The sequence below is a fragment of the Kribbella sp. VKM Ac-2566 genome, from assembly GCF_004366005.1.
In the GTDB taxonomy this organism is placed as follows: Bacteria; Actinomycetota; Actinomycetes; order Propionibacteriales; family Kribbellaceae; genus Kribbella; species Kribbella pratensis.
Window position 1 is genome coordinate 1,360,543 of record NZ_SODT01000009.1, and the last position, 54,288, is coordinate 1,414,830.

The window sequence follows — 54,288 nt, forward strand, 5'->3', positions numbered from 1 at the left end:
GTGTCCGCACGCTGCCGTGGACCGCGGCCCCGCTCGTGGTCGCACCGATCGCCGGTCTGATCGTCGACCGCGTCGGCCCTCGGATCCTGATCGTGCTCGGCCAGGCGTTCCTCGCCACCGCGCTCGGCTGGATCGCACTGGTCACCACGGCGACGACGCAGTACGGCGAACTGGTCGCACCGTTCGTCCTCGCCGGGATCGGGATGGGGCTGACCTTCGCGCCGTCCGCGAGCCTGGTGATGGCGAGCGCCGCCGACGCGGACCGCGGCGTGGCGTCCGGCACGAACAACACGATCCGCGAGGTCGGAGTCGCGATGGGCGTCGCCGTACTGGCATCGGTCTTCGCCTCAGCCGGCTCCTACGAGTCGCCGACGCAGTACGCCGCCGGCCTCGTCCCCGCCGTCTGGACCGGAGCCGCCATCGTCGCGGCCGGCACCCTGGCAGCCCTCCTCCTGCCGGGGCGTCGACGTTCTACAGTGTGAGCGTGCTGGACGCTGAGGACGTGCGACGGATTGCGTTGTCTTTGCCGGAGACGGTGGAGAAGCGGCGGTGGGGGCACCCGACGTTCGACGTGGCCGGGCGGATGTTCGTCACCGTGCCGGACGACCAGACGTCGTTCGCGGTGCGGTGCCCGCGGCTGGAGCGCGAGGAGCTGATCGCCGCGGAGCCGGAGAAGTTCTGGGTGCCCAAACACGAGGCGGGCTCGAACTGGGTTCGAGCCCGCCTCGAGGCACTGGAGGACGCCGACGAACTGCGCGACATCCTCGTCGACTCCTGGCGGCAGGTCGCGCCGCCAGGCCTGTCGGAGCTGTCAGCTGACGTTGGCCGGTGACGCCGAGAAGGTGTTGCAACTGGCCGGGTTGGCCGTGTTGAACGACTTCCCCATGAAGCGTGCCTGACTGGCCACACTGCCGTGGTCGCCTTCTTCGGGCTTGTCGCCCGCGGTGACGACGTACTTCTTCCAGACGTACAGCAGGTTGCCGTTGATCGGGTAGCTGCGCTTGTTCGCGGCCAGGAAGACACCGGCGAAGCAGTTCGCCTGCAGTTCCATCCGCCGCGTCATCCGCGTCCGGCCCTCGTAGTCCGGCTGCTCGTAGCGCAGGTTGCTGGACGCCTGCAGGATGCCGGTCATGAACTGCACGCTGTGCCCGTACTCGTGGGCGATGGAGCGGCTGTACCACATCCGCGCGTACGCCTGGGCGATCGGATCACCCGGGTACTCGTTGTACGCCTTCACGAAGACGTCGACCTTCATGTACATCATGTGGTTGCCCGAGCAGTAGAACGGTACGGCGACCGGACCGTCGCCACACGGCGTCGACATCGAGGTCCCGGACCAGTACGTCATCCGCGGCGCGGTGAACTTGTAGCCGGCCTTCGCCACCAGCGGCGCCCACGACTTGTCCAGGCAGGGCTTGATCGCGGCCCAGTAGGCGGCCGCGCCCCGGGCGTTGGTCGGCCGGGCCTTGGGCTCCTTGCAGTTGACCGTGGCCATCTGGCCGACCTTGTAGAGCGCGTTCTTGGCCACGACCGTGGTGTCCGCCGGCTTGTTCGGCGTACTCGACGTCTCGGTGGTGGTGGGCTCCGTGGTCGTCGGCTCCTCGGACGGAGATTCGGAGGGCTCCTCGGTCGGCTCTTCCGTCGGCTCTTCGGTCGGGGACGTGGTCGGCTCGGGCGTGTACCGGCTCGGCGTCACCGGCGGGGTGGTCACGTCGTTGGTGGCCTTCCGGACCAGATCGATGATCACGCCGCCGACGACGGCCACCACGACGATCGACAGGATCGCGATCAACGGCGCCTTCGACTTCTTCCGCGGCTGCTGCCAGCCCATGCTGGGAACGCCGGGACCACCCGGGCCGAAGCTCGGGCCCCAGCCGAAGCCGGGACCCTGGGGCGGCGGGCCGTACTGCGAGGGCCGGCCACCGTACTGACCCGGGGGAGGGCCCTGGGGCGGACCGCCGTACGGGCCCTGCTGCGGCGGGCCGCCGTACTGACCGGGCGGAGGTCCCTGGGGCGGACCGCCGTACTGACCCGGCGGAGGACCCTGCGGCGGGCCCTGCTGGTACGGCGGGTTCTGGCCGGGCGGCCCGTAGGGTGGCTGGCTCAACGCCGTTCCTCTCGTCCCTCGTGCTGGCATTCAGCGACCGCCACAGTATCGGCCAACTTGCAGGTCAGCTCCGGTGGCCCTCGACAGGTAGGGTCGATCGGGTGACTGCTGCCACCAACCCGAACAGCCCGATCGATCAGCTCGCCGAGCGGCACCTCGAGCAGGAGATCGTGCTCGACCCGATCCTGGCGACCGAAATGGGCGTCACCGGCCACGACCACGAGCTGCCGGACTTCACACCGGCCGGTTTCGAGGCGCGGATGGAGCTCGCCAGGAGGTCCCTTGCCGAAGCCGGTGCGATCGAGCCGGCGAGTCCGCGGGAGGAGGTCGCCAAGGACGCCTTCGTGGAGCGGCTCGGCCTGGAGGTCGAGCGCCACGAGGCCGGCGTACCGCAGCACCAGCTGAATGCGATCGCCTCGGTGCCGGCCGGTCTGCGGCAGGTGTTCGACCTGATGCCGACCGACACCGAGCAGGACTGGGAGATCGTCGCCATCCGGCTGAACCAGGTCGGTACGGCGCTCGACGGATACCGCGAGACGCTGCTCGAGCAGGCCGATCAGGGCCGGATCTCGGCGGTGCGCCAGGTGACCGGCCTGGCCGGCCGGATCGCCAGCTGGACCGGTGCCGAGGGCGACGACTTCTTCGCGGGACTCGCCGCGCAGGCGCCGGAGGGTGCCGTCAAGCCGACCGTCGAGGCCGCGGCCGCCGCGGCGCGGAAGGCCTTCGACCAGTTCGGATCGTGGTTGACCGCCGACCTCGCGCCGCGGGCGCCGGAGCGGGACGCCTGCGGCCGGGAGGTGTACGAGCTGGCCTCCCGCAGCTTCCTCGGTGCCGCGATCGACCTCGAGGAGACGTATGCCTGGGGCTGGACGGAGCTGGCCCGGATCGAGTCGGCCATGCAGGACATCGCGGCCGGGCTGAACGGCGGCGCTCGCGGGATCGAGGCGACCGCCGCGCTGCTGGACAACGACCCGGCGCGGACGATCCTCGGCAAGGAAGCCTTCCGGGACTGGATGCAGCAGCTGTCCGACACGGCCGTCGCCGAGCTGGCCGGCACGCACTTCGACATCCCGGACGAGATCCGCACGCTGGAGTGCATGATCGCACCGACCTCGGACGGCTCGATCTACTACACGAATCCGAGCGAGGACCTGACCACCAGGCCGGGCCGGATGTGGTGGGCGGTGCCGAACGGTATCGAGAAGTTCGCCACCTGGCGCGAGGTCACGACCGTGTACCACGAGGGCGTGCCCGGACATCACCTCCAGTGCGCGCAGACGATGCTGCGCACCGACCTGCTGAACCGCTGGCAGCGGATCGCCTGCTGGGTCTCCGGCCACGGTGAAGGCTGGGCGCTGTACGCCGAACGCCTGATGGAGGAGCTCGGCTACCTCGAGGACGCCGGCGCGCGGTTCGGCATGCTGGACGCGCAGGGGTTCCGCGCGGCCCGGGTGGTCGTTGACATCGGCATGCACCTGGAGCTGGAGGTGCCGCGGGACAACCCGTTCGGCTGGCGGCCGGGGGAGCGGTGGAACGCCGACCTCGGCTTCGAGTTCCTGCGGGCGCACTGCCGGATGGAGACCGAGTTCCTGCGGGCCGAGCTGAACCGCTATCTCGGATGGCCCGGCCAGGCGCCGGCGTACAAGGTCGGCGAGCGGATCTGGCTGCAGGCGCGGGAAGAGGCCAAGCAGCGCAAGGGATCCGCGTTCGACCTGCGGGCGTTCCACTCCGACGCGCTGAACCTCGGGTCGATCGGCCTCGACCCGCTGCGCCGGGCGCTGGCGAAGCTATGAGCACGCGGTTCGTCCTCGCGTCGGCGTCGCCGGCGCGACTGAAGACGCTGCGCGCGGCGGGGATCGAGCCGGAGGTGATCGTCTCGGGCGTCGACGAGGACAACGTCACCGCTGAGAACCCCGGCGAGCTCGCCCGGTTGCTCGCCGTCTTGAAGGCGCGTGCGGTGGTCGCGAACCTGACCGACCACGCGACCGTCCTCGGCTGCGACTCGGTCCTGGAGTTCGACGGCGTCGCGTACGGCAAGCCGGGTACTCCCGAGGTCGCCCGCGAGCGCTGGCGGATGATGCGCGGGCGTCGCGGCGTGCTGCACACCGGCCATTGCCTGTTCGACACGTCCTCCAAGCAGGAGATCCGGGAGCTGGCGTCGACGGAGGTCCAGTTCGCCGACCTCACCGACGAGGAGATCGACGCGTACGTCGAGACGGGCGAACCGCTCGTGGTGGCGGGCTCGTTCACGGTCGACGGACTCGGCGGCCCGTTCGTCACGGCGATCGAGGGCGACTACCACAACGTCGTCGGACTCTCGCTGCCGTTGCTGCGCCGGATGCTGATCGAGGTCGGCATCAGCTGGCCCGAGCTGTGGAGGTCCCAGAAACCCTTCAGGTACGACGAATCCGTCGCGTCGACGTACGACGAGACCCGTGGCGGACCGGCCCGCGCCGCGGCGGCCGCGCGCGCCGTCGACGACCTGCTCAGGTGCCCTGCGGCGCCTGCCGGTGCGTCGGCCGGAGCGCAGCGGGTGCTCGAGCTGGCGGTGGGCACCGGGATCGTCGGTGCGGAGCTGGTTGCCCTCGGCAACCTGGTGCACGGCTTCGACCTGTCCACGGCGATGCTGCGCCGCGCGAACGTCCGGCTGCCCGGTCACGTCGCGGCGGCGGATGCGACGCGGTTGCCGGTGGCCGATCGTCGGTGCGACGCGGTCGTCGCCGTCTGGCTGCTGCACCTGCTCGACGACAGCGAGCCGGTGATCGCCGAGGTCGCGCGGGTCCTGCGCACCGACGGCGTCTTCGTCACCACCACCGAGAAGTCCGACGCCGGCCGCTACGCCGACGGCCGCGGCCCCGACGACACCCGCTCCCAGGACGCCCTCGCCCACCTGGTTGCCGTCGCGTCCCGGCACGGCCTGGTCCTCGACGGCGCGACAAGCTTCGTTGGCCCGACCCGCAACACTGGCAACGCCCCGACGTACCCGCTGGTCCGTTTCCGCCGTACCTGATTCCTGGGTGTGAAATCCTGTCTGCCATGCGGTTCGACGAGTTCTACGCCGAGCGGTCCACGGTCGTTGGTGCGGCGGACGACGTACCGGCATTCAAGGCCGGCGTGGAGCGCTTGCGGCAGTTGGCGGCGACGGTGGAGGACGACCCGGCGAAGGCCCAGCGGTACCTGGAAGCCACCGAGCGCATGCTGCTCGAAGTCACCGCGCCGCACAGCGAGACGGTCGACCTGGCGTTCGAGGCGATGCTGCGGGCCAGGCGCGTTCCCGCCGGCACACCGGCCGAGCAGCGCGCCCACGTCGAGGCCGGGATCGACGAGGTCGCCAGGATCGCGGCCGCGGCGCCGACCGATGCCGAGCGGGACGCCGCGCTGGACCTGAACGCGACCCTCCTGGGAGTGCTGGAGCGGATCGAACGGCAATGACGCGCTTCGACCCGGCCAGTGCGGTTCCGGGCTTCGACGGCCTGTGGGATCGCCTCGCGGCCGAGGTGATGCGCAGCCACCAGGCCGAGGCGACACTCTGGAACGGCCGGATCGACTACATGCCGCCCGAGTTCGAGCGGTCCGTGCGGGGCCGGGCGACCGAGGACGGGCGGCTGCTGCTCAGCCGTCCGCTGGTGGTGGAACCATTGCGACGCCTGTACGCCGAAGGTCCGGCGGCGCTGTCGGACGCGAAGTTCGCGCAGGAATGCCGGCGCGCGATCAAGACCGCCGCGCACGAGCTCGGGCACCTGACCGCACCGGCCGACTGGACGATCGCGGATCGGATCCGCGACCACGACCGCGACGAGCAGGATCCCGCCGAGGAGGGCTTCATCGAGGCGCTCACGCAGCAGGAGATGCCCGGAATCATCGACCGGGTCCTGCCGGCCGAGCTGGCCGTACCGCTGGCGCGTGCGGTCGCAGCCGCCCCCGAGCCGGCGTTGCCGTCCTATCCCGGCTGGACGATCGCGACCGGTACGTTCGCCGCCGAGTTGTCGGCCGAGTTCGAGGGGCTGCGCGCCATCGACGTACTGCGGGCCGGCGCGCGTGAGTCGGCCTCCCGCCGGGCGGACGCGCTGGCGGGGTTGATTGTCAGCCGGACCCGGCTGCCCGAGCTGTTGCGGGATCCGGACCGTGTGGCCGCCTTCCGGAGCGAGCTCGCCGGCGCCATCGGCGCGGGCTTCGCGGGACTTTCCGACGTACCGACAGCCCGGACGGCCGGGATGCAGCGCGGCGAACGGATCGCGGCCGGCGCGATCGAGAAGGTCCGCACCAGCGAGCAGTTCTTCGCCCAGATGGCGGATTTCGGCGGTCTCACGTTCGACCACGGCATCGCGCCCGCGTCGGGCGCGGTCGGATCCAGGCCCACTCCGGACCACGAAAGGCTGGGCGACCCGGCCAAACCTGCCCTCGGCAACGACAAGGAAGGCCCCGCCGGTCGAGGCTGACGGCGCTGGCGCGCTTCCGTCGGACCTGACGGCTAAGGTTCGCCCGTGGACGAGTACATCAACGGCGTTCGGGTCGTGCGGCATCGCGGGTCGCAGCGGCACACCGACGTCACCTTGACCTTCGCGGTCGGCAGTCGCGACGAGACCCTGCGCACCATCGGGGTCGCGCACGCCCTCGAGCACCTGGTGATGTACACCGTCCGCGACCTGCCGATCGAAATGAACGCCGAGGTCGACCTGCTGACGACGACCTTCGTCGCCTCGGGTTCGGCGGCGCGCGTGGGCGAGTTCCTCAACCGCCTGAGCCGCGCGCTCGCCGCGCCGCCGGCCGACCGCCTCGCGCTCGAGGCGGGCGTGCTGACCGCGGAGGAGGGCAACGTCGCGCATCCGGTCGTCGCCTTCCTCCTGAACGTCCGGTACGGCGCCCGCGGGCCCGGACTCGCCTGGCTGGAAGGGGCGGGGTACGACGGACTGACACCGGAGCACGTGAGCTCGTTCGCGAAGAAGTGGTTCGTACCGGCGAACGCGGTGCTGCAGGTGACCGGTCCGCTTCCCGACGGCCTGGAGTTCGAGTTGCCGAGCGGTCCGGCACCGGCACGGGTGTTGCCGCCCACGCGGTCCTTCGACAGGCCGGTCGTGGTCGGGCACGGCATCCCCGCGGCCGGCGTACTGCTGACATTGCCGCCGGACGACGACATACGGCTCTCGACGCTCGCGATCATGACGCTGCGGCAGCGGATCGAGGAGAAGTGCCGGTTCGTCGGCGGGCACAGCTACGAGATCGGCCTCGACCTCGTCGCCGGGGAGAACGGGTCGAGCGACTGGGTCGTGTACGCCGAGGCGCGCGAGGGCAGCGAGGACGCGGTGTCCCGTGCGGTCGTCGCGGCCCTGACCGACCTCGCGGGGAACGGGCCGACGCCGTCCGAGCTGGCGCATCAGATCGCGCGCGCCGAGGAGAACCTGGTCTCCGACGATCCCGAAGTACGGCGTGCCTTCAGCACCGCGATGAGCCGGATCGTCGGCGAGCCCGAGTTGGCTCCGGTCGACGCCGCGCGGCTGGCGGCGGTGCAGTCGTCGGATATCGCCGCCGTACTCAAGACCGCCTTGTCCGGCGCGATCGGCTACGGCGACGAGCACGCGCTGGAGGTGTGGCACGAGGCCGGTTTCACGCTCGCGTCCGCGTGCCCGGTGATCGCCGAACTGCCGGCCGGCCGCACCTTCAAGCCGCCGCTCACTGCGCGGACGTTCGTCAAGGAGGCCCGCTCGATGCTGTGGGTCCGCACCGACGACGCGCTGGTCCTGCGTGATTCGGACGGCATTCATCAGATCCGCTGGGACGAGATCGCGGGCGTGATGCGATCTGAGGATGGACCGACGATCGTGCTGGGCCTGAACGGCTGTGCCATCCCCCTCGACCGCGACCTGTTCCGCGGCGCCACAGATGTACTCACCGAGCTGTCCGAGCGAGTCCCGCAAGACCTCTGGTACGACGAACCGAAGCTCGACGTCTAAGCCGTCAGACCGGACTTCTCGTCGAGGAGTTGAAGGAGGTCATGGGCGGCCAGCTCGATGGCCTTGTGACGCCATTCGGAGGCCCGATAGACCGAGGCGATCAGCGCGGTGCGGTGGATCCGGCGGAAATCGCCGAGTACGAACGCGTAGCGCGCCTTGGTCTCCTCGCCGGCACCGTCCGTGAGCCCGAGGTGCCAGGCGCCGTACTCCTGCCAGCCGTGCTTGTCCAGGTACGAGTTCTGGTCGTCGGCCCGCGGCTGCACCTCACCCCAGTCGCTGTCCAGCACGTACTGCCGCGCGTCGATCAGCTTCCGCGCGTGGACGAGCGCCTCGGGGTTGACCGCGTACTTAGCCATACCGCCAGTGTTTACGGATAAGCGCTCGCGCGCCACTGGCCGGGGCCGGGGTGGAACGGGGTGCGGGTGTTGCGCCAGTAGGTGGCCCAGTTGCTGGCTCGGTCCGGGTCTGGAGCCGGAGCCGGTACGGCGGCGGCGCGTGCGGCGACCACCGCGATCAGAGCGGCCAGCTCTTCGGGCGTCGGGTTGCCTTTGGTGATCTGGATCGTGGTCACAGTGGGATGTTCCCATGCTTCTTCGGGGGCAGGGTGTCGCGTTTGGTGCGGAGGAGGCGGAGCGCGCGGACGATCTCGGCGCGGGTCTCGCTCGGCTTGATAACGGCGTCGATGTAACCGCGCTCGGCCGCGATGTACGGGTTCGCCAGGTGGTCCTCGTACTCGGTGATCAGTTCCTGGCGGCGGGTCTCGACGTCCTCGGCCGCGGCGAGCTCGCGGCGGTGCAGGATGTTGACCGCGCCCTGGGCGCCCATCACCGCGATCTGCGCGGTCGGCCAGGCGATGTTCATGTCGGCGCCGAGGTGCTTCGACCCCATCACGTCGTACGCGCCGCCGTAGGCCTTCCGGGTGATCACGGTGATCATCGGGACGGTCGCCTCGGCGTACGCGTAGATCAACTTCGCGCCGCGGCGGATGATGCCGTTCCACTCCTGGTCGGTGCCGGGCAGGAAGCCGGGGACGTCGACGAACGTGAGAATCGGCAGGTTGAACGCGTCGCAGGTGCGGACGAACCGGGCCGCCTTCTCGGACGCGTCGATGTCGAGGGTGCCGGCGAACTGCATCGGCTGGTTCGCGACCACGCCGACCGGGCGGCCCTCGACGCGACCGAAGCCGACGATGATGTTCGGCGCGAACAGCGTCTGCACCTCGAGGAAGTCGCCGTCGTCGACGACCGCCTCGATCGCGATGTGCATGTCGTACGGCTGGTTCGGCGAGTCCGGGATCAGGGTGTCGAGCGCGAGGTCGGTCTCGGTCACCTCCAGGTCGGCCGGGGCGTCGTACACCGGCGGATCTTCGAGGTTGTTCTGCGGGAGATGACCGACCAGGGCCTTCACCCACTCGATCGCGTCCTCCTCGTCGGAGCCCAGGTAGTGCGCGTTGCCCGACTTGGTGTTGTGCGTCCGGGCGCCGCCGAGTTCCTCCTGCGTGACGTCCTCACCGGTGACGGTCTTGATCACGTCCGGGCCGGTGATGAACATGTACGACGACTCGTCGACCATCACGGTGAAGTCGGTGACCGCGGGCGAGTAGACCGCGCCGCCGGCGCACGGGCCCATGATCAGCGAGATCTGCGGGATCACCCCGGAGGCGCGGACGTTGCGGCGGAAGATCTCGCCGTACAGGCCGAGGCTCACCACGCCTTCCTGGATCCGGGCGCCGCCCGAGTCGTTGATCCCGATCAGCGGGCAGCCGATCTTCATCGCCAGGTCCATCACCTTGACGATCTTCTCGCCGAACACCTCGCCGAGGCTGCCGCCGAAGACCGTGAAGTCCTGCGCGAACACGCACACCTGACGGCCGTCGATGGTCCCGAACCCGGTCACCACGCCGTCGCCGTACGGGCGGTTCGCGTCCAGCCCGAAGCTCGTCGAGCGGTGCCGCGCGAACTCGTCCAGCTCGGAGAAGGAGCCCTCGTCCAGCAGGAGTGTGATCCGCTCACGCGCGGTCTTCTTTCCGCGTGCGTGCTGCTTCTCCACCGCCCGCTCCGACCCGGCGTGCACGGCCTCGTCGAGCCGGTGCTCGAGGTCCGCGAGCTTCCCGGCGGTGGTGTGGATGTTCACGGTCTCTCCCATGAACGCGCAGCCTACGCGCCAGTACGCCGTACCGCCTGTGACGTCGCTCGCAAGCGGCGTACTGAACCGGTCCGGCGATAGGTTCCGCAGGTGGCTGACGCGAATGTCGATGCGCTCGTCCAGAAGGTCAACCAGCTCGTCGTGCTGGACAGCGTCGAGGGCGTGTCCTCGCTCCGGCGGGGTCAGACGCTCGAGCTGAGCGCCGGGCATGTGGAGATGCTCCGGCCGCTCGCCGACAACCTGGACCTTCCGGGACGACTCGCGACCGCGCTGCATTCGATCTCCGGCACCCAAGGGCGATGGCACGACCGGCGGGATGACGCCCGCGCCGGGCTGACCGAACTGGTCGCCCTGTGCGCGAACCGGCTCGAGCCGGACAGCTCGCTACCGGAGCCGGCCGACGCCGGCGCCCGGGACCGGCTCGCGACAGCCGTCTGCCGCGCGTACGCCGCCAGCGCGACACCGCGCCTCGTCGCCGGACTGTTCCCGGACGGGCGGCCGGACGACCTCGGGCGGTTCCCACCGCCGCAGCTCGAGGGCGACGTCGCGGCCGCGCGGGCGATGGCAGTCGCGATCGGGGCCCGGACCGCTTCCGGTGAGGACCAGGTGCTGAAGCGACTTGTTGCCGCCGGCCACGGTGCGGCCGCGCACGAGGCAGCCGCGATGCTGCTGGAGGCGCGAATGGACTTCGCGCGGCTGCCTCACGGGCAGCGGGCGGGGATTCATCGGCAGCTGACCAGAAGCATCGAGGCGGGGTTCGCCGTACGGGATGTGCAGCGGGCCGCGGCGCGCGAGCTGACCGAGGAACTGGAGAACCGGCGCGAGGACGTCACCGGCGGCGCCGGCGCGATCGACACCGCGAGCGGGATCGCACGCGACGAGGTGGGCAAGCTGCACGAGTTCCTGCAGAAGATCGACTACTGGGAGGAATCCATGGAACCGCAGCCGACTCCGTCGCTCGACGAGGTCCGGGCGATCGTGGCGCGAGGACTCGTGTCCAGAGTCGAGCATCACGCCCGGATACAGACCGATCTCCCGGACAGCCAGGTGGCGTCGCCGCCTGCCGCGACGGCCGCCGCAGCCGAGACGATGGTGGCGACCTCGACGATTCCCTTCGAGAGCCGGCCGGCTGCCACCGCCGCGACCGCGACCATGCTGACCGAGGGCTTCGACGAACTGCCCACCCTGGTGGACGACTGGAGAGCGGGCGGCTCGGACGTGCGGAGGGAGGCGGAGGTGTACGGCGGCACGCTCGGGGACCGCACGTTGGCAGCAGTCCGCGGATTCGAGCTGCACCCGCCGAACGCGCAGGCTGCCGAGCCGAACCGCGTCTTCGGGACCGATCCAGCGATCCCGCCCCTCGGTCGGGTGCAGGCACCCACGGGGCAGACGCGCCAGGCCGACGGCGCCGCCGCAAGCTCCCGAAACAAGGGATCTGACGGCCTCATCCGGTGACTTGGATCTACAAGGGGCCGGCGCTGAAGAGTTTGGGGAGGCGGGCGGCTAAGGCCAGGTCGCCGCGGACCGAGAGGCGTTGTTTGAGGACGGCCAGGACGGGGTCCTCGTTGCCGGTGACGATGCGGAGCAGGGTGGCGGGGTCGGTGCGGATCCAGATGTCCGGGGGAGTGGGGCCTGGGGACACGAGCGTGCACCGGCCGTCGTGAACGCGGAGCCAGTACTCGTCGATCGAGTCGGGCCGTCCGGCCCCGCCCGCGCCGGTGATCTGCCAGCTGATGACAGCGTCGAACCCGGCGGCTCGGGCGGGTCGGAGGTACTCCGGCATCCGTCGAAAGATCTCGCGCAACGCGACCTCTCGCACACCCCCGATGAGTCGATGCCGAAGCTCCCGCTCCGACGTCCGGTCGACCAGCCGGGCGAGCTCACTCGCGTCCAGGGCGGTGAGGCCGTCGGACTCGAGCCAGCCGGCACTGCCTCGATCGGTCATCGACCACCCCCGGCGGCAGTTCCTACCAGACCGTAGGAATTTCCTACGATGGGATAGCTTTGTCAAGTGGTCGAGGACGCTGAGAGACGCCGGCGCGCGCCGCACCTCGGTCCGGAGCGTCGCCGCCCGCTCATCCTGGACGCCGCCCTCGAGGTCTACTCCGCGAAGGGATACGCCGGGACCACGATGCAGTCGGTCGCGGACGCGGCCGGGGTCACCAAACCGGTTGTCTACGACTGCTTCGCGAACCGTGACGAGCTGCTGCTGGCCCTGCTCGCCCGCGAGGAGCAGCACCTGGTCATCTCGATCGTCTCCGCGCTGCCCGCAGATCCGAGCGTCGGCACGACGGAGGAGCACGTCCTCGAGGGCCTGACCGCGTTCCTCACCGCCGTCGCCAAGCAGCCCCAGTCGTGGCGGATCGTCTTCGGCGCGCAGTACGGCGCCGCGCCCGTCGTCGCCGAGCGGGTCCTCGCGGCCCGCGCCTTTCTGGTCGAGAGCCTGCGCCTGACCCTGGTCAAGTCCCTCCAGGGCGTCACCGACCCGGACGCGAACCTCCCGGTCCTGGCCGAGCTGCTCGCCTCGATGATCGAGGCCTGTGCCCGGATGCTCGTCTCCGGCACCACTGACCGCTCCCCGGCCGACCTGGCGCGCACCGTGTCCCAGGTGGTCGGCGGCGGCTTCACGAACGTGTGAAAACGGGACCCGTCCGAGTAGCGACGTACTGTGAGATTGCTGGGTGTGCGGTCACGATCCGCTTCCAGTGGGCGGACGGTCTGCGGCGTTGGCGGGTGTCCGCCGATAGGGTGGGCGAACGTGACCGAGACCGGTAGTGAGACCCGTACCCGCGCGCGGTTCGAGGTGCCCGAGGAACTCAGGGCCGACGTCCGCCTGCTCGGCGAGATCCTTGGCAAGGTTCTGGTCGAGTACGCCGGTCAGCCGCTGCTCGACGACGTCGAGAAGTTGCGTGAGCTGACCATCGCCGGTGACGGCGCCGCGGCCGAGCAGTTGGTCGCGTCCTGGCCGCACGAGCGGGCCGAGGACGTCGCCCGTGCGTTCACCTGCTACTTCCACCTGACGAACCTGAGCGAGGAGCTGCACCGGGCCCGCGTACTGCGTGAGCGCGACCGCGCCGGCAGCGAGGCCGTGGTGTCCGAGCTGGCCCAGGCCGTGGAGCAGATCACCCGCGACAGCGGCGAGCAGCAGGCCCGTGCGCTCTTGAACGGCCTGGAGTTCCGGCCCGTGCTGACCGCGCACCCGACGGAGGCCCGGCGCCGCGCCGTGCTGGCGACGATCCGCCGGATCAGTTCGCTGCTGGACGAGCGCCACGACCCGCGGGCCGGTGACAGCGACCTGGCCGAGAACCGTCGCCGCCTGGTCGAGCAGGTCGACATCCTCTGGCGTACGTCGCAACTCCGCACCAGCCGCCCCTCGCCGCTGGACGAGGTGCGCTCGGCAATGGCGGTGTTCGAGGAGACCCTGTTCAACGTCGTCGGCAACGTGTACCGGCGGCTCGACGACGCCCTGGCCGGTGACGAGGCCGGGACGCGGACGCCTGTGGTGGCGCCGTTCGTCCACCTGGGCTCGTGGATCGGCGGCGACCGCGACGGCAACCCGAACGTGACCGCGGCAATCACCCGGGAGGCCATGCAGATCCAGGCCGACCACGTCCTGCGGGCACTCGAGCAGGCCACCGAGGCGCTCGGCCGGGCCCTCACCCTGGACGCCGCGACCACGCCGCCGTCCGCGCCGGTACGCCGCATCCTGGAGGACGCCCGCGCGGTCAACCCGGAGCTGATCACCGACATCGAGACCCGCTCGCCGGCCGAGCCGCACCGGCAGCTCCTGCTGCTGGCTGCCCGCCGTCTGGCCGCAACTCGCGCCCGCGACGCCGACTTCGGGTACCCGCGGGCCGCTGACTTCCTGCACGAGCTCAAGGTCCTGCAGGACTCGCTGGTGTCCGCTGGCGCGCCACGCCAGGCGTACGGCGAGCTGCAGCACCTCATCTGGCAGGTGAACTCGTTCGGGTTCCACCTGGCGGAGCTGGAGGTCCGCCAGCATTCCTCGGTGCACGCCAAGGCGCTGGAGGAGGTGCTCGGCGGTGGCGAGCTGTCCGACCAGACGGAGGAGGTGCTCGCCACACTCCGGGTGATCGGTCAGATCCAGCAGCGCTTCGGCCCAGAGGCCTGCCGCCGGTACGTCGTGTCGTTCACCCGCAACGCGGGCGACCTGGCGGCTGTCTACGAGTTGGCCGACGCCGCGTTGGACGGGCGTCCGATCGAGCTGGACGTCGTACCGCTGTTCGAGACCGGTGAGGACCTGCAGAACTCGGTGGAGGTGCTGGACAACGCGATCCAGCTGACCCGGGTCCGGCACCGGCTCACCGCGAACGACCGGCGCTTCGAGGTCATGCTCGGGTACTCCGACTCCGCGAAGGACGTCGGCCCGGTGTCGGCGACGCTGGCGTTGTACGACGCGCAGGCGAGGATTACCGCGTGGGCGCAGCGCAATGCGATCCGCCTGACGCTGTTCCACGGCCGCGGCGGCGCCCTGGGACGTGGCGGTGGCCCGGCGAACCGCGCCGTACTGGCGCAGGCTCCTGGCTCGGTGGCCGGGCGGTTCAAGCTGACTGAGCAGGGCGAGGCGATTCCGGCCCGGTACGGGAACTCGGCGATCGCGCAGCGGCACATCGAGCAGGTGACTGCGGCAACGCTGCTGGCGTCGACGCCGGCAGTGGAGGAGCGGGCCCTGGTCGCGGCCGAGCGGTTCGCTGTGGTCGAGAAGACGCTCGACGAGGCAGCGCGTACGGCGTACCACGGGCTGGTGAAGGCCGACGGCTTCGCGGAGTGGTTCAGCACTGTGACGCCGCTGGAGGAGCTGGGCCAGCTTCCACTCGGGTCGCGGCCTGCCAGGCGTGGGGTCGCGGTGTCGTCGCTGGAGGACCTCCGGGCGATCCCGTGGGTGTTCGCGTGGTCGCAGGCCCGTGTGAACGCACCTGGGTGGTACGGCCTCGGTACGGCGCTTGCCGCTGTCGGTGACGTCGACCTGCTGCGGGACGCGAACCAGAACTGGCCGCTGTTCCAGGTGATGCTGGAGAACGCGGAGATGTCGCTGGCCAAGACGGACCGGCGCATCCTCGGCCGCTACCTGGAGCTGGGCGACCGGCCGGAGCTGACGCAGCGGATGCTGGACGAGCATGCGCTCACCACCGAGTGGGTGCTCAAGGTGCTCGACCAGGAGCGCCTGCTGCAGGGTCGGCGCGTGCTGGGCCGTGCGGTCGAGCTGCGCAACCCGTACGTCGACGCGCTCAGCTACCTGCAGTTGCGGGCACTGCGGACGCTTCGCACGGATGACTCACTGGACGAGCAGCAGATCGTCCGTACTCGGCGACTACTGTTGCTGACCGTTTCTGGCGTCGCTGCCGGTTTGCAGAACACCGGATGAGGTTCAGCGACCTGGAGCGGCCCCCGCTGGACGAGCAGTTCCTGCGGGGGCGGTTGGTACGTCCCGGTTCGCTGTGGACGCAGATCGACGTACTCGCGGAGACGCCGTCGACGAATGCTGTTGTGGCAGCTGCGGCTGCAGGTGGTCAGCCAGAGGGACTGGTCGTGGCTGCGGAGTACCAGTCCTCCGGTCGCGGTCGGCTGGGGCGTACCTGGACCACACCGCCGCGCTCTGCGTTGCTGATGTCCGTTCTGCTGCGTCCGACTGCCGTTGAGGCATCACGGTGGCCCTGGCTGGGGCTGCTGGTCCCGCTGGCGGTGGCTGCGGCGGTGCGGCAGGTCGGTGAGATTCCGGCGCAGGTGAAGTGGCCGAACGACGTACTGGTCGAGAACCGCAAGCTCGCCGGCATCCTGCTGGAGCGCGTCGAAGGGCCTGCTGCCGTCATCGGCATCGGCCTGAACGTGACGCTGCGCGAGTCGGAGAAGCCCCATGAGGCAGCCACTTCGCTCGCCTTGGAGAAGGCGGCGACGATCGACCGGGCCACCGTGATGGCAGCGGTACTTCGTGAGCTCGCGTCTCGCTATCAGTCCTGGGTCGACGCCAACGGCGATCCGGCCGTCGTCCTGCCGGAGTACCGCGAACTGTCGGCAACCCTCGGGCAGGCAGTGCGCGTGGAACTCCCCGACGGCACGTTCCTCGAAGGAACCGCCCGCGACCTCGCGGACGACGGTCGCTTGATCGTCGACACGAAGGAAGGCCCCCGGCCACTCGCAGCGGGCGACGTCACCCACCTACGCACCGCCTGAGCGACCGCTCCACGCCCGGCGCCGACTCGCACCTCTTACTCCCCGCGTGCGGCCCCGCCGATCGTTTGCCCGTCGTCCGGGCGGTGGACGACCGTGATCCGGTCGCCGGCACACACCTCGCCGGTCTCCAGCACCTTCAGATAAGCGCCGACCCGTCCCGTGCGAGCGAAGCGCTGGTGGAACCGCTTGATCCCCATCCGCCCCGACAGGTTCCCGCACGGCGTCCGCGGCGATCGCACCTCGACCAGGATCCCGCCGATCCGCCACCGCTCGCCGATCAGCGCACCGGTGACGTCCAATCCACGCGTCGTCAGGTTCTCCCCGAACAACCCCGGTGGAATCTCCCGCCCCAGCTCGGCGGCCCACCAGTCCGCATCCTCCTCGGCGTACGCGTAGAGCGCCTTGTCCGGCCCGCCGTGATACCGCGTATCGCACTGCCGATCGCCCACCATCCCGAGCTCTCCGACCTCGACCGCACCCCGCACCGGCCGCTTGTCGATGGCAGTCCACCGCGTCGGTCCACGAATCACCTCATGGACAACGTTCACGGCCACCAACCGCGCTGCCGGCTCGATCATGTGACCATCGTGCCCGCCGCCTACGCGTCGTACTTGATCGTTTTCGCTTTATCCGGTGAAGATCTTGGCTGCGGTGATCAGGGTCTGGATGACGCCGTAGCCGAGGAGTACGGCGACCAGTAGCCAGGAGATCACCAGGCGCGGGGTCTGGTTCATTGTGCTGCCTCCACCGTGGAGCCGGACTTCTCATGGAACCTCTCGGAGACCTGGCGGATGAGCAGGTTCGCGACGAACCCGACGGCCAGTACGCCGACCATCGTGAACAGCGCCGGCCGGTACGCCGCCGCGGTCAGCGTGCCCGGTTTGCCCTCGCGGTCCAGGAACCCGTTGATGATCAGCGGCCCGGCGATCCCTGCCGCCGACCACGCGGTCAGCAGGCGCCCGTGGATCGCGCCGACCTGATAGGTGCCGAACAGGTCCCGCAGGTACGCCGGAACCGTCGCGAATCCGCCGCCGTAGAACGAGATGATGACCGCGGCCAGCAGCACGAAGACCACCGTGCTGGTGTGCCCGACGGACGCCAGCAGCGTGTACGCGACGATCCCGACGCCGAGGTACATCGCGTAGATCGGCTTCCGCCCGATCAGGTCGGACGTCGACGACCAGCCGAACCGGCCGGCCATGTTGAAGATCGACAGCAGGCCGACGAACCCGGCGGCGGCCGCGACCGCGACGCTCGACTTGCCCCCTGTGACACCGTCGCCGCGGAAGAAGTCCTGGATCATCGGGCTGGCCTGCTCCAGGATGCCGATACCCGCCGTGACGTTGCAGAACAGCACGACCCACAGGAACCAGAACTGCGGCGTCTTGATCGCGTTCGCCGCCGAGACGTTGCCGGTCGTGACCAGGGCCTTCTGCCGCACCGCCGACGAGTCGAAGCCGGCCGGCGCCCAGCCGTCGGCGGGGACGCGGATGTTGAAGACGCCGAACATCATGATCGCGAAGTAGCCGATGCCCAGCGTCAGGAACAGGCCGACCAGCGCGCTGCCGCCGGCCACCGAAGTGCTCACGTTCGGGTCGTAGCCGGAGTCGTAGAGCCCGAGCAGCTGGCGGGACAGCGGGCTGGCGACCAGTGCGCCGCCGCCGAAGCCCATGATCGCCAGGCCGGTCGCGAGGCCGGGGCGGTCCGGGAACCACTTGATCAGCGTGGAGACCGGCGAGATGTACCCGATCCCGAGGCCGATGCCGCCGATCACGCCGTACCCGAGATAGACCAGCCAGAGCTGGCCGGTGCCGATGCCGAGGGCGCCGACCAGGAACCCGGTCGCCCAGAAACAGGCGGCGACGAACATCGCCTTCCGCGGTCCGTTGCGTTCCACCCAGGTGCCGCCGACGGCGGCGGACAGGCCGAGCATCACGATCGCGATGCTGAACACCACGCCGACCGCGGTCTGGGTGGTGTCGAAGTGCTTCACCATCGACGTCTTGTAGACGCTGGTCGCGTACGCCTGGCCGATGCACAGGTGGACAGCCAGCGCGGCCGGCGGGATCAGCCAGCGGCTGTAGCCCGGCGGTGCGACGGTGTGCTCCCGGTCGAGAATCGACAAGACTGCCATCACGGCTCCTTCTCGTCCCCCAGCTGACAACCCTTCGCGCATCCTGGCTCACTGTATGCATTTTGTGAAGTGTTAAACCATCTTTTCCCCGAACGTGTCGGGAGAGGACAACCGAACCCGGGACCTGTGAGACTGGGCCTATGGCGATCTCGGCGAAGTTGTTGGGTGAGGACGAGTACGTCGTCGTCAGCACCCGGACGCACTGGAAGGCGCTGATCGGGCCGGTCTTGCTGCTGCTGGTGGTGGCAGGTCTGGGCGGTTTCCTGGCCGCGATCGTGCCGTCCGGGTCACTGCAGACCCCGGCCCGGATCGCGATCCTCGCGGTCGGCGTGGTGGTCGTCGCGACCTTCGGGCTGAAGCCGTTCCTGAACTGGTTCTTCTCGACGTACACGATCACCAACCGGCGGCTGATCACCCGGCACGGCATCCTCACCCGGACCGGCCGGGACATCCCGCTGATGCGGATCAACGACGTGTCCTACGAGCACGGCCTGGTGGACCGCATCCTCGGCTGCGGCACGCTGCACATCGAGTCCGCCGGCGAACGCGGTCAGGTCGTGCTCCCCGACGTACCGCATGTCGAGCACGTCCACCTGCAGATGTCCGACCTCCTCTTCGGCGGCCCCGAGGGCAGGCCCGGCGACGGCATCCTCGAGGACGAGCAGCCCCCCGAACACATGCGCCGCCGCCCCCAGCAACCCCAGCAACAACCCCGAACCGACGACGGCGACACAATCTTCAGCTCGGACGACAACCGCTAGAAGACCTCCAGGCTGACCGGTGCGATGGGCCAGCCGAAGGCTGCAGTAGCTCGGGCCAGGGCGCCCGCGGTGTGTTCGGTGATGCGGCCCGTTGGCGCGAACTCGGCCAGCGGGCGACCGCCGAGGTATGCCGCTCCGAGTGCGCCGACCGACACGGTCAGATCGGCCGGGTCGTCGGTGCGCTCGCATTTCACTGACGACTCGGAGGCGGTCAGACGGAAACGGCCGGTGTTCGCCTCGATCAGGTCGTCGGTCACGTCGAGAACGACGTCGACCGGTACGGCGTACTGCCGCTGCTGGAGCGCCCGCGGTACGTCGGTCACACGCAGCCACAGGGACTCGGTCACTCGGCGGTCCAGGGCGGTCGGGGTGCTGACGAGCTGCTGCAGCGGCTCGTCGATGGCGGCGTACCCGTAGCCGAGCTTGGCGCTCAGATCCATCGTCAACAGGTGCTGCCACAGCACCCGGTACGCCGTGGGCTCCGGGGCGACCAGCTCCTCGACGTGCACCTCGTACGCCGGGCCGGTCGGATTCCAGACCATCTTGCCGCGCCAGATCGCGTATCCGTCCACGCTGCCGGTCTCGTCGCGGTGAACCACGATTCGGAGAGCGGTCCGTCCGCCGCGATCGTCCGGTTTGTCCTCGAGGTGTTTCTGCCAGCGCAGCTCCGAGCGGTCGGAGACGCCGGCCCGGACCTGCTGCATCAGGCCCAGGATGCGCGGTAGCTCCTTGAGCGCCTCGTCCGGGGTCAGTTGACCGAGCTCGCCCGGACGGATCGGCCCGGTGGGCGGACCGACTCGGTGCAGGTCGACCTCGTACGCCGTACCCCAGGCGGCCGCGCCGTACCCGAACCGGCCGTAGATCGCCGGCTCGCTGGCCCACAGCACCGCGATCGCCTCCGGCACCTCGCGCAGCTGCTTCCCCATCAACTGGGACAGCACCCCGCGCCGCCGATGCGTCGCCCGCACGCCGACCCCCGTCACATGCGCCGCGGGCACGACGGAACCCGGCACGGACAGGTTGCGTGTCAACGCCAGCGTGGTCCCGATGAACTCCCCGCCCTCGACCGCCACCAGCGTCCGCTCCGGCTCGAACAACTGCCGAGCGAGATCGTCGTCCGGCGTCAGCTCGAACATCATCGCGGCGCTGAACACCGCCCGTACCGCGTCGAACTCTCCGGCCTCGGCTGCACGCACCTCGAAGTCAGTCACCACCGCATCTTCACACGCCGCACCGACAACTTCTGCCCTCGCGGGAGCATCATGCCGGGTAAGGGGGTGGCACCAATGAGGAAACCACTCGTAACAACCGCGGTGGCCCTGCTCTTCACGGCAACCCTGGTACCGACTACAGCGTCGGCCGGCTCCACAACGCCCACCACGTCCACCGCCAACTGTTACGTCAACGCGTCGTCAGTGACCGCAAGCGGTGACCACAACAATCTGGCCGTCGTGTCGACCATGCCGCCGAAGGCGACCAGCGGCGCGCTCGGCCGTGGAGCGTTCGCGCCGGGGCAGGTCAAAGTCATGGCCACGATGTCGATACTGATCGACCAGGGCCCTGACGGCTCTGAATACGACGTGTACGGCTACGTCATCATCGGCGATGCGCTCTACCAGGCGGCGTACGGCGCTCATGACGGGACCGTGAGCAATCCTCCGGCAGGCTTACGGCGGATCGGTGGCGGCTGGGGGAACTTCACGATGGTGGAGGAAGCCGAGTACCAGGGCCCGACGCAGGCGGGCATCTCCCGATGGACCGTCTACGGCCTGCGCAGCGATGGCGTGCTCTTCCGGTGGAACGTCAGCTCCAAGGGCGTCTGGAGCCGTACCGGGTCGGCTCCTGGATTCGCCGCGGTGAAGTCGATGTCGCTGGTCAGCAAGACCGCGACGTACGACACGTTCGTCGCCAACACCCGTGGCGGCGCGCTCTACACGATCCACCTCCCGGTCAGCGCACCGATGAAGCCCGTCGTGAAGCAGGTCCGCACCCGCACCTGGCAGGGCTTCGAGACCCTGATCACCCAGCAGTGCGGCGTGTACGGTTCCCTGCTGCTCGGCATCGACAAGGACACCGACTCCGCCTACCTGTACGCCGTCGGCCGCTACACCGGTGTGAGCACGGTGATCCAGTCGATGGGCAAGGTGCCCGCGACGATGCCCGACAACGTCTACGCCGGTCTGAAGGACCCCGGTAGCCCGAAACACGCCGAATGAGCAAGCCAAGTGAAAGGGGGTGGTACGAATGCTCAAACCACTCGGAACGACAGCAGCGGCCTTACTCGTGGCAGCAGGGGTGGTGATCCCTGGAACCGCGGCAGCGACGCCGAGCGCGGTGTCGGCAGGAGGCTGCCCCGTGGCGGTGGGCTCCGTGACGGCCGGGGGTGATCACCGGGATCAGGGCGTCTTCGCGGGGACGCCGCCCACGGCCCCGGCAAGCCACATCCTGGGGACCGGGGTGTACCCCGACGGAACGGTTCGGGTCAGCTCTTCGATGTCGTGGGGTGATGACGGGCAGAGCATCGCCTTCGTGTCCGGTTACAGCATCCTGGGGGATGGGCTGTACCACGCCAGCTACTCGGCCGGCGGCGGTGTCATCGAGGGCGGGATCAAGCGGATCGGCGGCGGCTGGGGGACCTTCGTCGCCCTCGACGAAGGGTTGTACTACGACAAGGTGCTCCGGTACAACACGTACGGACTTCGTAACGACGGCACGCTGTTCCGCTGGACGATCGACAGCAAGGGCGCTTGGGGGAACAAGGTGTCCGCGCCCGGGTTCGCCGCGGTGAAGGCGATGACGCTGATCAGCTCGACCAAGACCTACGACACGTTCCTCGCGAACACCCGCGGCGGCGCGCTCTACACGATCCACATCCCGACCACCGCGCCGATGAAACCCGTCGTCAAGCAGGTTCGCAGTAAGACCTGGCAGGGCTTCGAGACGTTGATCGCGCAGCACTGCGGCCAGTACGGCTCGGTCCTGCTCGGCATCGACCGGGACACCCACACGGCCTACATGTACGCCCTGGGCCACGCCAGCGGCCCGACCACCGTCATCCAGTCGTTCGGCAAGGTCCCGGGCACCTTCACCGACCCGGTCTACTTCCATTGGACCGACGGCAACCCCACCTGGAAGCCGCCGTTCGGAGAGTGACGAACTCAGACCGCTTCGACGTCGTCTGTCAGCCAGCGGCCGTCCTCTGACTGGAGGGTGAGCTGCACTCGGGTGCGCTGGATGCTCGGCGCCGACGCACCTTTTGTGGTCGTGGTCGTGTCGACGAACAGGAGGACGTGGGCCGTGGCGGCGGACGCGTCCTTCACAGCGGCGTCCTTGACTTCGGCCTTGGCGACGGCCTGCTGGCTCAGCTGTTGCGGACGGATCGCGGCCACGGTTTTCGCGAACTCGGCGCCGAACCTCTCCGTCGTGACCTTCTGGGCCGCCGCCGCGTAGTCGTCGAGCTTTCGGTAGTCATAGGTGAAGAGGACGCCGACGTTCGCCCGCGCAGCCGCCAGGACCTCCGTGCGTTCCTGCTCGCCCGGCGCGGCCTCGTCGAGCTTGCGCTGCAGGTCGTCGGCGCGTTCGAGTTGCGTCTTCGCGTCGGCCCGCACGATGCCGACGGCCACGATCCCGGCGACGGTGGCGCCCGCCAGCAGCACCGCCAGAATGATGCTGACGACAACCGCGGGATGGAGCCGCGACCGCGCCGGCAGAGGCGGTGCAGGGGAAGTCATCGACCAGCCGGCGTCAGCGGACCGCGGGCAGATCCCCGGTCGACTCCCCGTCGAGTTCGGCGGGGGAGTCCGGGGTCGGGGTGTGCTCGGCCTCGTCGAGGGCGATCTCTTCACGGAAGACGAACTTGCGGTAGGACCAGAAGCGGAACAGGGTGCCGAGGCCGAGGCCGATGAAGTTCGCGGCGATGTTGTCGGACAGCCAGCTGTGCAGGTCCAGGACGTACCGCGAGAAGGCCAGGCAGCCGGCCGCGATCAGCAGGCCGATGCCGTTCAGCACGAAGAACAGCACGTACTCACGGTGCAGGCCGGAGCGCTCCCGGTGCCGCCACGTCCAGTACCGGTTGCCGAAGTACGTCACGATCGTGGCGACCGTGGTCGAGATCAGCTTCGCGGTCAGCGGCTTGTGGTGCAGCATGCCGACACCCGAGTCGGCGAGCACCAGCGGGTTGTTGAAGACCAGCCAGTTGTAGATCGGCAGGTCGACGACCAGACCGAGCAGACCGACCAGACCGAACTTGGCGACTTCGTGCACCAAGTGCTGGAACTGGCGGTACAGCGTGGTGACGAGCTTCAACGGACCTCGGGACCTTCTGTGATCACACCGCGACGGGAGGGCAGCTTCCCACGGTACCCGGCGACCGGTCCGACCCCGAAATCGCCCGCGTGCCGCGACAGCCGCCGTACGCCCGATGATGTATGGACATTAGGCTCACCGCTGTGAAGTTCGATCGTAAGGATCTCCCCGTCGGTACCCCCGTGGTCGGCATGGTCGGCGGCGGGCAACTGGCCCGGATGACCCAGGAAACTGCCGTCGCCCTCGGCATCCAGCTCCGCGTGCTCGCCGAGGGCGCGACGGTGTCGGCGGCCCAGGCCGTCGCGGACGCGCCCGTCGGCGACTACAAGGACCCGGAGACGGTACGGCGGTTCGCCGCGGAGTGCGATGTTGTGACCTTCGACCACGAGCACGTCCCGACGGACCTGCTGCACTCGCTCGAGGCGGACGGGATCGCGGTCCGGCCCGGCCCGGACGCGCTCGTGCACGCCCAGGACAAGGCCGTGATGCGCGCCCGGCTGGACACGTTCGACGCGCCGGCGCCCGCGCACCAGGTGGTCGGCACGCCCGCCGACGTCGCGGACTTCGCCAAGCGGGTCGGCGGTTTCCCGGTCATCCTGAAGACCACCCGCGGCGGGTACGACGGCAAGGGCGTGTGGTTCGTCGACGGCCCCGAGGACCCGCAGATCGCGACCGCGTTCGGCAGCGGCGTACCGATCCTGGCCGAGGAGAAGGTGGATTTCGTCCGCGAGCTGTCCGCGATCGTGGCGCGCTCGCCGCACGGTCAGGCGGTCGCGTACCCGATCGTCGAGTCGGTGCAGCGGGACGGCATCTGCGTCGAGGTGACCGCGCCCGCGCCCGGTCTGGCGCCGGAGCGGGCCGCCCAGGCGCAGCAGACCGCGCTGCGGATCGCCGGTGAGCTCGGCGTGATCGGCATCCTCGCGGTCGAGATGTTCGAGGCGCGGGACGGTCGGCTGCTGGTCAACGAGCTGGCGATGCGCCCGCACAACACCGGGCACTGGACGATCGACGGCGCGGTCACGTCCCAGTTCGAGAACCACCTGCGCGCGGTGCTCGACCTTCCGCTCGGCTCGCCGGCCGCGCGGGCGCCGTACACGGTCATGGTCAACGTACTCGGCGGCGACGTCGAGGACATGCACCGCGGCCTGCTGCACTGCATGGCGCGCGACCCGGGCCTGAAGGTCCACTTCTACGGGAAGTCGGTGAAGCCGGGGCGCAAGGTCGGCCATGTCACGGCGTACGGCGACGACCTCGAGGAGACCCGCTCCCGGGCGCGGCATGCTGCTGATTACCTGACCGGCACGATCGACGAATAGGACATGGCTGTGATTGGCATCGTGATGGGGTCGGACAGCGACTGGCCGACGATGAAGGCCGCGGCCGAGGTGTGTGCCGAGTTCGACGTGCCCTTTGAGGCAGATGTGGTGTCCGCGCACCGGATGCCGGCCGAGATGATCGACTACGGACGGTCAGCGCACGAGCGAGGGCTCAAGGTGCTGATCGCCGGCGCCGGCGGGGCCGCGCACCTGCCCGGGATGCTCGCGTCGGTGACCCCGCTGCCGGTGATCGGCGTACCGGTGGCGCTGAAATACCTCGACGGAATGGACTCGCTGCTGTCGATCGTGCAGATGCCGGCCGGAGTGCCGGTTGCGACCGTCTCGATCGGGAACGCTCGTAATGCGGGGCTGCTCGCGGTCCGGATCCTGGCTGCCTCCGATGAGAAGTTGCGGGACCGGATGATCGCGTTCCAGGAAACTCTCGCGGAGTCGGCGCGGGCCAAGGGCGCTACGGTACGTGATGGGGCGGCAGAGCTGCGTAAAGGCTGAGGCGGTCACTGGCTTTCCACAGGACGGGGCGGGTAGTCATGAGTTCCCACTGGTTGTCGTCTAAGGTCGTCGATCGTGACTCCGCCCACTGACTCGGACACGCAGCGCATTCCGGTCCGCTACTGGATCTGGCTGTTCGGCGCTGCCGTGTCCCTCCTCGGCGATCTGACGATGAGGTTTGCCATCGGCTGGTCCGCCACTCGCCACGGGGGCAGCGTCGCCGGCCTCATCCTGTTGCTCGCCGCCGCCCCGCGAGCTGTCCTGCTGCTCGTCGGTGGCGCGATCGGCGACCGGTACGGCGCCCCACGGGTGCTGCTGGTGAGCTGTACCGCGATGTTCCTGGTCACCGCGGCCCTCGTCCCGGCCACTCTGGCTGCCGGCGAACCCGTGTGGTTGCTGGTGATCCTGGCCCTGGTGGTCGGAACGATCGACGCGTTCTTCCTGCCGTCGTCCCGGTCGATGCCGCGGCTGCTGGTGCCGCCCGCGCAGGTGCCGAGGGCGCTCGCGAGTTTCCAGGTGACGGGCGTGATCTTCGCCGTCACGGGCACCGCGGTCGGCGGTGTCCTGGTGAGCTGGTCCGGACTCACCGCGGCGGGCGGTTTCGACGCCCTGACTTTCGGCGTGATGATCATCGTCCTGATCCTGCTGCGGAAGACGATCGCGCCCCCCGGCCGGATGCCGGCCGGCATGCTTCGCTCGATCGGCGCCGGCATCCAGGTCGCCTTCGGCCGCCCGCTCACCCGGGCGCTGCTGATCACGATGACGGTTGCGGCAGGTCTACTGATGCCGCTCGACGCACTGCTGTTCCCGCTGCTCGCCCGCGACCACGGGTGGAACGCCACGACCGCCGCTCTGCTGGTCGCCAGCCGGAGCCTGGGAGTGGGGGTGATCGCCCTACGGATCCTGATGCGGGGCGCGTTTCCCCGGCCGGGCGTCTTCGCCGCGCTCGGCCTCCTGCTGGCGGCTGCCGGACTCCTCGGCCTTTCGGTGCTCGACCCGCTGGCGTTGACGTTCGCCGCCGGTGTGCTGAGCGGGATCGGCGTCGGCATGTTCACCGGTCACGTGCTGCCGCTGCTGATGAACTCGGTGGAGCGTGAGTTCCAGTCCCGCCTGCAGTCGATCGTCGTGCTCTGTCAGAGCATCGCGATCATGGTGGCGAACCCGCTGCTCGGCAGCCTGGCCGATGTGACGGGCATCGGCATCACCGGAGTCTGCCTGGGCATCTCGGTGGCAGCAACCATCACCGGATGCATCGTACTGACCCGCCCGGTCCTGCGCTCGGCAACAGTCGCTTAAGGCCGGCCCGGTGCCCGGTAGGTCCAGCCCGCGGCGCGCCACGCGTCGGCGGCGAGGTTGAGGCGGGCGTCGACGACGACCGGGTCGGTGACGACCGGCTTCAGCGCGACCGGGTCGAGCGCGCGGAACTCCGGCCACTCGGTCAGGTGCAGTACGGCGTGCGCCTCGCGGCACGCCTCGACCGCGGTGGGGGCGTAGCGCAGGGTCGGACGCACCTTGCGGGCGTTCTCCATCGCCTCCGGGTCGTACACCGTGACGTTCGCGCCGTGCAGCTGGATCCGCCCGGCCACATCGAGCGCGGGCGAGTCGCGAACATCGTCCGTACCGGCCTTGAACGCCGCGCCGAGCACGGTGACGTTCTTGCCGATCCACTGGCCGCCGAGCATCTCGTGGGTCAGGTCGACGATCCGCGCGCGCCGGTGGTGGTTGATGTCGTCGACCTCACGCAGCAGCGTGATGACCTCTTCGACGCCGAGCTCGCCGGCCCGGTGCATGAACGCGCGCAGGTCCTTCGGCAGGCAGCCGCCGCCGTACCCGGGTCCGGCGTTCAGCGCGCCGCGGCCGATCCGCTTGTCGTACCCGAGCGCCTCGGCCAGCTGGGTGACGTCCGCGCCGGTCGCGTCGGCCATCTCCGCGAGCGCGTTGATGAACGAGATCTTCGTGGCCAGGAACGCGTTGGCGCCGCCCTTGACCAGCTCCGCGGTCGGCAGGTTGCAGACGACCACCGGCGAACCCTCGTCGATCGGCATCGCGAACACCTCGCGCAGCCGGGCCTCCGCGGCCGCGGACTGGACGCCGAAGACCAGACGGTCCGGGTGCAGCGTGTCCTCGACGCCGTGCGCCTCGCGGAGGAACTCGGGCTGCCAGGCGATCTCGACCGCCGACCCGGCCGGGGCCTGGCGGTGCATGCGTTCCTCGACCGCCTTCGACGTACCGACCGGGACCGTGGACCGGCCGACCACCAGGGTCGGCCTGGTGAGCAGCGGGGCGAGCATGTCGACCACGGAGTAGACCTGGGACAGATCGGCCGCCTCGCTGCCCTCGAGCTGCGGGGTGCCGGCGCAGATGAAGTGCACGTCGGCCCAGTCGGCGATCTCGGTGTAGTCGCTGGTGAACCGCAGCCGGCCGGAGTCCACGTGCTTCTTCAGCAGCGGGTCCAGCCCGGGTTCGTACAGCGGGGCCTTGCCGTCGTTCAGCAGCTTCAGCCGGTGCTCGTCGATCTCGACCCCGATCACGTCGAAACCGAATTCGGCCATCCCGGCAGAGGTGTTGCAGCCGAGGTATCCGGTGCCGATCACGGCGATCCGCAGGGGGCGGGAGGTCGCTTCACTCATGTCGGGGACTCTACCCATCGTGGTTATCGGACGGTTATCGGCTCATGTCTGGACAGTGCGCTCTTGCTCACTTTCGGCGTACGACGCCCCCCACCGGCGAGATGTTCGTCGTACTGTGTGACCCGTGAGTAACTCATTCGAGCTGTACGCGCTGTCCGAGGAGCACCAGGCGATCCGCGAGGCCGTTCGCGACGTCTGCGACGCCAAGGTCGCCCCGCACGCCGGGGACGTGGACGAGCTGGCCGAGTTCCCGAAGGCGTCGTACGACGCGCTGAAGGCCTCGGACTTCCACGCGCCGCACATCCCGGAGCAGTACGGCGGCGCCGGCGCGGACGCCCTCGCCACGGTGATCGTGATCGAGGAGGTCGCCCGCGCGTGCGCCTCGACCTCGCTGATCCCGGCCGTCAACAAGCTCGGCTCGTTGCCGCTGCTGCTGTCCGCCTCCGACGAGGTGAAGCAGCGCTACCTGCCGCCGGTCGCGGCCGGCGACTCGATGTTCTCGTACTGCCTGTCCGAGCCGGAGGCCGGTTCGGACGCCGCCTCGATGAAGACGCGGGCCGTCGCGGACGGGGACGGGTATGTGCTGAACGGCGTGAAGCGCTGGATCACCAACGCCGGCGTCAGCGACTTCTACACCGTCTTCGCGGTGACGGACCCGGATGCCCGCTCGAAGGGGATCTCCGCCTTCGTGGTGGAGAAGTCCGACGAGGGCGTCTCGTTCGGCGCCCCGGAGAAGAAGCTCGGGATCAAGGGCTCGCCGACCCGCGAGGTGTATTTCGACAACGTCCGGATCCCGGCCTCGCGGCTGATCGGCTCTGAAGGCACCGGGTTCGCGACCGCGATGGCGACGCTGGACCACACCCGGGTGACGATCGCCGCGCAGGCGCTCGGGATCGCCCAGGGCGCCCTCGACTACGCGCTCGGGTACGTCAAGGAGCGCAAGCAGTTCGGCAAGGCGATCGCCGAGTTCCAGGGCCTGCAGTTCATGCTCGCGGACATGGGCATGAAGATCGAGGCGGCCCGTCAGCTCACGTACGCCGCGGCCGCCCGCTCGGAGCGCGGCGACTCCGACCTGACCTACTTCGGGGCCGCCGCCAAGTGCTTCGCCTCCGACGTCGCGATGGCCGTCACCACCGACGCCGTCCAACTCCTCGGCGGCTACGGCTACACCCACGACTACCCGGTCGAACGCATGATGCGCGACGCCAAGATCACCCAGATCTACGAAGGCACCAACCAGGTCCAGCGCATCGTCATGGCCCGCCAACTCCTCAAGGGCCTCAGCTGACGGGCACGCCCGCCACCCCGCCCGAACAGAAGACGGGTTATCCCCTCGTGTGTTGGGTTCTCTACTGATACACGAGGAGAGAACCCTGTATTCGAGGGGTTATCCGTTCGTGTGACTGGAGTGCTCTTATGCCGTCTCGAACCGAGCGGGTGTTCCTGCGTCCGCTCGAGTTGGCGGATGTGGCGACGTATGCGTCGTGGGGGCGGGACCGGCGTTTCTGCGAGCACGCCGGCTGGACAATGGATCTGCCCGCAGCTGAGCACGAGACGCACTGGCGCACGCTGATCGAGCACCCGAAATCGGACCTTCTCCGTCGCGCGGCGGTCTTGGCTGACGACGTGATCGGGTACGTCGACCTGGCCGGGGCGGATCCGCATCGACGGGAACTGGGCTATGTCGTTGGGCCTTCCGACCGCTGGGGGCGTGGGCTTGGTGGGATCGTGGCGCGGCTCGGGCTCGACTGGGGGTTCCGGGAGTTGGGGCTCGAGGAGATCTGGGCCGAGGCGGTGAACGCGAATCGGGCGTCGGTGCGGATCCTGGCGTCGCTCGGGATGACGGAGGTCGGGCGGGGGGCCGACGAGGAGTTCCTCGGGGTCGCGAGCCATTATCGGCGGTTCTCGATCAGGCCCGGGTCATGACGGCGCGGTTGCGATGCTGGTGACCAGGGCCGTGGCGCGCTTGGTCAGTTCGGTGCGGTTGGTTGCGCCGGCGTGGATCTGCATCGCGACTCCGTCCAGTACGGACGTGATCAACCGCGCGCGCATCCGGATCTCCTGGTCGGACAGTCCTGGCGTGACGCGCCGGATGAGGACGCCGAGTTCGCGGTAGAACGCCTCGTAGATCTCGTGGTTGAGGCGGCGGAAGCGGGCGTCGTGGTACGCGAGCAGTGACATCGTGCCGAAGACGGCGCCCGCGCCGGTTGTCCAGTTCCGGACCAGGGCGCGTGCGGACTCGGTCAGGCCGTCGATCGTGGTAGCCCGTCGTACGGCCGCGAGGTCGTGCTCGAACTCGGCGCGGATCAGCGCCTCGAGCAGGTCGTCGCGGGTCGCGAAGTAGTACTGGAGGTTTCCCAGCTTCATCTCGGCCTTCGCCGCGACCCGGCGCAGGACGAACTGGTCGAACCCTTCCTCGACCAGCAGCTTCCGCGCCACGGCCAGTACGGCGTCCCGGCGGGCCGCGCCGCGGTCGCTGAACGAGGTGGTCACACCCCGCACCTTACCGCCGTCTAGGTCGTTGACCTACAATTAGGTCAACGACCTAGACAGGAAGGTATTCGGATGCCAGACCGTATGACCCGGGCCGAGCGGGAGGCCTTTCTCACCGACGTACGTGTCGGTGTGCTTGCTGTGACGTCGGACGATCCGGAGCGTGCGCCGGTCAGCGCGCCCGTGTGGTACGACTACTCGCCGGAGACCGGCGTGACCGTGATCATGAACGCGAAGTCCCGCAAAGGCGTCGCGATCGAGGCCGCCCGGCGGTTCGTGCTCGTCGTCCAGTCGGAGGCGACCCCCTACCGCTACGTGACCGTCGAAGGACCTGTCACCGAGATCCGCTCGCCCGACACCGCAAAGGATCTGCTCCCGATGGCGATCCGGTACCTGGGCGAGGACTTCGGTTCGACGTACACGAAGGAATGGGAGGAGGCAGGCGGATCCGAGACCGACCTCGTCTACGTGATGAAGCCGCAGCAGTGGAACACCGCGGACTTCACCAACGACTTCGCCTGAGGCGCCTCGTCCGCCGTTCACCTAGGCTGGGCAGCCCCTGACTGCCCAGCCTTGACTACTCGGCCCTGACTACGCGGCCGCGGCGCGTAGCAGCTTCTCCGGCCAAGCGGGATCGTTGCTCTGGGCAATTGGGTAGCCGGAGGCCCACGGGCCTTCCCAGCGGACCTCGATGCCTGGATTGTGGGCGTCGGTGCCGTCGGGGAGGAAGAGATGCGGGCTGCCCTGTACGGCGTCGGTGACGGCGACGGCGTGGTCGCCCATCACCGCGGATCGCGCCCGGCCGTCGTCGAGGGCCGCGGCCAGTTCGATGACGTCGACCGACTCGACGTCGGCCGCGATCTCGAGGATCGTCTGCCGATGGCCGATCGGCCGGGATTCGAACCAGAAACCCCGGCGAAGCGCCGCGTCGAGGTCCTCGGAGGCCTGCAGTCTCTGAGCCTTGGCGGCGTGGACGGCCTCAGCGGCGAGCAGCACCGTCGACGGGTAGGTCCAATCGGGCTGCGTCCACAGGCGGAACCCGATCTCCGGCGCGAGCTGACCGAGCCCGACCGCCTCGCTGTCGGTCCCTGGCCGGGAGTGCGGGCCGTTGAACAGTTCCAGCGCGAACGTGTGGTGATCCAGGCGAACCACGCCGTCCAGCCCGAGCTCGGTGCGAGTCGTCCGGAGCCGGTGAATCGCGACGTGCGCGAACGGGCACAGCAGATCCGACCAGACCTGGATCGTCCCGGGTGCGACGTTCACTCGTCCTCCTGGTGATCGGCGCCGGACGGGTTGCTGGTGAAGCGCTCCGGCGTGATGAGCACCGCCGTACGTCGATCCGCCACCATCTCCCGGTCGTACGCCTCCAGGTCCGGATGTACGCCGCCCGCCGCGTGGTAGATGTCCCGCAGCAGCACGCGCAACCGCTCCGCGTCGATCCCTTCCAGCGGATCGTCCGGCCCGGCCAGCTCGACCGATCCGCTCACGCCGATCCACTCCCACTCCGCGCGGAACACCAGCGTCGCGGCCGGCGTACGTCGCAGGTGCGTGAGCTTCGCCGTCCGGCCGCGGGCGACAAAGGCGACGACCGGCTCGCCGGTCACCGGGTGGTCGAGCACCCCGGCGTTCACCACCGATGCGGCCGGCTCACCGGATCGTCGCTGAGTAATGGCAACCGCCAGGAAATGATCCCGCTGTCCGAGTTCGTTGATCCGGTCGAGTCCGGCACGCGTCTCCATGTCACCACATTAACGGACCACGGTCCGTTTCCTCAACCGGCGTCGGCAACGTCGAAGGACACTCCGGAATGCACCCCGCGATCAGCAGGACGACCGCCAACCCCTGACCTTGCGCGTGTCCTCCATGGACGGCGTCCGGCGTCATCAGGAGTGTGACAGCCCGGAGTCGCGGTTTCCTCCTCCAGATCGGATGAGCAGACCTGGGTAGGACGGTCCTACTCTCGGGATGGGAACCCATTGCGAGAGGTGACGCCGTGACTTCGGACCAGGGACAGCCGACCGTGTTTCATCAGGTGCGAGTACTGGACGTACGTCGCGGCAGGGTCGGGGACCCGGTGCAGGTGGTCGTCCGCGACGGAGTCATCGACAAGATCTCGCCGGCGGCCGAGATCCCTGCCCGTGCGCGCGTCGTACCCGGCGAAGGGCGGACGCTGATCCCGGGACTGATCGATGCGCACTGGCACGCGATCTTCGCCTCGGTGCCGCTGATGACCGCGTTGACGGGTGATGTCGGGTTCCTGCACATCGTCGCGGCGGCAGCGGCGCGGGACACGTTGCTGCGCGGTTTCACCACGGTCCGGGACGCCGGCGGCCCGTCGCTCGGGCTCAAGCAGGCGATCGACGACGGCCTGGTGCCGGGGCCGCGGATCTACCCGTCCGGGGCGATGATCTCGCAGACCGGTGGGCACGGTGACTTCCGGGCCCGGCACGAGATCCCCCGTGGTCGGACCGGCTACCTGAGTCATGCCGAGCTGGTGGGTGCCGTCCGCATCGCCGACGGTGTCAGCGCGGTGTTCGAGGCCGCGCGCGAGCAGCTCATGCTCGGCGCCTCGCAACTCAAACTCATGGCGGGCGGCGGCGTCGCGTCGTCGTACGATCCGTTGGACGTCACGCAGTACACCGAGGCCGAGCTGCACGCGGCGGTCGAGGCCGCGGAGAACTGGGGAACCTACGTGATGGTGCACGCCTACACGCCGCGCGCGGTCCAGCAGGCGATCCGGGCCGGGGTCAAGTGCATCGAACACGGTCAGCTGCTCGACGACGAGACCGTCGAACTGATGGCGGAGAACGAGGTCTGGTGGTCGCTCCAGCCCTTCCTGGACGACGAGGACGCGCCTCCTGTCCCGCCGGGGAGCCGGCCGAAGTTCGAGCAGATGGTGACCGGGACGGAAACGGCGTACGAGCTGGCGAAGAAGCACGACGTCCGGCTGGCCTGGGGGACCGACACCTTGTTCGACCCGGCGCTCGCAACCAAGCAGGGCAAGCAGCTCGCCAAGATGACGCGCTGGTTCACGCCGGCCGAGGTGCTGACGATGGCGACCGTCACCAACGCCGAACTGTTGTCGCTGTCCGCTGCCCGGAATCCGTACCCCGGTGTTCTCGGAGTCGTCGAGGAAGGCGCACTCGCCGACCTCATCCTTGTGAACGGCAATCCGCTGGACGACATCCAGTTGCTGGCCACTCCGGAGACCGCCTTCGCGGCGATCATGAAACAGGGCGCCCTCGTCAAGGACACGACGGCCGACTCGTCCCGCTGAAGGCTTAGCCGGCCGGCCAGAGTTGTGGCTGGATTGCCGGATCGGCGTAGTCGGGGTCGGGGTACCGCTACCTCAACGAACGCCGGATCGATCGCGCTCACCCCGACCGCGTTCAGATCGTCGCGATCGCGGTGACGCCGAGCGCGAGGCCGACGAGATAGGTGCCCATGGCACCGACATCGCGGAGCGGGCCGTGCGCCGCGAGCGAGGCGGACCGCAGCATGCCGAGCGCGTGCGTGAACCGGACGACGACGGCCGCGACGGCGAGTACGTCGATCAGCCAGCTGTCGGACAACGCCGAGCAGACCAGTAGCAGCACGATCATCGTCGGGATGTACTCGGCCGCGTTACCGTGCGCACGGACCGCGATCAGTAACCGGTCCGTGGGATCGCTCGGCAGTTGGTTGCCACCTCCGCGGAGGGCACGGTTGCGCGTGACGTTGGCTCCGAGCAGGAACAACAGGATGCCCAGCAGGGCAATGCAGACAACGGTGATGGTGCTCATACGAGTGCTCCCTTGAACAGACTGCTGACGATGGTGTGGCTGAGGTTGGTCCCGAGCAGGGCGTCGGTCTTGTGCATGCCGCCGGGACAGGTGACGTTGACCTCGATCAGCCGGCCGTCGATCACGTCGAGACCAGCGACGGCGAGGCCGTGCTTGCGCAGTACCGGTCCGAGTACGCCGACGATCGCGCGGTCGTGGTCGTCGATCTCGGCCGGTGCGACCGGCGGCCCGATCCGGAAATCGTCGACGGCCGGCCGCCGAAGAACCGCGCCGACGATCTCGCCGTCCAGCAGGAACAACCGCTTGTTGCCTTCCGCAACTGTTGGCAGGAACTGCTGCGCGATCACGTGCTGTCGCCCGCCGTGCGTGGCCGATTCCAGCAACGCGATCGCACTCCGGTCGTCCCGCACCAGCCACACGCCGATCCCCGCGAACCCGTCGACCGGCTTCACGACCGCCGTACCGACGCCCCGCACGAACGACCGCAGCGCCTGCGGATCGGCCCCGACGTACGTCGGCGGGCACAACTCGGGGAACTGCAGTGCGATCAGCTTCTCGTGCATCGCCCGGATCCCCTCCGGCCGGTTGATCACCCGTGTGCCCGCCGCTTCGACGAGATCGAGCAGGTACGTCGTGTGCAGGTACCGCGCGTCGACAGGCGGATCGATCCGCAACTGCACGACGTCGAACGACGCGACGTCGACGACCGCGGTACCGAGCTCGTCCCACCACGTCGAGTCCACGATCCATCGATGATCGCCACCGGCGACGCGCGGCCGCAGCCGGATCCGCCGAGCCCGCGCGCACACCCGCCCGTCGACGACCGCGAGTTCCTCCGGACCGCAGCACCAGATGTCGACACCCAGATCCTGCGTCGCACTCATCAACCCCACGCTGGCGTCGATATCGCCTTGCAGACCGGTCAACGGGTCGGTCACGAACAGCACGCCGGTCATGCCGCCACCTCCTGATCCAGTACGCCGGCCGCCGCCGCGCGCCACAGCTGTGCGGAACACGACCCTTCGAGTGCCCGCAGTAGGTCGCGTCGGCGTACGTCGTCGTACATGAGTTGCTTGAGTACGGCGACCGCACGCTCCACTGCGTCTGGCTCGAGAGCGTCGAGGAAGCGCACCTCGAGGTACGTCCCGCGCGGGCGGACCGGCGGGAAGAGCGTGCTCACGTGCCCGACCGGCCCGTCGACGAAGACCGTGGCGGCTGCGGCGAAGGCGGCGTACGACGTGACCGGGTCCTCGTCGCGCAGCAGGCTGTCGTCGAACGCGGTACGCGCCGGGTCGACCGCCAACCAAGTCGCCAGCCGCTCGCTGTGGTTGAAACGTGCCGCGAGGAACGGGCCGGCGAGGTTGAGTACCTGCCACTGCTCGATGCCGGCCTGCCCCGGCCACCAGTCCAGGCAGATCTGGGTGGACGCGGTACGGCGCATCATCCGTCGACCGGCCGGCCCGATGCGGTCGAAGTGCCGCTGCATCGCGACGTACCGCGCCGAGGTCAACTGCAACGGCACCTCCTGTCGAGGGTCGACCGGGATCGCCCGCAGCGTGATCCCGGCCAGCCGGCGTCGGAGGTCGGCAGTCAGCCACCGCAGGTCGCCGATCGGATCGAGCGACGGCGGGAGACTCAGTTCGAGTTGTCCGCCGGGCTCGAAGCTGACGTACGGCGCCGCGAACGACCCCTCCGCCGCCCGCCGCACTTCCTCGATCGGCACCACGCCGCCATCGGCCGCGGCGACGACGTACTCCTGCTCGATCGCGACCCGAACCGTCCGCCGCCGCCCCCGCGCGAACAGACCGGCCACCACCGGGTGTAGTTCCCTGGCCTCCATCGTCCCCTCCTGATACCGTAAGGATTCCTGTCAAATATTGGAAGGTATCCTTACGACATGTCAAGGCCTCAGGTCCCGCGACTCGATCGGAAGCCGCTGATCGCGCTGGTCGAGCGCGCCAACCGCGCGTTGCAGTCCGACATGGTCCGCCGTGCCCACGCCGACGGGCACACCGAGGTGAAGATGGCCCACAACTCGGTCTTCGGCTTTCTGCACTCCGACGGCGCCCGAGCCGCCGACATGGCCGCCCGGGCCGGGATCACCCGGCAGTCGATGGGCGAGGTGATCCGCGACATGGTCGCGCTCGACCTGCTGGAGATGCGGTCCGACCCGAACGACGGCCGGGCCAAGGTGGTGACGTACTCCGAGCACGGACTGGCTGTGGCCGGCGACGGCTTCTCGTACCTTGGTGAGCTCGAGCGCCGCTTCGCCGAAGAGTTCGGCGAGGAGGAGTACGCCGTCGCTCGTGATGTGCTCGAGCGGCTGGTCGACGTCCTCGATCGTTTCGCAGCTGAGGAGAGCCAGGCCGCGAACACGGCCTAGGTCCGCGGCTTCGCTCGTTGTCTCATGGATTGAGAACAGTTGTCAGGACAGGTCGGCTTGTCTAAGCTTGCCCGCAGGTTGGGAGAACAGCCCGCGGACCATTCCGGTGCCGATCGTGTGCGACTCCCGACAATTCCCGTCCAGCATCGACGGGCCACGGGATCCTCGTTCCCGGTCGACGCATCCGGCAGGTAGTCCGCAGTAGTGCGCAGTACTGCATTGATGCACAGGGGACACCAATGACCCTCTACGTCGACCGGCAAGGTCACGTGATCAATCGCACCACCTGGCTCGCGTTGACGGCGCGGCCGGAGTACGTCGTGATCGCCAGCGACGCCGTCGCCGTCGAGGGACAACAGGTACAAGTCATGACGATGTGGCTCGGACTGAATCTGCCGAGCAGGCCACGGGTCTTCGAGACCCTGCTGCACGCGGTCGGAGGCAACCGCCCGTGCAGGTGGACGTGGCCGAGCCTCCTGCAGGCGCAGGCGGGTCATCGTCAGGTCGTCGACGAACTCGCTACCGGGCAGCCGGCAGCGAGTGGGTCAATGTCAACCAGAAGCAACACCGGCCGATAACTGGAACCGATCAACGAGGACAGAGGCGACATCACGGCACCTGGGTGTGTGCGGCGAGTAACGCGGGCCGGGTCACGCCGAGGGCTCTCACCTCTTGATTCTCATGACGGCAGAACACCTTCACGACACCAGGACGTGTGCGACCGGAACTACGGGTCGGGTCACGTCCTGGTGTCTCGACCGCTCGGGCCAGAATCGAATTCGCGACTGTCGACCGCCGGCCGGCCGGTGTGCCGGGCGATGAGGGCAGCGGCCACGTCGCGGAGCTTGCGGTTGTGGTTCTGGGAATGGCGGCGCAGCAACTCGAACGCGGTTCGGGCATCGCACTTCTCCTGGCCCATCAGCAGCCCGAGTGCCTGGTCGATCACCGACCTCGACGCGAGCGCCTGCTCCAACTGCTCACCCAGCTCCGACTGCCGCACTGCACGCGCCGCGAAGGCCAGCGTAGTGGCGGCTTGTTCGGCGTACGCCGTCGCGCGCTCGCGATCCGCCTCACTGAAGGTGTCCGGCCGCTCGTATCCGTACAGGTTCATCGCGCCGATCGTCTGCCCGTCGACGATCAGTGGAAGGGCGAGCGAGGCCTTGACTCCGGCTGTACGTGCCGTGTCGACGTATTGCGGCCACCGGTTCTCGCCCAGATAGTCGGCGACGTCCACGACGGCGCCGCTCGCCAAGGCGTCCAGGCAGGGCCCTTCGCGGAGGCTGTACTGCTGCTCGTCTATCCACGCTGCTCGGGCGTCGCTGCTCACGATCGTCCGCGGCTGGCCGTCGTACCGCGTCGTGATCCCGCAGGACGCGGGCGGCTCGACGATCTTGGCCGCGACATCGGCCAGCTTCGCGAGCAGCTCCTCGAGCCCTGGCGCGCCGAGCAGCAGCGAGTGCAGTGAGCTCAGTGCGTCGACCAGCGGCGCATCACCATTGTCATCCACCGTTTCACCTCCGGGCGACCGGAGAACCTCCCCGCCTCCAAGCTACGCCGCTCGCAGCGGTTGGGCGCCAGAGATCAGCCTTCGTCTTCGGCCGGTGGCAGTGTCGGGTAGTCGCCGATCGGGTAGAGGCCGACCGTGAAGCCGTACGTCGTGTCGCCGGCGCGGGGGAGCTGGTCGAACGTGTGGATCAGCGCGTCGACCTGCTGCCAGAACTCCGCGGCACGCTCCTCGGGAATGCGGGCGTGCCGGATGAACGAGCGCATCTGACCCGCGTCGTACGCCGGTTTCGACTCCTCGGCCGCGACCTCGAAGTCGTTGAAGTCGTGCGGCAGCTGTCCCTGGTCGCCCTGCCGGCCGAGGCCGACGAAGAACATCCGCGCCGCACGCCCGTAGAACCGCTCCTCGATCGCCCGCACCTTCCGGGTCCGGACCACCTGCAGGATGCCCGCGTCGGCGAGCACCTTCACGTGGTGCGCGACCGTGCTCTTCGGCCGCCCGACCGCTGTTGCCAGCTCCGTCACGGTCGCCGCCCGCTCGTGCAACAGCCCGAGAATCGTCGTCCGGAGCGGATCGCTGATCGCCCGCACCTGCTCCGCGGTCGTCAGCTCGACAGTGTCCGCGAGCTCGTAATCGGGGACCGACCTGTTGATCGCCATGGTCCGAATAGACTAGCATCGTGGATTGTTCGGGATATTTGGATCATTGGAGCTGATGATGGCCGAGGTCGTGCTGTACCACCACTCACAGGGGCTGACCGACGGGGTGAAGGCGTTCGCCGACGAGCTCCGGCAGGCGGGTCACACCGTCCACACGCCGGACCTGTACGAAGGCAACACCTACGCGACGCTCGAGGAGGGGATGGACTACGCGCGGTCCACCGGCTTCGGTGTGGTCGCCGAGCGCGGCGTCCAGGCTGCGCAGAGCCTGCCGTCGAACGTCGTGTACGCCGGGTTCTCGCTCGGCGTCGTGCCTGCTCAGCAGTTGGCGCAGACTCGTCCCGGCGCCACCGGAGCGCTCTTCTACTACTCGTGCCTGCCGGTGGAGGAGTTCGGTACCTGGCCGGACGGCGTACCGGTGCAGGTGCACGGCATGGACGAGGACCCGTTCTTCACCGAGGAAGGCGGCGACCTGGACGCTGCCCGCGCCCTGGTCGCCGCCAACGAGAATGCCGAACTCTTCCTCTACCCCGGCAAGGAGCACCTGTTCGCCGACTCATCCCTCCCGGGATACGACGAGTCCGCCGCCAAGCTCGTCCTGGAGCGCACCCTCGCCTTCCTTGCGTAGAACCTGTGCAGGGCTGGTCAGCCGAAGGCCGCTAGATTGCGGTCGGCCCAGGCTCGGAAGGTGCGTGCGGGCCGGCCGGTGAGGTCCTGGACGGTCGCGGTGATTAGGTCGGAGGCTGGGCGGTTCTGGGCGCTGCCGATGAGCGCTTGGACCAGCGCCGGCGGGCGACCGTCCGCGAGCAGCTGTGCTCGCGCGTCGTCGAACGGTGTCGCCTCGAACGTCAGCTCGCGGCCGAGCGCGTCGCCGAGGATCCGCACCTGATCAGCCCGGCTGAGTACGTCGGGACCGGTCAGCGTGTGGGTCGTGCCGGGCTGCGAATCACGCAGTACGGCGGCAGCGACCGCGGCGATGTCCGCGGGGTCGATCACCGCGGTCGCGGCGTTGTCCGGCCCGCGTACGACGTCACCGGCTTTGAGTTGCCCCGCCCAGCCGAGCGCGTTGGACGCGAACGTGTCCGCGCGCAGGATCGTCCACTCCAGTCCCGACGCCCGCACGGCAGTCTCCAGATCGGCATGCAAACGCGTGATCGGATCCGTGTCAGCCCCGAACCGGACTGCCGACGACGACAGATAGACAACCCGCCGCGCTGACTTCGCGATCTTAGCCAGCACCGCACTCGCACCGTCGGACGTGAGAAACGGCCAAACCAGGAAGACAGAGTCGACGCCCTCCATATCGAGCGTCTCGGGACGGGCGAGATCGGCGCCCGACGAGCGGTCGAGAGAGCGCGCCTCCGGCAGCAGCGCCGCCAGTTCCCGCCCGACGTTGCCCGTTGCGCCAGTCAAGAGGATCACGCCCTCGGCAACCTGCCGAGGCATTGTCGGTATTCCCGGCTACAGTGCTGAAGATGATCAACGGAGCGCATGTGATCATCTACACCACCGACGCCGACGCGGACCGCGCCTTCTTCCGGGACGTGCTGGAGTACCCGTCCGTGGACGCGGGCCACGGCTGGCTGATCTTCAAGCTGCCACCGGCCGAGGTCGCGATGCACCCGGCGGAGGCCGGCGCGCACGAGCTGCTGCTGATGTGCGACAACCTCGAGCAGACGATGGCAGACCTGTCCGCGCGCGGCGTGGAGTTCGTGCGACCGGTCGAGCGGCAGCAGTGGGGTGTGCTGACGGCGTTCCGGTTGCCGGGCGGGGGCGAGGTCGGGTTGTACGAGCCGCTGCACGAGCGGGCGCATGATCTCTGAGTTCCGGATCGCGGTGCCGGACGCGGAGCTCGCGGATCTGCGCGGCCGGCTGGAGCGGGTTCGTTGGGCATGCCAACTACCGGGGGACGGGTGGGAGCGCGGCGTGCCGGTCGGGTATTTGCGGCGGGTGGTCGAGCGGTGGGCGGCGTACGACTGGCGGGCCTGGGAAGCACGGCTCAACGAGTATCCGCAGTACACGACCGAGATCGACGGGCAGACGATTCACTTCCTGCACGTGCGATCGGCCGAGCCGGATGCGTTGCCGTTGGTGCTCACGCACGGGTGGCCGGGATCCGTGGCCGAGTTCCTGGAAGTGCTCGGGCCGCTGACCGATCCGGCGGCGTACGGCGGGGATCCGCGCGACGCCTTCCACGTCGTCGCGCCGTCCGTGCCGGGGCACGGGTTCTCGGTGCCGTTGACGTCCGGCTGGAATCACGCGCGGATCGCTCGTGCATGGGCGGAGCTGATGCGTCGCCTCGGGTACGAGCGGTACGGCGCGCAAGGCGGCGACACGGGATCCGTTGTCTCGCCCCTTGTGGGACAGGTGGATCCGGCGCACGTGGTCGGCGTACACATCAATGGGGGACTGGCGTATCCGGCCCTCGAACCGGGTGATCGCGAGCAGTTGAACGACGTTGAGCGCGAGCGGCTTGCGGCGGCTGAGCGGTTGCGTGCGGTCGGCACCGGGTACGCCGAGTTGCAGGGGACTCGGCCGCAGACGGTGTCGTTCGGGCTGAGCGACTCGCCTGTTGGACAGTTGGCGTGGATTCTGGAGAAGTTCTGGGAGTGGACCGACCCGGCACGCGAACTGCCCGAGGACGCGATCGACCTCGATCACCTGCTCACGAACGTCTCGATCTACTGGTTCACCAACACCAGCGCAACCTCCGCCAACCTGTACTACGAGAACCGGCAGACAGCCGACGACCTGACCCCGGGCGTGCCGACAGGCGTCGCCGTCTTCCCAACCGACCCAGCAATCCGGCGGGTACTGGACCGCCAACACCACATCGTCCATTGGTCAGAATTCACCCAAGGCGGCCACTTCGCCGCCCTAGAAGCCCCCGCCCTACTCGTCAACGACATCCGCACATTCTTCCGCCTGCTCCGCTGACCAGGCGGGGGCTGTGGAGGTCCGGAGAACGTTGTGATCTGCCCACGCAGCACTACGCGCGGCTCCTCCGTCGCCGTGCTACGCGCAGCTCCCACCCACCCGACTGCGCGCGGCTAAGCGCCGCTCAGGCGACAGACCTGTGCTGTCACCGACCAACCCACCATCCCGCGTCCGCTACGCGCGCTCCTCCGTCGCGCGCTACGCGGCCCGCTGCACCGCCCAGAGCCCGTCCGAGGAGCACGGACCCTTGGCCGCTGGAGCGGCGCTTTCCGGCAGGGCTTCAGCCATGTGATTCAGCGGAGCGTTGGGTCCAGGCGTCCGGGATGGACGTATGAAGGTCGATGCCAGGTGACCAGCTGACCTCGGTTTGTGATCTGCCACCGGATCCGCGGCAGGCTGGAAGCCTGGCGACCACCTAGGGCCGCCCGCCAACGCACGCACATGCCGATGAGCGGTCGACGGTCGAGCCCTACGATGACCAGCATGGGGAAGTTCATATTCGAGATCCGGGACGCGTTCGACCCGCTGGACGGGTATGAAGGTGACGTCACGCTGGCTGGGGTTCGCGTCGATTACGACGGGGACTCACTCGCTGTCGGCGATACGTTGCTTGTGCCCGTTTCAGGCGGCCGGACTGTGCGTTCGACCGTCGCGCAGTTTCCCCTCACGTCCTTTACAGACCGTGACTTGCGGGCCATATCTGTGGTCGGCGTCACTGCGGCAGACGTCCTCATCGGCAGCCGAGCCGAGCGTGCTACCGACTGATTCGAGCGCACTCGCCTGACGCAGATAGCGAGTGCTGCGGCCATCCGGACATGCCGCTGATCGCGCGGTCATGCCGATGATCACGGGTGGTCCGACCGCCGTGTACAACCGCGGTGCCGTTCCCCGCTTGTGTCCGCCAGCGGCCTCGAGTTGGTCGGCGGCTTCGAGTTGGATAAGTGCGTCGATGGCGGCGGCGTGCTTACCTTCGCCGGTACGTGGCGCCTGACCACGTTGGCGCGTAGTGCGGCGACGGAGGGGCCGTGGGTAGCACCGCGTGGGGAGATCACCGTCTGCGGGGTGACCTGTCGGCGGGTGTTAGTGCGCCGGCATCACGTCGTCCATCGGCCGGAGTTCGCGTTTGAGGTGCCCGGGCTGTTCGTTGATGACGGCCGGGGGTTCTTTCGGGTGGTTCGGTAGGCGGGCGGGGGTTACGAAGGTCAGTAGGGCGCCGTCGCGTTCTACTGTTGCGTTGGGCCAGCGGCGGCGGAGCATGCGGAGGGAGCGGTCGTTGGCGGCGCTGACCACGAACAGGAAATGGGTCGCGCCGGCCTCGATCGCGTCGGCGGCGGCGATGGAGAGCATTCGGATGCCGAGGCCGCGGCGCTGGTCGTCCTCGGCGATCACGGCCGCTAGTTCGGCGGTTGATTCACCGGGTGCCCAGGCCCACATCGCATGGCCGACGATCGTCTCGTCGCGGGTCGCGACGAAGGCGGCGCCGGTCGGGCACAGCATCCGCAGCAGCAACGCCTGGCGTGGCGGCGTACCGATCGCGGTCTGGAACCGGAAGTAGCGGCTGAGGTCCGTCAGCCCGGACAACATCCTCGCCAGTTCGTCCGCGTCGGGTTCGCCGGCGCGGCGGACGAGTGGCGGTCTCGTCTGAGTCTGGTTCACGGATTCAGCCTTGCTCCACTTGGCTGAGTCTGTCAAGCGGACTTATGCTGGTTCACATGAGCACGGCAGTCAGTGAACAGGTGCCGGAGGCGATGAGCTGGTCCACGGAGAACTGCACGATCTCCCGGACGATGGACATCCTCGGCGACAAGTGGACTTTTCACGTCCTGCGCGAGGTCTTCGTCGGCGTCCGCCGGTTCGAGGACATCCGGGCGCGGGCCGGCGTGCCGCGCCAGGTTCTCACCGAGCGGCTCGCCGCGTTGATCGAGCGCGGTCTGATCCGCCGCCACCCGTATCGCCTGCCCGGTCAGCGCGAACGCTCGGAGTACCGGCTGACCCAGGCGGGGCTCGATCTCTACCCGGTGCTGGTGGCAATGATCCAGTGGGCCGACCAGTACCTGCCGCTCGACTCCGGCCCGCCGATCGAGCCGCGCCATCGCGGCGACTGCGGCGAGCGCGTCACAGTGGTCATGCGGTGCGAGGCCGGCCACGAGCCGACCCCGCGTGAAGTTGCCTTCCGCCCCGGGCCGGGCGCACAGCCGCGTTAGCGGTCGAGGTTCTCGATCGCCTTGCGGAGAATGGATTCGGTCTCGCGCGGCTGGGCCGCGGTGATCGACACGGCGTCCATGGTGACGACGTACGTGTCCAGCTCTTCGCGCTTGTCGAGGTAGACCGCGCTGGTCAGATGCTCGATGTAGACGATGTCCGGGAGGTCGGCGTCGTTGAACCGGAGCAGTGTGAACGCGCCGCCGGTCGCGGTGTATCCGCCCTTGTCGAACGGGATGATCTGCAGCGTCACGTTGTGCCGGCGCGCCGCCTCGATCAGGAACTCCAGCTGGGCCTTGAGGATCTCGCGGCTGCCGATCGGACGTCGCAGTACCGCCTCGTCGATCACCGCCCACAGCCGCGCGGGTCGTTGCCGCGTCAACACTTCCTGGCGGCCCATCCGCAACGAAACAAGGCGATCCTGCTCGGCCCGCGACAACGGCTGGTCCTGCCGGCCGAGTTGGATGACGGCCCGCGCGTAGTCCGGCGTCTGCAGCAGACCCGGCACGAACTGCAGCTCGAACGTACGAATCAGATCGGCCGCCATCTCCAGGCCGAGGTAGGAGTGGAACCACTGCGGCGTCAGGTCGTCGTACCGTTGCCACCACCCCGGATTGTTCGCGTCGCGGGCCAGCGTGAGCAGCCGGTCGCGTTCCTCCGGGTCCTCGAGCTTGTACAGCGTCAGCAGGTCGTCGACGTCGCGGACCTTGAACCCGACCCGGCCGAGCTCCAGGCGGCTGATCTTGGACTCCGAGCCGCGGATCGCCCAGCCCGCATCGGTGCGGCTGACCTTGGCGGCCTCGCGAAGCCGGCGCAGATGCACACCGAGCACGATGCGCAGAGCGGTCGGGCCGCCGTACGCCTCCGGCTCGGTCACCTCTGGCCTCCCAGCAGCAGCGGTTCGGTTGCAGCAGCTGATCATTTCATAACGGGTCGTGAATATGTCCATACCGCACGTGCCGACACGGTGTGTTCAGCGCGCCGTACTCTCGGTAGAGTCGGTCGAACAGACTTCCCGATCACTCTCTGCGAGGTTCACTGATGGTCGACGCCACCAAGGCACCCAGTTCGATTCCGGTCGGCGTGGACACCTCCCGGGCCAGTATCGCCCGCGTGTACGACGCCTTCTTGGGCGGCAAGGACAACTTCGAGGTCGACCGCGAGGTACTGCGCGGGGTCCAGGCCGCCGCGCCGCAGGCCCAGGACCTGGCCAAGTCGAACCGGAACTTCCTGATCCGCGCCTGCCGGTTCCTGGCCGGCCAGGCGGGTATGACGCAGTACCTCGACTGCGGGTCCGGTCTGCCGACCGCCGAGAACACCCACCAGATCGTGCAGCGGATCCAGCCCGAGGCCAAGGTGCTCTACATCGACAACGACCCGGTGGTGCTCGCGCACGGCCGCGCGCTGCTCGAGGAGAACGAGAACACGCTGTTCGTCAGCGCCGACATCTTCGACCCCGACGAGGTGCTGTCCAACGACGAGGTGCGCAGCTTCCTCGACTTCAACGAGCCGATCGCCGTGATCCAGAACGGCACGCTGCACCACTACATCGGCACCGAAGGCGCGCAGATCATGCAGAAGTACGTCGACGCGGTGGTGCCCGGGTCGTACACGGTGGTGTCGCACTTCTTCAACCCGGAGACGCCGGAACACTCCGAGGTCGCCCGGAAGATGGAGGACAAGTTCATCCACAGCCCGATGGGCAGCGGTAGGTTCCGCACCCGCGCGGAACTGATGGAGTTCTTCCCCGGCCAGGAGCTCGTTGCCCCGGGCCTGGTGCTCTGCGACGACTGGTGGCCGGACGGTCCGCGGCTCAAGCCGCTGAACCAGGTGGAGGAGTGCATCGTCGGCGCGGTCGGCCGCAAGATCTGACCGTACGTCGCGACGCCCGGGACCACTGTGGTCCCGGGCGTTGAGCTGTTTCAGACCGTCCAGCGCTGCGCTGCCGAGTTGTTGCAGGTGGCAACGGTCACGGCGTTGCCGAGGGCAGTTGGTGCGGTGAGGCAGCGGCCGCCGGCCCGAATCGTGCCGTCGCCGGGCAGTGTCCACTGCTGGTTCGTGCCGCCGTGGCAGCTGTAGAGGACCACGGCGCCGGCTTGGGTGGCGCTCGCGTCGAGGCAGCTGAACAGGGCGTGGAACGTGGAGTTCTCCGCGTGCACCCAGTTCTGGTTGTTGCCGCCGGTGCAGGTGTACAGCAGGATCGTCGTACCGTCCGAGCCGGAGACGTCCAGGCAGCCGCCGCTGCCGCGGATGTCACCCGAGTCCGAGTTGCCGATGCCGTTCTCCTGGACGGCGGCCGATCCGTTCAGCGTGACCTGGCTGTCCGCGGCGCAGCCGCTGCTCTCCGACGTGCCGGTGAAGTGCGCGGTGAGGCTGCCGCTGGTCGGCGCGCTCATCGTCAGCTTCGAGTACGGCTCGTCGTCGCAGGTGGCTTTGTCGTTGTTCCAGTCGAAGTACTCGGTCCAGCTGACCATTCCCGACGTACTGATCGTGTTCCCGGAGCCGGTTTGCAGGCTGCCGAGTTTGAACGACGTACCGGCGGTGAGGTCGCGGACCGTCACGCCGTACCAGCCGCTGCCCTCGCTCGCGACGGCGAACGCGTAGGTGTGGCCGGCGGTCGGGGCCTGGTCGAGGCGGCAACTGCCGCCGGTGCCGTCCTCCTGGAACTTGATGCAGTAGGTGCCTGCGTCTCCGGCCTTCCAGGCTGTCGAGTTCCAGAGGGAGTACAGGAACGTGCCGCCGCCGTCGCGGTGGGTCTGCATGCCGGTGTACCCGCCGACGTCGCCGCCGGTGAAGCCGAACTGGTTGGCCCAGTAGACGTTCGCGCGGCCGGGGGAGGCGTTGATCGTCATCTTGAACTCGGCCTGGGTGAGCGACGCGGTGTCGAACGTGTAGTTGACGTAGGTGCCGGGGGTCACGCCGACGGCCGACGCACTAGCGGGAACGAGGGCAGCGGCGAGGCCGAGAAGAGCGCACAGCAGTAAGGATTTGAGTCTCATAGGGGGTGCTACCTCCAAGCGAAGTGGGGCGGGACTTCGTCAGAGAGCTCTCTGGAGCGATGATGCGCAGAGTTGCGCGTATATGTCCAGAGCTGAGCAGTTAACGTTACAGATGGTCGGAAACGATCGTCGTTTGCGGTGGTGCCGGTCGGGTACCGCGAACGGGATGACCGGAACAGCCGAACGGATCCGAACGAGCCGTCGTGGGCCGTTCCTGGTGGTGGCCGCGGCGTTGTTCGTGCTGCTGCTGGACGGGAACCTGCCGACGCCGCTGTACGGCGTGTACCGGGAGCGGTTCGGTTTCTCCGGGACCGAGCTGACGCTGATCTTCGCCGTGTACATGGCGGTCCTGGTCCCGTCGCTGATCGTGTTCGGCCAGTTGTCGGACCAGATCGGACGGAAACGGGTGCTGCTCGGCGGGCTGGGTCTCGGCGCCGTCGGACTGATTCTGCTCGCGGCGGCCCAGAACACCGCGTGGCTCTTCGCCGGCCGGATCGCCGCGGGCATCGCCCTGGGCGCCACTGCGGGAACCGCGGCCGCCGCCCTCGTGGAGCTCGAACCAGAGGACGATCGTGGCAAGGCGGCGTTGGCCACCGTGCTCGCACAAAGTGGTGGTAGCGCAGCCGGACCGCTGGTGGCCGGTGTCGTTGCGGGGTGGGCACCGGCGCCACGCCAACTGCCGTACGGCGTGGGACTCGTGCTCACCGTGGTGACCGCGATCGCCGTCTCGCGACTGCCGCGCGAGCCGGTCGGTGGTCGCTGGCGGCCGCAGCGTCCGTCGGTCCCGCCCGAGATCCGCGCCGACTTCGCGCGGGCGAGCCTGAGCGCCGCGACCGTGTGGGCGACCGGTGGACTCTTCCTGTCCGTCGTTCCGTCGTACACCGCGCAGCTGCTGCACACCCACAACCTGGCGTTGCTCGGCACTGTCTCGGCGATGATGCTGGCCGCCGCCTGCGCCGTGCAGGCGATCTCCGTCCGGGCGCAACTGTCGCCGCGCCGAGCTCAGCCTGCCGGTCTGCTGTCGCTCGTCGTCGGCCTGGCCGCACTCGTCAGCGCATTCCCGGCGAAGTCGCTCGCCCTGATCGTCGTCGCCGCGGTTTTCGCAGGCGCCGGACTCGGGTTGACGTACTTCGGTTCGCAGGCCGAGATCAATCACCTCGCTCCGAGTGGGCGGCGTGGTGAGCTGACCGCGGCCTTCCTGACGTGCGTGTACCTCGGTGTGGCCGCGACCGCGATCTCGACGGGCTTACTGAGTGACGCCTACTCGCTGCCGACTGCGATCGCCGTGGTGTCGGCCGTGGCGGGCGGGACCGCGCTGCTTGCCCTCGGGTGGCAGCTGAAGCGGCGCTAGACGTGTTCAGACACGAGCGTGGCCGCTGTGCCTTCCTCGAGGGCCTGGAAGATGTGGGGAAGGTCGCCCGGATAGGCGATGTAATCGCCCGGGTTGAGTTCGACCGGGTCGTCGAGCGGGCCGACCAGGGCGCGGCCCGAGCCGAGGATGACGTGCTCGACGACGCCGGGCATGTGCGGCTCGGACTTCCGGCCGGGGCCGGGGCCGGCGACGATACGGTAGATGTCGCGGCGCGCGTTCGGCGGGCTGGACGCGACCAGCGTGGCGCTGTACTCGGCCTGGTCGGAGTAGATCGCCGGACCCTCGCCGGCCCGGATGACCTGCACCTTCGGGCGCGGCGGGTCGAGCAGCGCGGCGAACGGAGTGTCGAGCGCAACGGCCAGCGCCCACAGGGTTTCGACGCTCGGGTTGCCGGTGCCCGACTCGAGCTGGGACAGCGTGGACTTGGCGACGCCGGCGCGTTTCGCGACCTCGGTCAAGGACAGCCCGGCGCGGGCCCGGTGCCGGCGCAGGGAGGTGGCAATCACGTCGAGTGGCGCCTTGGTATCCATCGCTGTTCGCTCCATCAGTCTGATCGTTCGGCTTGACGAACGGTCCATGCGTTGTTCATCATAATGCCCATGCGTTCGATCTGGCGAACACTCGATCGGGGACTCGCCCGCGACATCGGCCTGGTCTGCCTGGCCGACGGCGTCGTCGGGCTGTCGTACGGCGCGATCAGCGTCGGCGGCGGGCTGCCGTTATGGGTACCGGTCCTGCTTTCGATCGTGGTCTTCGCGGGCGCGTCGCAGTTCCTGTTCGTCGGGATCGTCGCGGCCGGCGGGAGCCCGATCGCGGCGATGGCCGCGGGACTCCTGGTGAACACCCGGCACATCGCGTTCGGGCTGGCGGTCAGCGACGTGATCGGCAATGGCTGGCGGCGCTGGCCGGGCAGTCACCTGATGACCGACGAGAACGTCGCGTTCGCGATGGGGCAGGACGAGCTGAAGCAGCGGCGGGCGGCGTACTGGGCCGGCGGGATCGGCATCTTCGTCTGCTGGAACATCGGGGTCGTGATCGGTGGACTGGCCGGCTCGGTGATCACCGACACCGATGTCTTCGGACTGGACGCGGCGTTCCCCGCGGTGTTGCTGGCGCTGGTGCTGCCCGCTCTCCGGGATCGATCGACCCGTACGGCGGCACTCGTGGGAGTCGTGATCGCCTTGATCGCAACGCCTTTCCTGCCGGCCGGTCTGCCAGTACTGCTCGCACTGGCCGGCATGCTGTTCTACCGCGCCGGAAAGCCCGCACTGGAGGAGGCGCCGAATGAATAACACTCCACTGGTACTGGTCGCGATCGGGGTGCTTGCTGTCGGCACCTTTTCCATGCGGTTCGCGGGACCGGCGCTACGGAGCCGGTTCGAGATGCCGGAGCGCGCGCAGCAGTTTCTCGCCGCCGCCGCGATCGTCCTGCTGACCGCACTGGTCGCCACATCCGCCCTGACGGAGGGCCACGGCCCGGCAGGCATCGCGCGTCCAGCCGGCGTCCTGGTCGGCGGCATCCTCGCCTGGCGCAAGGCCCCCTTCGTGCTCGTGGTCGTTGCCGCCGCCGCAACCGCAGCAGGCTTGAGACTCCTCGGCGTCCCTTAAGCCCGGTCCTCGGAGCGGATACCGTGCGGGTATGACGATGTATCCCCCTCCGCCCGCGGCGCCCAAGAAGTCGGTTCTGCCGAAGGTCGGCATCGCCTGTTTCGTCGTCGGCGCGTTGGTGGTCGGGTTCTTCGTATGGCGGATCGTCGTGACCGCGCCGCGGACGCCGCAGTCGATCGAGGGCGGGGTCGTGCACCTGAAGAAAGAAGGGTTGACGATCTACGCGTCGATCCCGGTGCTGAACCCGCCGTGCGAGGTGCAGGACGCGAACGGGAACGACGTACCGATCAAGCCGCCGACCGGGTCGGAGACGATCACGATCAACGGTGAGAGCTGGTACGTCGTCGCGCGCTCGACGCAGACCGTGCCGGCCGGGGACTACAGCATCTCGTGCACGGACGACGAGACCAGTGCGACCTACGCCGCCGGTCCGAAGTCGTCCGTCTTCGCGTTCGTACTGTCGATCCTCGGCACCGTGTTCTCGTTCCTGATCTTCCTCGGGCTCGGCATCACGTTCCTGACCGTCGGCGCGGTTAAGAAGCGCCGGCGCAACCGTCCGGCGAACACCTTCCCCGGCCAGCCAGGTGCCCCCGGCAACTACCCGTACCCGCCGGTGCCCCCGCAGCAGAACCACACCTTCCCGGCGCCCCCGCCGTACAACCCGGGCCCGAACCCGGACCGCCCGCAGAACCGCCCACAGGACAGGTGAACGCGATGGATCTCGACTGGCCCGGATGCCGCAACGTCCGCGACGTGGGCGGCCTGCCGACCGCCGACGGACGGGTGGTGCGCGAGGGCGTGCTGATCCGGGCGGACAGCCTGCAGTACCTGAACGCGGACGGCATCGAGGCGGTACGTCGCTCCGGGGTCAGCCGGATCCTGGACCTGCGCGGTGACGGCGAGGTCGCGATCGCGCCGACGCCGTTCACCGGTACGCCGTTGGCGGTGCGGCAGTCGCTGGCGGATCCGGCGGACCCGGACCACGGGCAGGCGACCATCGTCGCGGCGTGCACGTGGATGCTGGACAAGCGGCCGGAGTTGTTCGCGGCCGCGGTGAAGGCGATCGCGGACGAGCAGGACGGTGCCGTGGTCGTCCACTGCCACGGCGGCAAGGACCGCACCGGCATGATCGTCGCGCTGGCGCTGAGCGTGGCCGGCGTACCCGAGGAAGAGATCGTCGCCGACTACTACCTCACGCAGTCGCGGCTCGCGCAGTGGCTGGAGGAGCAGCTCGCCGAGGAACCGGAGGTCGCGAAGCACCCGGAGATGATCGAGTTCCGGGACACCCGGGCCGAGTCGATCGTCGCGATTCTGCGACATCTGGACGAGAAGTACGGCGGACCCGAGGCATACCTGCGGCACGGTGGACTGACCGACGAAGACCTCGAGAAGCTGAGAGCCCGCTTAGTGGCCTGACCTGCGTCACAGGCACGTCACACAGCGCAGTACATTGTCGCAATGCCAACCGCCGCTGTGCTGGATGCCGCACCTCCGGCGCGGCGGGTCATGGGGCCTTGGTCCCCGGCCTTCCCTCGTCGCTCCGGTCGCTTCGCTCCCTGCGCTCCTCAGTCCAGGCCGGGGGCCCCATGACCGGGCCAACCGGGGCGACAGACGCAGCGGCGCTGGCTCGGCGGTACGGACTCTCCAAGAGCTCCGTCCGCCCGCCGCTCGGCTCGTACCTGCACGAGTTGTGGAGCCGTCGCCAGTTCGTCGTCAGCTACGCTGCCGCCCGCACGTACGCCATGTACGCCGGAGCTCGCCTCGGGTCGATCTGGCAGGTGCTGACGCCGCTGCTCAACGCGGCCGTCTACTACCTCGCCTTCGGGGTTCTGCTCGGCACGAAGAACGGGATCGACAACTACGTCGCGTTCCTGCTCAGCGGAATCTTCGTGTTCACGTTCACGCAGCGCTGCATGACCGAAGGCTCGCGATCACTCGCGCTGAACCTGTCGCTGATCCGCACCCTGCACTTCCCGCGCGCGACCCTTCCGCTCGCCTACGTGCTGAACGAGCTGAACCAGATGCTGGTGTCGCTCGGCATCCTGTTCGTGGTCGTCGGGTTCACCGACGGGCCCGCGTGGAGCTGGCTGCTCGTCGTACCGGCGATGCTGCTGCAGGTCATGTTCAACATCGGGATCACGCTGGTCTTCGCGCGGATCGGGACGTTCGTCTCCGACATCACGCAACTGCTGCCGTTCGTCACCCGCACCTGGCTGTACGCGTCCGGGATCTTCTTCTCGCTGCCGGCCAAGCTGAACCAGGTCGACGCGCCGGGCTGGGTGATCCAGGTGCTCGCGTTCAACCCGATCTCGGCGTACATCGACATCATCCGGCGGTCGCTGCTCGAGGAGCACGAACCGAACCAGCTGCCGCACGCCTGGTCGATCGCGATCGTCTGGTCGTTCGTGATGCTGGCGTCCGGGTTCTGGTACTTCTGGCAGGCGGAGGACCGCTATGGCCGAGGCTGAACCAACGGTCATCGCCGACCGGTTGGACATCATCTACAAGGTGATCGCAGGGCAGGGCGGCAAGGGTACGGCGGCGACCGCGCTGCGCCGGATCGTGAAGCGCCAGGACCGGCCGACGATCCGCGAGGTGCACGCGGTCAAGAGCGTCAGCTTCACGGCGTACAAGGGTGACGCGATCGGCGTGATCGGGCGCAACGGCTCCGGGAAGTCGACGATGCTCCGCGCGATCGCCGGCCTGCTGCCGCCCGCGGCCGGGGCCGTCTACACCGGCGGCCGGCCGTCGTTGCTCGGCGTCAACGCGGCGATGATGAACGACCTCACCGGCGACCGCAACGTCGTCCTCGGCTGCCTCGCGATGGGCATGTCCGCGGCCGAGATCCAGCGCCGGTACGACGAGATCGTCGAGTTCTCCGGCATCGGCGACTTCATCGACCTGCCGATGTCGACGTACTCCTCCGGGATGGCGGCCCGGCTGAAGTTCGCGATCGCGTCCGCGAAGACGCACGACATCCTGCTCGTCGACGAGGCGCTGGCGACCGGTGACGCCGAGTTCCGGGTCCGCTCGGAACGCAAGATCAAGGAGCTCCGCGACCAGGCCGGCACGGTCTTCCTGGTCAGCCACAGCCTGGACGTGGTGCAGGAGACCTGCAACCGCGCCCTCTGGCTCGACGCCGGCATACTCAAACTCGACGGCCCCGTCGACGAAGTCGTAGCCGCCTACATCAAGTCAACAAGGAGCTAGACGGCCTTCGGCTTCTCTCGGAGGCCGATGAGGAAGCCGAGGCCCCAGGAGACGTGCATGGTCGCGCAGACCAGGGGGAGCCAGGCGAGAGCCTTCCACGGCAGGTAGCGGCCTTCGACGGCGGAGCCGACCAGCAGCAGGACGGCGTACCCGATCGGGGCCAGGAAGCCGAGGTCCAGCCAGCTGATGCCGGTGGCCAGGCCGATGATGCCGAGGATGGTGCCGATGGCCAGGCCGATGACCGCGACCGGCGGTGCCAGGTACCGCTTGCTGGCGGTCTCCGGGTGCCGGCGGACCACCTCGCGGCGCCACTGGCCGGTGTGGAAGAACTGCTTCGCCACCGCGGACAGCGACGACCGCGGCCGGTACGTGACGGACAGGTCCGGGCTGAACCAGATCAGGCCGCCGGTCTTGCGGATCCGGTAGTTGAGCTCCCAGTCCTGGGCCCGGTGCATGGTCTCGTCGAACCCGCCGACCCGCTCCAGCGCGGCCCGCCTGAACACCCCGAGGTACACGGTGTCGGCCGGGCCGGCCTTGCCACCCTGGTGGAACGTCGACGCGCCCAGACCCAGCCGGGAGCGGTACGCGCAGGCGACCGCCATCTCGGTCGGGGTCCGGCCCTCGGCGGCCATCACGCCGCCCACGTTGTCCGCGCCGCTCTCCTCCAGCACTTCCACCGCGCGGGTGATGTACCCGTCGGTGAGCGCGCCGTGCCCGTCGACCCGGACCAGGATGTCGTGCTTGGCGTGCGCGATGCCGACGTTCAGCGCGGCCGGCGTCTTGCCGGTCGGGTTCGGCACGATGCTGATCCGGTGGTCCTTCTCGGCCAGCTTGTCCGCGATCTCCTGCGTCCGGTCCTTGCTCGGACCGATCGCGAGGACGACCTCCAGGTTGCCGGGGTAGTCCTGCTCGAGGACGCGGCCGACCGCCTCCTCGAGATGGCGTTCCTCGTTCAGCACGGGCATCACGACGGACACGGGTGGCCAGTGGGACAGCGGCATATCAGGTCAGGCCTTACAGATCGATGCGACGTCGTCGACGCCAGCGGCGGGTGTGGTCGGTGAGGTGGTCGGCTTCTTGGTGCTCGG

Annotated in this window: 62 protein-coding genes (2 of these 62 cut by a window edge); 36 read left to right on the forward strand and 26 right to left on the reverse strand. The window is 68.9% G+C overall.

The window, feature by feature from the left end; all coding sequences use genetic code 11:
* Both EV647_RS17970 and EV647_RS17975 read left to right on the forward strand, forming a co-directional pair.
* On the forward strand, window positions 1-482 hold the 3' portion of the coding sequence (locus EV647_RS17970; RefSeq protein ID WP_134004102.1) for an MFS transporter. The gene continues 931 nt to the left of window position 1, outside the view; only the last 482 of its 1,413 coding nucleotides appear in the window; its start codon lies beyond the left edge, outside the window; its stop codon occupies window positions 480-482.
* A gap of 2 nt (window positions 483-484) precedes the next feature.
* Complete coding sequence (locus EV647_RS17975; RefSeq protein ID WP_134004104.1) at window positions 485-832, forward strand: MmcQ/YjbR family DNA-binding protein; 348 nt, start codon at window positions 485-487, stop codon at window positions 830-832.
* On the opposite strand, the gene EV647_RS43515 is transcribed toward EV647_RS17975, so the two are convergent.
* Window positions 812-2,107, reverse strand: coding sequence for a neutral zinc metallopeptidase (locus EV647_RS43515; protein WP_166680363.1), 1,296 nt, complete (start codon window positions 2,105-2,107; stop codon window positions 812-814). The two genes, EV647_RS17975 and EV647_RS43515, sit on opposite strands and share 21 nt — an antisense overlap.
* 101 nt (window positions 2,108-2,208) lie before the next feature.
* On the opposite strand from EV647_RS43515, the gene EV647_RS17985 reads away from it, so the two are divergent.
* Genes EV647_RS17985 through EV647_RS18005 form a run of 5 tightly spaced genes read left to right on the forward strand, consistent with a single transcriptional unit; the run spans window position 2,209 to window position 8,058 of the window.
* Window positions 2,209-3,900, forward strand: coding sequence for a DUF885 domain-containing protein (locus EV647_RS17985; RefSeq protein ID WP_238177264.1), 1,692 nt, complete (start codon window positions 2,209-2,211; stop codon window positions 3,898-3,900).
* Window positions 3,897-5,117, forward strand: coding sequence for a Maf family nucleotide pyrophosphatase (locus EV647_RS17990; protein WP_134004108.1), 1,221 nt, complete (start codon window positions 3,897-3,899; stop codon window positions 5,115-5,117). Before EV647_RS17985 ends, EV647_RS17990 begins: the two co-directional genes overlap by 4 nt.
* A 26-nt stretch (window positions 5,118-5,143) precedes the next feature.
* Window positions 5,144-5,539 (forward strand): hypothetical protein, encoded by a 396-nt coding sequence (locus tag EV647_RS17995; RefSeq protein ID WP_134004110.1) that lies wholly within the window; start codon window positions 5,144-5,146, stop codon window positions 5,537-5,539.
* Window positions 5,536-6,546, forward strand: coding sequence for a hypothetical protein (locus EV647_RS18000; protein WP_134004112.1), 1,011 nt, complete (start codon window positions 5,536-5,538; stop codon window positions 6,544-6,546). Before EV647_RS17995 ends, EV647_RS18000 begins: the two co-directional genes overlap by 4 nt.
* Window positions 6,547-6,591: 45 nt before the next feature.
* On the forward strand, window positions 6,592-8,058 hold the full coding sequence (locus EV647_RS18005) for an insulinase family protein (RefSeq protein WP_134004114.1): 1,467 nt from the start codon (window positions 6,592-6,594) through the stop codon (window positions 8,056-8,058).
* On the opposite strand, the gene EV647_RS18010 is transcribed toward EV647_RS18005, so the two are convergent.
* From EV647_RS18010 to EV647_RS18020, 3 genes are read right to left on the reverse strand one after another with little or no spacing between them, the layout of a single operon-like run.
* Window positions 8,055-8,414, reverse strand: a complete 360-nt coding sequence (locus tag EV647_RS18010) for a hypothetical protein (RefSeq protein WP_134004116.1) — start codon at window positions 8,412-8,414, stop codon at window positions 8,055-8,057. The genes EV647_RS18005 and EV647_RS18010 overlap by 4 nt on opposite strands.
* Window positions 8,415-8,425: 11 nt before the next feature.
* Window positions 8,426-8,629 carry an acyl-CoA carboxylase subunit epsilon gene (locus tag EV647_RS18015; RefSeq protein ID WP_238177265.1) on the reverse strand — a complete coding sequence of 68 codons (204 nt, stop codon included), beginning with the start codon at window positions 8,627-8,629 and terminating at the stop codon, window positions 8,426-8,428.
* A complete protein-coding gene (locus EV647_RS18020) occupies window positions 8,626-10,203 on the reverse strand; it encodes an acyl-CoA carboxylase subunit beta (protein WP_134004118.1) in 1,578 nt (525 codons plus the stop codon). Before EV647_RS18020 ends, EV647_RS18015 begins: the two co-directional genes overlap by 4 nt.
* 90 nt (window positions 10,204-10,293) lie before the next feature.
* Between EV647_RS18020 and EV647_RS18025 the strand changes: the two genes are divergently transcribed.
* On the forward strand, window positions 10,294-11,658 hold the full coding sequence (locus EV647_RS18025) for a hypothetical protein (protein ID WP_134004120.1): 1,365 nt from the start codon (window positions 10,294-10,296) through the stop codon (window positions 11,656-11,658).
* Window positions 11,659-11,665: 7 nt separating this feature from the next.
* Here EV647_RS18025 and EV647_RS18030 read toward each other — a convergent pair whose 3' ends face one another.
* Window positions 11,666-12,148 (reverse strand): SCP2 sterol-binding domain-containing protein, encoded by a 483-nt coding sequence (locus EV647_RS18030; RefSeq protein WP_134004122.1) that lies wholly within the window; start codon window positions 12,146-12,148, stop codon window positions 11,666-11,668.
* Between the two features lie 66 nt (window positions 12,149-12,214).
* Here EV647_RS18030 and EV647_RS18035 point away from each other — a divergent pair, with 66 nt between their 5' ends.
* From EV647_RS18035 to EV647_RS18045, 3 genes are all read left to right on the forward strand, one after another.
* Complete coding sequence (locus EV647_RS18035) at window positions 12,215-12,841, forward strand: TetR/AcrR family transcriptional regulator (protein WP_134004124.1); 627 nt, start codon at window positions 12,215-12,217, stop codon at window positions 12,839-12,841.
* Window positions 12,842-12,961: 120 nt separating this feature from the next.
* Window positions 12,962-15,589, forward strand: a complete 2,628-nt coding sequence (locus EV647_RS18040; RefSeq protein ID WP_134004126.1) for a phosphoenolpyruvate carboxylase — start codon at window positions 12,962-12,964, stop codon at window positions 15,587-15,589.
* On the forward strand, window positions 15,586-16,395 hold the full coding sequence (locus EV647_RS18045) for a biotin--[acetyl-CoA-carboxylase] ligase (protein ID WP_134004128.1): 810 nt from the start codon (window positions 15,586-15,588) through the stop codon (window positions 16,393-16,395). The genes EV647_RS18040 and EV647_RS18045 overlap by 4 nt, the downstream gene beginning before the upstream one ends.
* A gap of 35 nt (window positions 16,396-16,430) precedes the next feature.
* Here the strand turns inward: EV647_RS18045 and EV647_RS18050 are convergent, their stop codons facing one another.
* The gene (locus EV647_RS18050) at window positions 16,431-16,973 is read right to left on the reverse strand and encodes an MOSC domain-containing protein (RefSeq protein WP_134004130.1); all 543 of its coding nucleotides are present in this window, start codon (window positions 16,971-16,973) and stop codon (window positions 16,431-16,433) included.
* Between the two features lie 152 nt (window positions 16,974-17,125).
* Window positions 17,126-18,529, reverse strand: coding sequence for an OFA family MFS transporter (locus tag EV647_RS18055; protein ID WP_134004132.1), 1,404 nt, complete (start codon window positions 18,527-18,529; stop codon window positions 17,126-17,128).
* A 140-nt stretch (window positions 18,530-18,669) separates the two neighbouring features.
* Between EV647_RS18055 and EV647_RS18060 the strand changes: the two genes are divergently transcribed.
* A complete protein-coding gene (locus EV647_RS18060; RefSeq protein ID WP_134004134.1) occupies window positions 18,670-19,290 on the forward strand; it encodes a PH domain-containing protein in 621 nt (206 codons plus the stop codon).
* On the opposite strand, the gene EV647_RS18065 is transcribed toward EV647_RS18060, so the two are convergent.
* The gene (locus EV647_RS18065) at window positions 19,287-20,501 is read right to left on the reverse strand and encodes a GNAT family N-acetyltransferase (protein WP_134004136.1); all 1,215 of its coding nucleotides are present in this window, start codon (window positions 20,499-20,501) and stop codon (window positions 19,287-19,289) included. The two genes, EV647_RS18060 and EV647_RS18065, sit on opposite strands and share 4 nt — an antisense overlap.
* A 75-nt stretch (window positions 20,502-20,576) precedes the next feature.
* On the opposite strand from EV647_RS18065, the gene EV647_RS18070 reads away from it, so the two are divergent.
* Window positions 20,577-21,506, forward strand: coding sequence for a hypothetical protein (locus EV647_RS18070; protein ID WP_134004139.1), 930 nt, complete (start codon window positions 20,577-20,579; stop codon window positions 21,504-21,506).
* A gap of 139 nt (window positions 21,507-21,645) precedes the next feature.
* The gene (locus EV647_RS18075) at window positions 21,646-22,443 is read left to right on the forward strand and encodes a hypothetical protein (protein ID WP_134004141.1); all 798 of its coding nucleotides are present in this window, start codon (window positions 21,646-21,648) and stop codon (window positions 22,441-22,443) included.
* 5 nt (window positions 22,444-22,448) lie between these two features.
* Here the strand turns inward: EV647_RS18075 and EV647_RS18080 are convergent, their stop codons facing one another.
* A complete protein-coding gene (locus tag EV647_RS18080) occupies window positions 22,449-23,021 on the reverse strand; it encodes a hypothetical protein (RefSeq protein WP_134004143.1) in 573 nt (190 codons plus the stop codon).
* A gap of 13 nt (window positions 23,022-23,034) precedes the next feature.
* Window positions 23,035-23,595 carry a GtrA family protein gene (locus EV647_RS18085; RefSeq protein WP_134004145.1) on the reverse strand — a complete coding sequence of 187 codons (561 nt, stop codon included), beginning with the start codon at window positions 23,593-23,595 and terminating at the stop codon, window positions 23,035-23,037.
* Between the two features lie 143 nt (window positions 23,596-23,738).
* Here EV647_RS18085 and EV647_RS18090 point away from each other — a divergent pair, with 143 nt between their 5' ends.
* The 3 genes from EV647_RS18090 to EV647_RS18100 all read left to right on the forward strand — a co-directional run bounded on the left by EV647_RS18090 (window position 23,739) and on the right by EV647_RS18100 (window position 26,717).
* Complete coding sequence (locus EV647_RS18090; RefSeq protein WP_238175299.1) at window positions 23,739-24,911, forward strand: 5-(carboxyamino)imidazole ribonucleotide synthase; 1,173 nt, start codon at window positions 23,739-23,741, stop codon at window positions 24,909-24,911.
* Between the two features lie 3 nt (window positions 24,912-24,914).
* Window positions 24,915-25,421 (forward strand): 5-(carboxyamino)imidazole ribonucleotide mutase, encoded by a 507-nt coding sequence (purE, locus tag EV647_RS18095; protein WP_134004149.1) that lies wholly within the window; start codon window positions 24,915-24,917, stop codon window positions 25,419-25,421.
* A gap of 75 nt (window positions 25,422-25,496) precedes the next feature.
* On the forward strand, window positions 25,497-26,717 hold the full coding sequence (locus EV647_RS18100; RefSeq protein ID WP_134004151.1) for an MFS transporter: 1,221 nt from the start codon (window positions 25,497-25,499) through the stop codon (window positions 26,715-26,717).
* Here EV647_RS18100 and EV647_RS18105 read toward each other — a convergent pair.
* Window positions 26,714-28,051: a UDP-glucose/GDP-mannose dehydrogenase family protein gene (locus EV647_RS18105; protein ID WP_202870921.1), complete on the reverse strand. Its 1,338-nt coding sequence runs from the start codon at window positions 28,049-28,051 to the stop codon at window positions 26,714-26,716. The two genes, EV647_RS18100 and EV647_RS18105, sit on opposite strands and share 4 nt — an antisense overlap.
* Before the next feature lie 124 nt (window positions 28,052-28,175).
* Here EV647_RS18105 and EV647_RS18110 point away from each other — a divergent pair, with 124 nt between their 5' ends.
* Entirely contained in the window at window positions 28,176-29,339 is a 1,164-nt protein-coding gene (locus EV647_RS18110) for an acyl-CoA dehydrogenase family protein (protein ID WP_134004153.1), read from the forward strand.
* A gap of 128 nt (window positions 29,340-29,467) precedes the next feature.
* Window positions 29,468-29,977, forward strand: coding sequence for a GNAT family N-acetyltransferase (locus tag EV647_RS18115; protein ID WP_134004155.1), 510 nt, complete (start codon window positions 29,468-29,470; stop codon window positions 29,975-29,977).
* Here the strand turns inward: EV647_RS18115 and EV647_RS18120 are convergent.
* Window positions 29,972-30,544 carry a TetR/AcrR family transcriptional regulator gene (locus EV647_RS18120; RefSeq protein WP_166680364.1) on the reverse strand — a complete coding sequence of 191 codons (573 nt, stop codon included), beginning with the start codon at window positions 30,542-30,544 and terminating at the stop codon, window positions 29,972-29,974. The genes EV647_RS18115 and EV647_RS18120 overlap by 6 nt on opposite strands.
* Window positions 30,545-30,616: 72 nt before the next feature.
* On the opposite strand from EV647_RS18120, the gene EV647_RS18125 reads away from it, so the two are divergent.
* Window positions 30,617-31,066: a pyridoxamine 5'-phosphate oxidase family protein gene (locus EV647_RS18125; RefSeq protein WP_134004159.1), complete on the forward strand. Its 450-nt coding sequence runs from the start codon at window positions 30,617-30,619 to the stop codon at window positions 31,064-31,066.
* A 69-nt stretch (window positions 31,067-31,135) separates the two neighbouring features.
* Here the strand turns inward: EV647_RS18125 and EV647_RS18130 are convergent, their stop codons facing one another.
* Both EV647_RS18130 and EV647_RS18135 read right to left on the reverse strand, forming a co-directional pair.
* Window positions 31,136-31,807: a DsbA family protein gene (locus EV647_RS18130; RefSeq protein WP_134004161.1), complete on the reverse strand. Its 672-nt coding sequence runs from the start codon at window positions 31,805-31,807 to the stop codon at window positions 31,136-31,138.
* A complete protein-coding gene (locus tag EV647_RS18135) occupies window positions 31,804-32,283 on the reverse strand; it encodes a pyridoxamine 5'-phosphate oxidase (RefSeq protein WP_134004163.1) in 480 nt (159 codons plus the stop codon). Before EV647_RS18135 ends, EV647_RS18130 begins: the two co-directional genes overlap by 4 nt.
* 254 nt (window positions 32,284-32,537) lie before the next feature.
* Between EV647_RS18135 and EV647_RS18140 the strand changes: the two genes are divergently transcribed.
* A complete protein-coding gene (locus EV647_RS18140) occupies window positions 32,538-33,821 on the forward strand; it encodes an amidohydrolase family protein (protein ID WP_166679868.1) in 1,284 nt (427 codons plus the stop codon).
* Between the two features lie 112 nt (window positions 33,822-33,933).
* Here the strand turns inward: EV647_RS18140 and EV647_RS18145 are convergent, their stop codons facing one another.
* The 3 genes from EV647_RS18145 to EV647_RS18155 are packed head-to-tail and all read right to left on the reverse strand — an operon-like array spanning window position 33,934 to window position 36,166.
* Entirely contained in the window at window positions 33,934-34,326 is a 393-nt protein-coding gene (locus EV647_RS18145) for an MAPEG family protein (RefSeq protein WP_134004167.1), read from the reverse strand.
* Window positions 34,323-35,282 carry a glutathione synthase gene (locus tag EV647_RS18150; RefSeq protein WP_134004169.1) on the reverse strand — a complete coding sequence of 320 codons (960 nt, stop codon included), beginning with the start codon at window positions 35,280-35,282 and terminating at the stop codon, window positions 34,323-34,325. Before EV647_RS18150 ends, EV647_RS18145 begins: the two co-directional genes overlap by 4 nt.
* Window positions 35,279-36,166, reverse strand: coding sequence for a glutamate-cysteine ligase family protein (locus EV647_RS18155; RefSeq protein WP_134004171.1), 888 nt, complete (start codon window positions 36,164-36,166; stop codon window positions 35,279-35,281). The genes EV647_RS18150 and EV647_RS18155 overlap by 4 nt, the downstream gene beginning before the upstream one ends.
* Before the next feature lie 57 nt (window positions 36,167-36,223).
* On the opposite strand from EV647_RS18155, the gene EV647_RS18160 reads away from it, so the two are divergent.
* Both EV647_RS18160 and EV647_RS18165 read left to right on the forward strand, forming a co-directional pair.
* A complete protein-coding gene (locus EV647_RS18160) occupies window positions 36,224-36,709 on the forward strand; it encodes a MarR family winged helix-turn-helix transcriptional regulator (protein ID WP_134004173.1) in 486 nt (161 codons plus the stop codon).
* A 239-nt stretch (window positions 36,710-36,948) separates the two neighbouring features.
* On the forward strand, window positions 36,949-37,287 hold the full coding sequence (locus tag EV647_RS18165; RefSeq protein WP_134004174.1) for a hypothetical protein: 339 nt from the start codon (window positions 36,949-36,951) through the stop codon (window positions 37,285-37,287).
* Between the two features lie 161 nt (window positions 37,288-37,448).
* On the opposite strand, the gene EV647_RS18170 is transcribed toward EV647_RS18165, so the two are convergent.
* Both EV647_RS18170 and EV647_RS18175 read right to left on the reverse strand, forming a co-directional pair.
* Window positions 37,449-38,216 (reverse strand): GAF and ANTAR domain-containing protein, encoded by a 768-nt coding sequence (locus EV647_RS18170; protein WP_238175298.1) that lies wholly within the window; start codon window positions 38,214-38,216, stop codon window positions 37,449-37,451.
* 74 nt (window positions 38,217-38,290) lie between these two features.
* Window positions 38,291-38,872, reverse strand: a complete 582-nt coding sequence (locus tag EV647_RS18175; protein ID WP_134004176.1) for a transcriptional regulator — start codon at window positions 38,870-38,872, stop codon at window positions 38,291-38,293.
* Between the two features lie 55 nt (window positions 38,873-38,927).
* Here EV647_RS18175 and EV647_RS18180 point away from each other — a divergent pair, with 55 nt between their 5' ends.
* Window positions 38,928-39,500: a dienelactone hydrolase family protein gene (locus EV647_RS18180; protein WP_238177280.1), complete on the forward strand. Its 573-nt coding sequence runs from the start codon at window positions 38,928-38,930 to the stop codon at window positions 39,498-39,500.
* 17 nt (window positions 39,501-39,517) lie between these two features.
* On the opposite strand, the gene EV647_RS18185 is transcribed toward EV647_RS18180, so the two are convergent.
* The gene (locus tag EV647_RS18185; RefSeq protein ID WP_238177266.1) at window positions 39,518-40,294 is read right to left on the reverse strand and encodes an NAD(P)H-binding protein; all 777 of its coding nucleotides are present in this window, start codon (window positions 40,292-40,294) and stop codon (window positions 39,518-39,520) included.
* A gap of 53 nt (window positions 40,295-40,347) precedes the next feature.
* Here EV647_RS18185 and EV647_RS18190 point away from each other — a divergent pair, with 53 nt between their 5' ends.
* The 3 genes from EV647_RS18190 (at window position 40,348) to EV647_RS18200 (ending at window position 42,574) form a co-directional block, all read left to right on the forward strand.
* On the forward strand, window positions 40,348-40,695 hold the full coding sequence (locus tag EV647_RS18190) for a VOC family protein (protein WP_134004180.1): 348 nt from the start codon (window positions 40,348-40,350) through the stop codon (window positions 40,693-40,695).
* Complete coding sequence (locus EV647_RS18195) at window positions 40,685-41,809, forward strand: epoxide hydrolase family protein (protein WP_134004182.1); 1,125 nt, start codon at window positions 40,685-40,687, stop codon at window positions 41,807-41,809. Before EV647_RS18190 ends, EV647_RS18195 begins: the two co-directional genes overlap by 11 nt.
* Before the next feature lie 483 nt (window positions 41,810-42,292).
* Window positions 42,293-42,574, forward strand: a complete 282-nt coding sequence (locus EV647_RS18200) for a hypothetical protein (RefSeq protein ID WP_134004184.1) — start codon at window positions 42,293-42,295, stop codon at window positions 42,572-42,574.
* Window positions 42,575-42,889: 315 nt separating this feature from the next.
* Here EV647_RS18200 and EV647_RS18205 read toward each other — a convergent pair whose 3' ends face one another.
* Window positions 42,890-43,465 (reverse strand): GNAT family N-acetyltransferase, encoded by a 576-nt coding sequence (locus tag EV647_RS18205; RefSeq protein WP_134004186.1) that lies wholly within the window; start codon window positions 43,463-43,465, stop codon window positions 42,890-42,892.
* A gap of 56 nt (window positions 43,466-43,521) precedes the next feature.
* Between EV647_RS18205 and EV647_RS18210 the strand changes: the two genes are divergently transcribed.
* Window positions 43,522-44,013, forward strand: coding sequence for a helix-turn-helix domain-containing protein (locus EV647_RS18210; RefSeq protein WP_202870920.1), 492 nt, complete (start codon window positions 43,522-43,524; stop codon window positions 44,011-44,013).
* On the opposite strand, the gene EV647_RS18215 is transcribed toward EV647_RS18210, so the two are convergent.
* Window positions 44,010-44,888, reverse strand: a complete 879-nt coding sequence (locus EV647_RS18215) for a helix-turn-helix transcriptional regulator (RefSeq protein WP_238175296.1) — start codon at window positions 44,886-44,888, stop codon at window positions 44,010-44,012. The two genes, EV647_RS18210 and EV647_RS18215, sit on opposite strands and share 4 nt — an antisense overlap.
* 164 nt (window positions 44,889-45,052) lie before the next feature.
* On the opposite strand from EV647_RS18215, the gene EV647_RS18220 reads away from it, so the two are divergent.
* Window positions 45,053-45,883 (forward strand): SAM-dependent methyltransferase, encoded by an 831-nt coding sequence (locus EV647_RS18220; protein ID WP_134004190.1) that lies wholly within the window; start codon window positions 45,053-45,055, stop codon window positions 45,881-45,883.
* A gap of 50 nt (window positions 45,884-45,933) precedes the next feature.
* Here the strand turns inward: EV647_RS18220 and EV647_RS18225 are convergent, their stop codons facing one another.
* Window positions 45,934-47,010: a ricin-type beta-trefoil lectin domain protein gene (locus tag EV647_RS18225; RefSeq protein ID WP_134004192.1), complete on the reverse strand. Its 1,077-nt coding sequence runs from the start codon at window positions 47,008-47,010 to the stop codon at window positions 45,934-45,936.
* A gap of 166 nt (window positions 47,011-47,176) precedes the next feature.
* Between EV647_RS18225 and EV647_RS18230 the strand changes: the two genes are divergently transcribed.
* Window positions 47,177-48,361 carry an MFS transporter gene (locus EV647_RS18230; RefSeq protein ID WP_166680365.1) on the forward strand — a complete coding sequence of 395 codons (1,185 nt, stop codon included), beginning with the start codon at window positions 47,177-47,179 and terminating at the stop codon, window positions 48,359-48,361.
* Here EV647_RS18230 and EV647_RS18235 read toward each other — a convergent pair.
* Window positions 48,358-48,927: a helix-turn-helix domain-containing protein gene (locus tag EV647_RS18235; RefSeq protein WP_238177267.1), complete on the reverse strand. Its 570-nt coding sequence runs from the start codon at window positions 48,925-48,927 to the stop codon at window positions 48,358-48,360. The two genes, EV647_RS18230 and EV647_RS18235, sit on opposite strands and share 4 nt — an antisense overlap.
* Before the next feature lie 54 nt (window positions 48,928-48,981).
* Here EV647_RS18235 and EV647_RS18240 point away from each other — a divergent pair, with 54 nt between their 5' ends.
* The 6 genes from EV647_RS18240 (at window position 48,982) to EV647_RS18265 (ending at window position 53,200) form a co-directional block, all read left to right on the forward strand.
* Window positions 48,982-49,674 carry an AzlC family ABC transporter permease gene (locus tag EV647_RS18240; RefSeq protein ID WP_134004196.1) on the forward strand — a complete coding sequence of 231 codons (693 nt, stop codon included), beginning with the start codon at window positions 48,982-48,984 and terminating at the stop codon, window positions 49,672-49,674.
* A complete protein-coding gene (locus EV647_RS18245; protein ID WP_134004197.1) occupies window positions 49,667-49,990 on the forward strand; it encodes an AzlD domain-containing protein in 324 nt (107 codons plus the stop codon). The genes EV647_RS18240 and EV647_RS18245 overlap by 8 nt, the downstream gene beginning before the upstream one ends.
* Before the next feature lie 31 nt (window positions 49,991-50,021).
* Window positions 50,022-50,699, forward strand: a complete 678-nt coding sequence (locus EV647_RS18250) for a hypothetical protein (RefSeq protein ID WP_134004199.1) — start codon at window positions 50,022-50,024, stop codon at window positions 50,697-50,699.
* Window positions 50,700-50,704: 5 nt separating this feature from the next.
* Entirely contained in the window at window positions 50,705-51,406 is a 702-nt protein-coding gene (locus tag EV647_RS18255; RefSeq protein ID WP_134004201.1) for a tyrosine-protein phosphatase, read from the forward strand.
* Between the two features lie 170 nt (window positions 51,407-51,576).
* On the forward strand, window positions 51,577-52,458 hold the full coding sequence (locus EV647_RS18260) for an ABC transporter permease (RefSeq protein ID WP_134004203.1): 882 nt from the start codon (window positions 51,577-51,579) through the stop codon (window positions 52,456-52,458).
* On the forward strand, window positions 52,445-53,200 hold the full coding sequence (locus EV647_RS18265) for an ABC transporter ATP-binding protein (protein WP_134004205.1): 756 nt from the start codon (window positions 52,445-52,447) through the stop codon (window positions 53,198-53,200). The genes EV647_RS18260 and EV647_RS18265 overlap by 14 nt, the downstream gene beginning before the upstream one ends.
* Here EV647_RS18265 and EV647_RS18270 read toward each other — a convergent pair.
* Together EV647_RS18270 and EV647_RS18275 are read right to left on the reverse strand one after the other, a co-directional pair.
* Complete coding sequence (locus tag EV647_RS18270; protein WP_134004207.1) at window positions 53,197-54,201, reverse strand: glycosyltransferase family 2 protein; 1,005 nt, start codon at window positions 54,199-54,201, stop codon at window positions 53,197-53,199. The two genes, EV647_RS18265 and EV647_RS18270, sit on opposite strands and share 4 nt — an antisense overlap.
* A gap of 6 nt (window positions 54,202-54,207) precedes the next feature.
* Window positions 54,208-54,288: the end of an LCP family protein gene (locus EV647_RS18275; protein ID WP_134004209.1), read on the reverse strand. 1,404 nt of this gene lie beyond the right edge of the window; 81 of the gene's 1,485 nt are visible here — the last part of the coding sequence; its start codon lies beyond the right edge, outside the window — the gene reads right to left on this strand; the stop codon is at window positions 54,208-54,210.

Bases quoted from the DNA above. Each gene is read 5' to 3' on its own strand.
- EV647_RS18070 (WP_134004139.1), top strand. From the start codon at position 20,577: ATGAGGAAACCACTCGTAACAACCGCGGTGGCCCTGCTCTTCACGGCA.
- EV647_RS18250 (WP_134004199.1), top strand. From the start codon at position 50,022: ATGACGATGTATCCCCCTCCGCCCGCGGCGCCCAAGAAGTCGGTTCTG.
- EV647_RS18155 (WP_134004171.1), bottom strand. From the start codon at position 36,166: ATGGAGGCCAGGGAACTACACCCGGTGGTGGCCGGTCTGTTCGCGCGG.
- EV647_RS18145 (WP_134004167.1), bottom strand. From the start codon at position 34,326: ATGAGCACCATCACCGTTGTCTGCATTGCCCTGCTGGGCATCCTGTTG.
- EV647_RS18010 (WP_134004116.1), bottom strand. From the start codon at position 8,414: ATGGCTAAGTACGCGGTCAACCCCGAGGCGCTCGTCCACGCGCGGAAG.
- purE (WP_134004149.1), top strand. From the start codon at position 24,915: ATGGCTGTGATTGGCATCGTGATGGGGTCGGACAGCGACTGGCCGACG.
- EV647_RS18195 (WP_134004182.1), top strand. From the start codon at position 40,685: ATGATCTCTGAGTTCCGGATCGCGGTGCCGGACGCGGAGCTCGCGGAT.
- EV647_RS18270 (WP_134004207.1), bottom strand. From the start codon at position 54,201: ATGCCGCTGTCCCACTGGCCACCCGTGTCCGTCGTGATGCCCGTGCTG.
- EV647_RS18125 (WP_134004159.1), top strand. From the start codon at position 30,617: ATGCCAGACCGTATGACCCGGGCCGAGCGGGAGGCCTTTCTCACCGAC.
- EV647_RS18080 (WP_134004143.1), bottom strand. From the start codon at position 23,021: ATGACTTCCCCTGCACCGCCTCTGCCGGCGCGGTCGCGGCTCCATCCC.
- EV647_RS18265 (WP_134004205.1), top strand. From the start codon at position 52,445: ATGGCCGAGGCTGAACCAACGGTCATCGCCGACCGGTTGGACATCATC.
- EV647_RS18030 (WP_134004122.1), bottom strand. From the start codon at position 12,148: ATGACCGATCGAGGCAGTGCCGGCTGGCTCGAGTCCGACGGCCTCACC.
- EV647_RS18055 (WP_134004132.1), bottom strand. From the start codon at position 18,529: ATGGCAGTCTTGTCGATTCTCGACCGGGAGCACACCGTCGCACCGCCG.
- EV647_RS18105 (WP_202870921.1), bottom strand. From the start codon at position 28,051: ATGAGTGAAGCGACCTCCCGCCCCCTGCGGATCGCCGTGATCGGCACC.
- EV647_RS17995 (WP_134004110.1), top strand. From the start codon at position 5,144: ATGCGGTTCGACGAGTTCTACGCCGAGCGGTCCACGGTCGTTGGTGCG.
- EV647_RS18180 (WP_238177280.1), top strand. From the start codon at position 38,928: ATGATGGCCGAGGTCGTGCTGTACCACCACTCACAGGGGCTGACCGAC.
- EV647_RS18190 (WP_134004180.1), top strand. From the start codon at position 40,348: ATGATCAACGGAGCGCATGTGATCATCTACACCACCGACGCCGACGCG.
- EV647_RS18165 (WP_134004174.1), top strand. From the start codon at position 36,949: ATGACCCTCTACGTCGACCGGCAAGGTCACGTGATCAATCGCACCACC.
- EV647_RS18000 (WP_134004112.1), top strand. From the start codon at position 5,536: ATGACGCGCTTCGACCCGGCCAGTGCGGTTCCGGGCTTCGACGGCCTG.
- EV647_RS18115 (WP_134004155.1), top strand. From the start codon at position 29,468: ATGCCGTCTCGAACCGAGCGGGTGTTCCTGCGTCCGCTCGAGTTGGCG.
- EV647_RS18060 (WP_134004134.1), top strand. From the start codon at position 18,670: ATGGCGATCTCGGCGAAGTTGTTGGGTGAGGACGAGTACGTCGTCGTC.
- EV647_RS18255 (WP_134004201.1), top strand. From the start codon at position 50,705: ATGGATCTCGACTGGCCCGGATGCCGCAACGTCCGCGACGTGGGCGGC.
- EV647_RS18235 (WP_238177267.1), bottom strand. From the start codon at position 48,927: ATGGAGCGAACAGCGATGGATACCAAGGCGCCACTCGACGTGATTGCC.
- EV647_RS18135 (WP_134004163.1), bottom strand. From the start codon at position 32,283: ATGGAGACGCGTGCCGGACTCGACCGGATCAACGAACTCGGACAGCGG.
- EV647_RS18050 (WP_134004130.1), bottom strand. From the start codon at position 16,973: ATGATCGAGCCGGCAGCGCGGTTGGTGGCCGTGAACGTTGTCCATGAG.
- EV647_RS18220 (WP_134004190.1), top strand. From the start codon at position 45,053: ATGGTCGACGCCACCAAGGCACCCAGTTCGATTCCGGTCGGCGTGGAC.
- EV647_RS18240 (WP_134004196.1), top strand. From the start codon at position 48,982: ATGCGTTCGATCTGGCGAACACTCGATCGGGGACTCGCCCGCGACATC.
- EV647_RS18150 (WP_134004169.1), bottom strand. From the start codon at position 35,282: ATGACCGGCGTGCTGTTCGTGACCGACCCGTTGACCGGTCTGCAAGGC.
- EV647_RS18200 (WP_134004184.1), top strand. From the start codon at position 42,293: ATGGGGAAGTTCATATTCGAGATCCGGGACGCGTTCGACCCGCTGGAC.
- EV647_RS18260 (WP_134004203.1), top strand. From the start codon at position 51,577: ATGACCGGGCCAACCGGGGCGACAGACGCAGCGGCGCTGGCTCGGCGG.
- EV647_RS18020 (WP_134004118.1), bottom strand. From the start codon at position 10,203: ATGGGAGAGACCGTGAACATCCACACCACCGCCGGGAAGCTCGCGGAC.
- EV647_RS18210 (WP_202870920.1), top strand. From the start codon at position 43,522: ATGAGCACGGCAGTCAGTGAACAGGTGCCGGAGGCGATGAGCTGGTCC.
- EV647_RS17990 (WP_134004108.1), top strand. From the start codon at position 3,897: ATGAGCACGCGGTTCGTCCTCGCGTCGGCGTCGCCGGCGCGACTGAAG.
- EV647_RS18175 (WP_134004176.1), bottom strand. From the start codon at position 38,872: ATGGCGATCAACAGGTCGGTCCCCGATTACGAGCTCGCGGACACTGTC.
- EV647_RS18230 (WP_166680365.1), top strand. From the start codon at position 47,177: ATGACCGGAACAGCCGAACGGATCCGAACGAGCCGTCGTGGGCCGTTC.
- EV647_RS18225 (WP_134004192.1), bottom strand. From the start codon at position 47,010: ATGAGACTCAAATCCTTACTGCTGTGCGCTCTTCTCGGCCTCGCCGCT.
- EV647_RS18045 (WP_134004128.1), top strand. From the start codon at position 15,586: ATGAGGTTCAGCGACCTGGAGCGGCCCCCGCTGGACGAGCAGTTCCTG.
- EV647_RS18160 (WP_134004173.1), top strand. From the start codon at position 36,224: ATGTCAAGGCCTCAGGTCCCGCGACTCGATCGGAAGCCGCTGATCGCG.
- EV647_RS18245 (WP_134004197.1), top strand. From the start codon at position 49,667: ATGAATAACACTCCACTGGTACTGGTCGCGATCGGGGTGCTTGCTGTC.